At 53.2% G+C, this 57671-nt stretch carries 45 protein-coding genes, 1 tRNA gene and 1 pseudogene (1 of these 47 cut by a window edge); 17 read left to right on the top strand and 30 right to left on the bottom strand.

The annotated features are described in order from the left end of the window. Positions 1–286, top strand: partial view of a class I SAM-dependent methyltransferase gene (locus RGW60_RS18010; RefSeq protein WP_322206963.1) — the 3' portion only. Its footprint begins 341 nt before the window's first position; 286 of the gene's 627 nt are visible here — the last part of the coding sequence; its start codon lies beyond the left edge, outside the window; the stop codon is at positions 284–286. A 145-nt stretch (positions 287–431) separates the two neighbouring features. Here the strand turns inward: RGW60_RS18010 and RGW60_RS18015 are convergent, their stop codons facing one another. From RGW60_RS18015 to RGW60_RS18075, 13 genes are all read right to left on the bottom strand, one after another. Further along, complete coding sequence (locus RGW60_RS18015; RefSeq protein WP_322205846.1) at positions 432–3506, bottom strand: efflux RND transporter permease subunit; 3075 nt, start codon at positions 3504–3506, stop codon at positions 432–434. After that, positions 3503–4573, bottom strand: coding sequence for an efflux RND transporter periplasmic adaptor subunit (locus RGW60_RS18020; protein WP_322205847.1), 1071 nt, complete (start codon positions 4571–4573; stop codon positions 3503–3505). The genes RGW60_RS18015 and RGW60_RS18020 overlap by 4 nt, the downstream gene beginning before the upstream one ends. Further along, positions 4570–5688 carry an efflux RND transporter periplasmic adaptor subunit gene (locus RGW60_RS18025; protein WP_322205848.1) on the bottom strand — a complete coding sequence of 373 codons (1119 nt, stop codon included), beginning with the start codon at positions 5686–5688 and terminating at the stop codon, positions 4570–4572. The genes RGW60_RS18020 and RGW60_RS18025 overlap by 4 nt, the downstream gene beginning before the upstream one ends. A gap of 167 nt (positions 5689–5855) precedes the next feature. Next, a complete protein-coding gene (locus RGW60_RS18030; protein ID WP_322205849.1) occupies positions 5856–6875 on the bottom strand; it encodes an ABC transporter substrate-binding protein in 1020 nt (339 codons plus the stop codon). Between the two features lie 122 nt (positions 6876–6997). Beyond that, on the bottom strand, positions 6998–7852 hold the full coding sequence (locus RGW60_RS18035; RefSeq protein ID WP_322205850.1) for an ABC transporter permease: 855 nt from the start codon (positions 7850–7852) through the stop codon (positions 6998–7000). Positions 7853–7892: 40 nt separating this feature from the next. Then, positions 7893–8774: an ABC transporter ATP-binding protein gene (locus tag RGW60_RS18040; RefSeq protein WP_322205851.1), complete on the bottom strand. Its 882-nt coding sequence runs from the start codon at positions 8772–8774 to the stop codon at positions 7893–7895. 16 nt (positions 8775–8790) lie between these two features. After that, positions 8791–9687, bottom strand: coding sequence for a TauD/TfdA family dioxygenase (locus RGW60_RS18045; RefSeq protein ID WP_322205852.1), 897 nt, complete (start codon positions 9685–9687; stop codon positions 8791–8793). A 311-nt stretch (positions 9688–9998) separates the two neighbouring features. After that, positions 9999–10781, bottom strand: coding sequence for a MetQ/NlpA family ABC transporter substrate-binding protein (locus tag RGW60_RS18050; RefSeq protein ID WP_322205853.1), 783 nt, complete (start codon positions 10779–10781; stop codon positions 9999–10001). 196 nt (positions 10782–10977) lie between these two features. Continuing rightward, a complete protein-coding gene (locus tag RGW60_RS18055; RefSeq protein ID WP_322205854.1) occupies positions 10978–11916 on the bottom strand; it encodes a sigma 54-interacting transcriptional regulator in 939 nt (312 codons plus the stop codon). Positions 11917–12000: 84 nt separating this feature from the next. Continuing rightward, on the bottom strand, positions 12001–12582 hold the full coding sequence (locus RGW60_RS18060; RefSeq protein WP_322205855.1) for an alpha/beta hydrolase: 582 nt from the start codon (positions 12580–12582) through the stop codon (positions 12001–12003). Positions 12583–12790: 208 nt separating this feature from the next. Further along, entirely contained in the window at positions 12791–14824 is a 2034-nt protein-coding gene (locus RGW60_RS18065) for a DUF2235 domain-containing protein (protein WP_322205856.1), read from the bottom strand. A gap of 520 nt (positions 14825–15344) precedes the next feature. Further along, positions 15345–15857: a DUF3304 domain-containing protein gene (locus tag RGW60_RS18070; RefSeq protein WP_322205857.1), complete on the bottom strand. Its 513-nt coding sequence runs from the start codon at positions 15855–15857 to the stop codon at positions 15345–15347. A 353-nt stretch (positions 15858–16210) separates the two neighbouring features. Beyond that, positions 16211–17284 (bottom strand): fatty acid desaturase, encoded by a 1074-nt coding sequence (locus tag RGW60_RS18075; protein ID WP_322205858.1) that lies wholly within the window; start codon positions 17282–17284, stop codon positions 16211–16213. Positions 17285–17410: 126 nt separating this feature from the next. On the opposite strand from RGW60_RS18075, the gene RGW60_RS18080 reads away from it, so the two are divergent. Continuing rightward, positions 17411–18418, top strand: a complete 1008-nt coding sequence (locus tag RGW60_RS18080) for an AraC family transcriptional regulator (protein WP_322205859.1) — start codon at positions 17411–17413, stop codon at positions 18416–18418. A 134-nt stretch (positions 18419–18552) separates the two neighbouring features. Here RGW60_RS18080 and RGW60_RS18085 read toward each other — a convergent pair whose 3' ends face one another. The 4 genes and pseudogenes from RGW60_RS18085 to dibA all read right to left on the bottom strand — a co-directional run bounded on the left by RGW60_RS18085 (position 18553) and on the right by dibA (position 22296). Next, entirely contained in the window at positions 18553–19215 is a 663-nt protein-coding gene (locus tag RGW60_RS18085) for a response regulator (RefSeq protein WP_322205860.1), read from the bottom strand. Between the two features lie 37 nt (positions 19216–19252). Beyond that, positions 19253–19936 (bottom strand): Crp/Fnr family transcriptional regulator, encoded by a 684-nt coding sequence (locus RGW60_RS18090; RefSeq protein ID WP_322205861.1) that lies wholly within the window; start codon positions 19934–19936, stop codon positions 19253–19255. Between the two features lie 68 nt (positions 19937–20004). After that, positions 20005–20292, bottom strand: a pseudogene (locus tag RGW60_RS18095) (TOBE-like domain-containing protein); the annotation flags it as partial. 84 nt (positions 20293–20376) lie between these two features. Next, positions 20377–22296 carry a phosphodiesterase DibA gene (dibA, locus tag RGW60_RS18100; RefSeq protein ID WP_322205862.1) on the bottom strand — a complete coding sequence of 640 codons (1920 nt, stop codon included), beginning with the start codon at positions 22294–22296 and terminating at the stop codon, positions 20377–20379. A gap of 156 nt (positions 22297–22452) precedes the next feature. Between dibA and desA the strand changes: the two genes are divergently transcribed. Both desA and RGW60_RS18110 read left to right on the top strand, forming a co-directional pair. Beyond that, positions 22453–23634 (top strand): delta-9 fatty acid desaturase DesA, encoded by a 1182-nt coding sequence (gene desA, locus RGW60_RS18105; RefSeq protein ID WP_322206964.1) that lies wholly within the window; start codon positions 22453–22455, stop codon positions 23632–23634. 137 nt (positions 23635–23771) lie between these two features. After that, positions 23772–24764 (top strand): sensor domain-containing diguanylate cyclase, encoded by a 993-nt coding sequence (locus tag RGW60_RS18110; protein WP_322205863.1) that lies wholly within the window; start codon positions 23772–23774, stop codon positions 24762–24764. A 28-nt stretch (positions 24765–24792) separates the two neighbouring features. Here RGW60_RS18110 and RGW60_RS18115 read toward each other — a convergent pair whose 3' ends face one another. From RGW60_RS18115 to gabD, 3 genes are all read right to left on the bottom strand, one after another. After that, entirely contained in the window at positions 24793–26004 is a 1212-nt protein-coding gene (locus RGW60_RS18115; RefSeq protein ID WP_322205864.1) for an HDOD domain-containing protein, read from the bottom strand. Between the two features lie 94 nt (positions 26005–26098). Continuing rightward, positions 26099–27379 (bottom strand): 4-aminobutyrate--2-oxoglutarate transaminase, encoded by a 1281-nt coding sequence (gene gabT / locus RGW60_RS18120; protein ID WP_322205865.1) that lies wholly within the window; start codon positions 27377–27379, stop codon positions 26099–26101. A 139-nt stretch (positions 27380–27518) separates the two neighbouring features. Then, on the bottom strand, positions 27519–28961 hold the full coding sequence (gabD, locus tag RGW60_RS18125) for an NADP-dependent succinate-semialdehyde dehydrogenase (RefSeq protein ID WP_322205866.1): 1443 nt from the start codon (positions 28959–28961) through the stop codon (positions 27519–27521). 351 nt (positions 28962–29312) lie between these two features. Between gabD and RGW60_RS18130 the strand changes: the two genes are divergently transcribed. Both RGW60_RS18130 and RGW60_RS18135 read left to right on the top strand, forming a co-directional pair. After that, positions 29313–29389 (top strand) — tRNA-Arg (locus RGW60_RS18130). 114 nt (positions 29390–29503) lie between these two features. Beyond that, a complete protein-coding gene (locus RGW60_RS18135) occupies positions 29504–30577 on the top strand; it encodes a site-specific integrase (protein WP_322205867.1) in 1074 nt (357 codons plus the stop codon). Between the two features lie 3 nt (positions 30578–30580). Here the strand turns inward: RGW60_RS18135 and RGW60_RS18140 are convergent, their stop codons facing one another. Then, complete coding sequence (locus tag RGW60_RS18140; RefSeq protein ID WP_322205868.1) at positions 30581–31159, bottom strand: hypothetical protein; 579 nt, start codon at positions 31157–31159, stop codon at positions 30581–30583. Positions 31160–31453: 294 nt separating this feature from the next. Between RGW60_RS18140 and trfA the strand changes: the two genes are divergently transcribed. The 3 genes from trfA to mobA all read left to right on the top strand — a co-directional run bounded on the left by trfA (position 31454) and on the right by mobA (position 33703). After that, positions 31454–32539, top strand: coding sequence for a plasmid replication initiator TrfA (gene trfA / locus RGW60_RS18145; protein ID WP_322205869.1), 1086 nt, complete (start codon positions 31454–31456; stop codon positions 32537–32539). A gap of 212 nt (positions 32540–32751) precedes the next feature. Next, positions 32752–33156: a hypothetical protein gene (locus RGW60_RS18150; RefSeq protein ID WP_322205870.1), complete on the top strand. Its 405-nt coding sequence runs from the start codon at positions 32752–32754 to the stop codon at positions 33154–33156. A gap of 244 nt (positions 33157–33400) precedes the next feature. Continuing rightward, positions 33401–33703 (top strand): plasmid mobilization protein MobA, encoded by a 303-nt coding sequence (gene mobA, locus RGW60_RS18155; protein WP_322205871.1) that lies wholly within the window; start codon positions 33401–33403, stop codon positions 33701–33703. A 22-nt stretch (positions 33704–33725) separates the two neighbouring features. Here mobA and RGW60_RS18160 read toward each other — a convergent pair whose 3' ends face one another. Beyond that, positions 33726–34034 (bottom strand): hypothetical protein, encoded by a 309-nt coding sequence (locus tag RGW60_RS18160; RefSeq protein ID WP_322205872.1) that lies wholly within the window; start codon positions 34032–34034, stop codon positions 33726–33728. 1269 nt (positions 34035–35303) lie between these two features. Between RGW60_RS18160 and RGW60_RS18165 the strand changes: the two genes are divergently transcribed. Further along, complete coding sequence (locus RGW60_RS18165; RefSeq protein WP_322205874.1) at positions 35304–37799, top strand: N-6 DNA methylase; 2496 nt, start codon at positions 35304–35306, stop codon at positions 37797–37799. 338 nt (positions 37800–38137) lie between these two features. Here RGW60_RS18165 and RGW60_RS18170 read toward each other — a convergent pair whose 3' ends face one another. After that, complete coding sequence (locus RGW60_RS18170; RefSeq protein WP_322205875.1) at positions 38138–39022, bottom strand: competence protein CoiA family protein; 885 nt, start codon at positions 39020–39022, stop codon at positions 38138–38140. Positions 39023–39160: 138 nt separating this feature from the next. Between RGW60_RS18170 and RGW60_RS18175 the strand changes: the two genes are divergently transcribed. Continuing rightward, positions 39161–40138: a hypothetical protein gene (locus RGW60_RS18175; RefSeq protein ID WP_322205876.1), complete on the top strand. Its 978-nt coding sequence runs from the start codon at positions 39161–39163 to the stop codon at positions 40136–40138. 507 nt (positions 40139–40645) lie between these two features. On the opposite strand, the gene RGW60_RS18180 is transcribed toward RGW60_RS18175, so the two are convergent. After that, on the bottom strand, positions 40646–41188 hold the full coding sequence (locus RGW60_RS18180) for a cytochrome b (protein ID WP_322205877.1): 543 nt from the start codon (positions 41186–41188) through the stop codon (positions 40646–40648). Between the two features lie 350 nt (positions 41189–41538). On the opposite strand from RGW60_RS18180, the gene RGW60_RS18185 reads away from it, so the two are divergent. Then, a complete protein-coding gene (locus RGW60_RS18185; protein ID WP_322205878.1) occupies positions 41539–42201 on the top strand; it encodes a response regulator in 663 nt (220 codons plus the stop codon). Beyond that, positions 42198–43565, top strand: coding sequence for an ATP-binding protein (locus tag RGW60_RS18190; protein ID WP_322205879.1), 1368 nt, complete (start codon positions 42198–42200; stop codon positions 43563–43565). The genes RGW60_RS18185 and RGW60_RS18190 overlap by 4 nt, the downstream gene beginning before the upstream one ends. A gap of 140 nt (positions 43566–43705) precedes the next feature. Here RGW60_RS18190 and RGW60_RS18195 read toward each other — a convergent pair whose 3' ends face one another. Together RGW60_RS18195 and RGW60_RS18200 are read right to left on the bottom strand one after the other, a co-directional pair. Next, positions 43706–44104 carry a c-type cytochrome gene (locus RGW60_RS18195; protein WP_322205880.1) on the bottom strand — a complete coding sequence of 133 codons (399 nt, stop codon included), beginning with the start codon at positions 44102–44104 and terminating at the stop codon, positions 43706–43708. A gap of 218 nt (positions 44105–44322) precedes the next feature. Then, positions 44323–44865, bottom strand: coding sequence for a cytochrome b (locus tag RGW60_RS18200; protein WP_322205881.1), 543 nt, complete (start codon positions 44863–44865; stop codon positions 44323–44325). Between the two features lie 449 nt (positions 44866–45314). Here RGW60_RS18200 and RGW60_RS18205 point away from each other — a divergent pair, with 449 nt between their 5' ends. Continuing rightward, the gene (locus tag RGW60_RS18205) at positions 45315–46247 is read left to right on the top strand and encodes a cation diffusion facilitator family transporter (RefSeq protein ID WP_322205882.1); all 933 of its coding nucleotides are present in this window, start codon (positions 45315–45317) and stop codon (positions 46245–46247) included. A 122-nt stretch (positions 46248–46369) separates the two neighbouring features. On the opposite strand, the gene RGW60_RS18210 is transcribed toward RGW60_RS18205, so the two are convergent. Further along, positions 46370–50233 (bottom strand): CHASE domain-containing protein, encoded by a 3864-nt coding sequence (locus tag RGW60_RS18210; protein WP_322205883.1) that lies wholly within the window; start codon positions 50231–50233, stop codon positions 46370–46372. A gap of 27 nt (positions 50234–50260) precedes the next feature. After that, entirely contained in the window at positions 50261–51991 is a 1731-nt protein-coding gene (locus tag RGW60_RS18215) for an EAL domain-containing protein (RefSeq protein WP_322205884.1), read from the bottom strand. 816 nt (positions 51992–52807) lie between these two features. Here RGW60_RS18215 and RGW60_RS18220 point away from each other — a divergent pair. Then, entirely contained in the window at positions 52808–53503 is a 696-nt protein-coding gene (locus RGW60_RS18220) for a sulfotransferase family 2 domain-containing protein (protein ID WP_322206965.1), read from the top strand. Continuing rightward, positions 53496–54095 (top strand): adenylyl-sulfate kinase, encoded by a 600-nt coding sequence (gene cysC, locus RGW60_RS18225; protein WP_322205885.1) that lies wholly within the window; start codon positions 53496–53498, stop codon positions 54093–54095. The genes RGW60_RS18220 and cysC overlap by 8 nt, the downstream gene beginning before the upstream one ends. A 187-nt stretch (positions 54096–54282) precedes the next feature. On the opposite strand, the gene RGW60_RS18230 is transcribed toward cysC, so the two are convergent. Further along, positions 54283–55245 carry a threonine dehydratase gene (locus tag RGW60_RS18230; protein WP_322205886.1) on the bottom strand — a complete coding sequence of 321 codons (963 nt, stop codon included), beginning with the start codon at positions 55243–55245 and terminating at the stop codon, positions 54283–54285. Positions 55246–55339: 94 nt separating this feature from the next. Here RGW60_RS18230 and RGW60_RS18235 point away from each other — a divergent pair, with 94 nt between their 5' ends. Further along, entirely contained in the window at positions 55340–56692 is a 1353-nt protein-coding gene (locus RGW60_RS18235) for a PLP-dependent aminotransferase family protein (RefSeq protein ID WP_322205887.1), read from the top strand. On the opposite strand, the gene RGW60_RS18240 is transcribed toward RGW60_RS18235, so the two are convergent. Further along, entirely contained in the window at positions 56689–57627 is a 939-nt protein-coding gene (locus RGW60_RS18240; protein ID WP_322205888.1) for a LysR family transcriptional regulator, read from the bottom strand. The genes RGW60_RS18235 and RGW60_RS18240 overlap by 4 nt on opposite strands. Positions 57628–57671: the final 44 nt, after the last annotated feature.

Raw genomic sequence — 57671 nt, forward strand, 5'->3', positions numbered from 1 at the left:
CTTCGCCAACGCCGTGCTATTCCATGTGCCACGCCAGGAGCTGCCCCGCGTCTTGCGCGAACTGCACGACGCATTGGCCCCGCGCGGCGTCCTGTTCAGCTCCAACCCGCGGGGCGAAAACATAGAAGGCTGGAACGGCAGCCGCTATGGTTCCTACCACGACCTGGAGAACTGGCGTGCACTGCTCAGTGAAGCGGGATTTACCGAGCTGGAACATTATTTCCGACCTGAAGGTTTACCTTTGGAACAACAGCCTTGGTTGGCGAGTGTGTGGCGTAAGGTTTAAAAACGGCGCGTTTGTCAGTCGGACAATCAGGGAGCACAAAGACAGTTGTTGCTCCAACGGATTATGTAATGCCGAATTCTGTGATCTGGCTCCAATTCTGTGGGATCAAAGTGTTCCACTCGCAATTGCTGGCTCAGCCCCAATTCTAGTTTTCCGCTTGCGCTTCGTCCCGCTGCTCCTTGCTCGGTTCTTCAATCCTGTACCACGCAACATACAACGCGGGCAGGAACAGTAAGGTCAGCAGGGTCGCGATAATAATCCCGCCAATCATGGCGTAGGCCATGGGGCCCCAGAACACTTCCCGGGCGATGGGGATCATCCCTAAGCTGGCCGCCGCTGCGGTCAGTAGGATGGGCCGACGGCGGTGTTGCGTCGCTTCGACTACCGCGTCCCACGGCAAATAATCGTCGCGTTCATAGGCGTCAATTTGCGTCACTAGAATCACCGAGTTGCGGATGATGATGCCGATTAACGCGAGAATTCCGAGGATCGCGACAAAGCCCATAGGTGTGCCAGTCGGGATCAGCGCCAGTACCACGCCGATCAGCCCCAGTGGCGCGACGCTGGCGACCAGGAACATCTTCTGTACGCTCTGCAACTGGATCATCAAGAAAGTCGCCATCAGGAACACCATCAGCGGCACTACCTTGGCAATCGGCCCTTGAGCCTTGCCGCTCTCTTCTACGGTGCCACCGGTAGCGACTTTGAAGCCCACCGGCAATCCGCTGGCGAACTTGTCGATGTCAGGTTTGAGTTGCTTCACCAAGTCAGTGGGTTGAATTGTATCGCTTACGGCGGCTTTAACAGTGACGGTGGGCTTACGGTCTCGACGCCACACCAACGGTTGCTCCAGCTCATAACGCACCGAGGCAAATGCCAACAAGGGGATAGACGTGCCGCTGGACGTAACGATTTGTAGGTTTTGCAAGGTCTCGGGCGTACCGCGCTCAGCATCTTCGGCGCGGCCCACGACATTAATCAGGTAAATGTCGTCCCGCACCTGAGTAACAGACGAGCCGGTAACGATGCTGTTCATCAACTGCGCCACGTCTTGAGACGACAAACCCAGCTGTCGGGCCTTGTCCTGAGCGATGTCGATGCGCAGCACTTTGCCCGGCTCGTTCCAGTCGTAGATCACTTCGCCAATATGCGGGTTGCGATTGAGCAGGGTCGCCAGTTCAATCGCATGTTGCCGGACTAGGTCGATGTCCTTGCCGCTCACCCGATATTGAATCGGACGCCCTACTGGAGGCCCCATTTCCAGCGGCTGTACATAGCTGCCGATACCGACGAAGTCATCACGCAGGCGTTTTTTCAAGCGGTCGGTCAACACGCCACGCTGTTCAAGGCTTTTGCTGACGATCACCAATTGCGCGTAATACGGGTTTTCCAGTTGCTGATCCAGCGGCAGATAAAAACGCACCGCGCCCTGGCCAATGTAAGTGCTCCAGCGTGCGATGTCCGGGTCGTCCTTGAGCGTGGCTTCAAGGCGGTCCACCACTTTACGAGTTTCGTTAATCGACGCGCTTTGCGGCAGGTTCAAGTCCACCAGAATTTCCGGGCGGTCCGACGAGGGGAAAAACTGGTTCTGTACAAAACGCATGGAGAACACCGCCAACAAAAACAACAACACAGTGATGAGGATCGTCCACCAACGGTTGCGCATCGCCAACAGCATGCCGCCATTGAACGCCCTTGCGAGGCGTCCCGGTTTTTCCGACTTCTTTTTAATGTTCTCGCTGAGGATATGCACGCCAATCACCGGCGCGAACAACACCGCGACCACCCACGACACCAGCATCGCCACGGCAATAACCGCGAATAAGGTGAACGTATATTCCCCGGCAGAGCTGGCGTTGAGACCAATTGGCACGAACCCGGCAACAGTCACCAAGGTGCCGGTCAACATCGGAAACGCGGTCGAGGTATAGGCGAAGGTGGCGGCCTGCTCCTTGCTTTCTCCCAGCTCTAAACGGGTGACCATCATCTCGACGGTGATCATGGCGTCGTCCACCAACAGGCCAAGGGCAATAATCAATGCGCCCAAAGATATCCGCTGCATGGTGATGCCGCTGTATTCCATGAAGACGAAGACCATCGCCAACACCAACGGAATCGAACAGGCGACCACCAAACCGGCCCGAACACCGAGGCTGATAAAGCTGACGATCAATACAATGACCACCGCTTCAAACAGCGCGCTGGTGAATCCGCCAACGGCCTTCTCCACCACTTGCGCCTGATCCGATACGTTGTGTACGCCGACGCCCACAGGCAGGTCGGCAGTGGCGTTGTCCATCTGTGAGTGCAGGGCTTTACCGAACTCCTGGATGTTGCCGCCTTTCTGCATGGCGATGGCCAAGCCAATGGCAGGCTTGCCGTTGAAGCGAAACATCGGTGTTGGTGGGTCTGTGTAACCACGGCTGATGTCGGCAATGTCGCTCAGGCGGTAGAAACGGTCGTTAAGCCTCAAGTTGACCGCTTCGAGGTCTTTTTCCGACGCAAATTGGCCCGAGGTACGCACCGTAATCCGCTCCGGTCCGGCTTCGATAACCCCGGCCGGAGTGACCGTGTTTTGCGATTGCAGGCTTTGCACCACCTGACGCTGATCCAGGCCCAACGCCGCCAGCTTGCGGGTGGAGAAATTCAGATATAGCACTTCGTCCTGCTGGCCGATCATCTGGACCTTGCCCAGCCCCGGTACGGCCCGGATGTCGGCCCTGACTTGCTCGACGTAATCGCGCAACTGGCGCATGGACAGACCGTCAGAGGTGAACGCATAGATTGAGCCGTAAACGTCACCAAACTCGTCGTTGAACGCCGGTCCTTGAATGCCTTGGGGAAAGCTACCGCGAATGTCGTTGATCTTCTTTCGTACTTGGTACCAGATTTCCGGAATCGCCTTGGCATTGGTGGTGTCACGCAAAAAAACGAAGACCGTCGATTCCCCTGGCCGGGTGTAACTTTTCACGTAAGCGAGGGAGTCCAGCTCCTCAAGCTTTTTCTCGATACGGTCGGTGACTTGTTCCAGGGTTTCATCGACCGTTGCCCCGGGCCAGCGCGTCTGAATGACCATGGTTTTGATGGTGAACGAAGGGTCTTCTTCACGCCCCAGGTTCAGGTACGAAAATACTCCCATCAACAGCCCGACGAACATCAGGTACCAGACAAACGACTGGTGTTTTATGGCCCAATCGGACAGGTTGAATGTCCCTTTCATCGTAGGGCGTCCTTATCGATTTTAACTTTCTGGCCGGGTTTGAGGCTGTTCACACCCGCACTGACCACCCGCTCACCAGCCTTCACTCCAGCCGCCAACACCACGCTGTCATCCTCCCGGCTGATGACCTGGACCTCACGTGGAGATACGGTCTGGTTCTGCACGTCGACGATCCAGATTTGCGTCTTACCATCGACGTTCTGTACAGCATTAATAGGCAGCTGCACGCGGGGCTCGATGGCCGTGGAGAGGGTAACGCTGATGGCGGTGCCAAGACGAAACGCGGAGGGTGTTTCAGTTAGCGTCAAGCGGGCGCGACGGGTGCGGGTCGAGCGCTCGGCTTGTGGCTCAATTTCGCGCAACGTGGCGGTGGTGCTGATGTCAGGCGCCAACTGAGCCGCCACCTTGAACTCCACGCCCTTGTGCAGCGTATCCACCAAGGACGCCGGTAGATCAATTACCGCTTCCTTGATGTCAGGCTGGGCCAGTGTCACCACGTCTTGACCGGCGCTGACCACCTGCCCGGCCTCGACCTTCCAGTTAGTCACCACCGCCGCATGATCGGCACGCAGGTCGCTGTAATTAAGCTGGTCCTGCGCCTGCGTGACTGCCGCACGAGCTTGCTCCAACGAAGCGCCGATGGTGCGTAAATCAGTCTGGGCAATATCCAGCTGTGCCTGAGCGCCGACGCCTCGGTCGAACAACTCTCTCTGACGACGCGCATTGGCTTGGGTGTTGATCCACTGCGCTTCGATTCGCGCCAGATCACTTTGACGGCCACGCAGGTTATTTTGCTGATCCGTGGGATCAAGGGTCGCTAATAACTGACCATTCTTCACTTCACTACCAACATCCACACTGCGTTGGGCTATACGTCCCGACACGCGAAAGCCCAGCGTGCTCTCATAGCGAGCTTGAATATTTCCCGCAAAACGCCCAAGGCTCTCCACAGATGCCGGCTGGACCTCGATATACAGCACCGGACGCGCCGGTTCGGGCGCAGGTTCGGACTTGCTACAAGCGCTCATCATAAGGCTGCTCAGCACCATCAGGGTCAGGCGCGTCATGGCTGCACCTTCGCGGTCGCGGGCTGCGGTGTTTGGGCAATTTCAACCTGCATATCCGGGTGCAGCAGTTGGCCCCCGGCAACCACTACCTTTTCGCCACCGCTCAACCCCTCGCTGATAATCACGCTGCCGGTCAAATAACGGCTGACTTTGACCGCGTGCAAATTGACGATTCCTTGGTCGTCGACCACCCAAACGGCGGGCTGCCCAAGCTGATCACCGAGGCCTTTGGTCAATGCCGCCCACGGCAGCTGGACGCTGGCTTTGGCCGGCACGCTCAGGGCGGCACTGACCACCGAGCCCAGTTCCATACCCGCCGGTAATTGGGTGAGGGTGATTTTGACTTGCAGCGTACCGGTTTGCGCAGAGACGGCGGGGGTGACTTCGCGAACCTTGCCGATCACCTTAACAGTGGGGTTATCGAGCAAGGTCACTTGTACCGTCTGGTCGGTGGGAGGATCGACGAACAGCGATTCGTAGACATTGAATACCGCGTCGCGCTGGCCATCCCGCGCCAGGCCAAAAATCGGCACAGTGGCCAGTACCACCTGCCCGACTTCCGACTGCCGCGCCGTGATAATGCCCGGCGCGTCTGCCACCAGTGCGGTGTAACTCAACTGCTCACGGGCATTAGCCAACTGCGCTTGAGCGGCCTTCAGCGCACTCTGGCTACTGCGCAACGCCGCCTGAGCCGAGTCGTACTCACTGCGGCTGGTATAGCCCTTGGGCAGTAATTTTTCCTGACGAACAAATGCCGCGCTGGTCTGTTGGACCCGAGCCTGCTCAGCGGCTTGGGCAGCGACGGCTGAATCAACGCTGGTTTGTAAGTCTTTGGGATCTAATTTGGCGAGAATTTGCTTGGCCGACACCCGATCACCAACGTCGACCATCCGCTGGATGATCTTGCCGCCCACTCGGAACGACAATTGAGTCTGCACCCGTGCCTCAATATCGCCCGTCAGCGACACGGCGGCAGCGAAGTCCGCCGTCTTCACCTGTTGGACATAAACCCTTGGCCGTTGCGGCTCCTGCGGCTTTTTTTCCCCGCACCCGACCAATAAGCCAAGCACCACGCTCAAGCTGATCACAGCAAATTTTGATCGATGAACGGGCATGCAGGCTCCTTTGCAAATGCCATGACAGACACGCGGTACAGGTTGTAAGAAATCACATCTAAATCTGAGGTATGCGACTGTGAGCGTAGATCAGGGTTCCGTCACTGACACAACTCAAAGCTCATGGAAATAAGTGGGTGTCACGCGAGTCCAGACAGACACTGATATCAGCTACCCGGCGTGCCGTGCACTTGTTCAAAGAAGTAGTCTTTCCAGCTGTCAGCCTTGTTTTTCAATACGCCTAATTCCTGCAACTTGCTGGCATAGATAAACGTGCGTTGCGGCGTGATGGTGAAGTCGATTTCTGGATCAGCGACGATTTTTTCCACCAGAGCCAGGGGTAATTTCGACTGCTCTACGCGTACGTAAGTCTGGGCGGCAGCGGGCTTGTCAGCCTTGATGATGTGCTCGGCTTCAGCCAGCGCGTCGTAAAAGGCTTTGTAGGTCTTTGGGTTTTCGTCATGAAATTTCTGGGTGGTGTAGAGCACGTTAAACGTGGCCTGACCGCCGAGCACGTCATAGGAGCTTAAAACCTTGTGGACTTTCGGGTTTTCCAATTCCTGGTACTGGAACGGCGGGCTAGAAAAGTGAGCGTTTAGCTCAGAGCCACCCGCAATCAGCGCGGCGGTTGCATCCGGGTGCGGGAGGCTGACCGAAATGTTGTCGAATTTTTTAAACTCAGCCTTGCCGAACACTTTGGCGGTTTCGATCTGCAACGTCCGGGACTGGAAGCCTACGCCCGCAGCCGGGACGGCAATCCGGTCCTTATCGGTGAAGTCTTTCAAGGTCTTCACGTCTGGGTTGATGCTGAGCAGGTAATTAGGCATCGAACCCAACGAGGCGATGGCTTTGACGTTCTGCTTGCCCTTTGTTCGGTCCCAGACCGTGAGCATCGGCGGCACGCCAGCTGACACTACGTCAAGCGCACCTGCCAACAAGGCTTCGTTCATGGCGGTGGCACCGGAGATGCTGTTCCAGTCGACCGCGATGTCCAGCCCCTGCTCCTTGCCATGCTTTTCGATCAAGTGCTGATCGCGGACGACATCAAGAATCAGGTAGCCGATACCAAACTGCTGGGCGATGCTGATTTTGCCCTCAGCGTGCGCACCACCGCTGAGCAGTGCCCCGAATAGGCTGAGCGTTGCCGCGAGGGTGGTAAGCGCCGGACGCTTGAACGATGTGGCCATGAAATTCTCACCAAGAATGAATACGACAGGCCGGTAGTCCGGCGACGCATATAGCTTACAGTTAGCTATCAGCGATAAATAAATAGGATTTTGGAATAACAACAGCTTAAAAAAAGCCAGTATTAGCGCTGCATGCCCCAGCGTTTTATGGTCAGGCGTTCGATATTGTTGAACAGCAAGTTTTCCACTAGCAGTCCAATCAGGATGACTGCAATCAGCCCGGCGAAGACCTTATCGGTGTAAAGCTCATTACGGTTTTGATAGATGTACCAGCCCAAACCACCTTTTCCCGACTGGGCACCAAATACCAATTCGGCGGCAATTAGGGTGCGCCAAGCGAATGCCCAGCCAATTTTCAAACCGGACAAAATCGAAGGCAGCGCTGCCGGAATCAAAATGTACCCAACGAAGCGCAAACCCTTGAGACCGTAGTTGCGCCCCGCCATGCGCTGGGTTTCCGAAACCCCGAGAAATCCCGTGTAAGTGTTCAGCGCCAAGGCCCATAGAACCGAATGCACCAACACGAAAATCAGACTGCCTTGGCCCAAGCCGAACCACAGCAGTGACAAGGGCAACAGCGCGATGGCGGGCAAGGGATTGAACATCGCCGTGAGGGTGCTGAGCAAATCGCGGCCCAACTGTGTCGATACAGCAAGGGTGGTCAGCGCAAACGCCAGGACGATGCCAATCAAGTAGCCCTTGATCAGGACCGACAAAGAAATTCCCACCTTACTGAGCAGCTCCCCGGTGATGATGCCGTCATACAACGCGCTGGCGGTTTGCAGCACGCCGGGTAGTAACAGGTCATTGTTGGTGTAACGCGCCGCCAGCTCCCAGATCAGCGCCAGAGCAATGAGGATCACTGATTTACGCACCCAGCTCATTTGCCCTATCTTTTGCGCCAACGGGATGTCACTCACCAGATCCTCTTGAGTAAAAGGCTCCAGCGTGACCTCGTATTCCTGTCGAATGGTCATGTTTCGAATTCTCTTGGGAGGCCCTTGAAATAAGGGGGCGTCAGTAAGCGATGTGAACATCCTGAAAGCGCACGTCGCGCTCGACCGGCTCAGGTTCACCCTCATCAAACAGCAAGCGATGAATGCGCTGCGCGGTGCGTTGAAAATCCGCGCTGCCGGGGCTTTTCAGGCCGAATTGATGGCTGTTGATTTCCGCGCGGACCCGGCCGGGATGGGGTGACAGCAAGAGAATTCGATTACCAACGACCAACGCTTCTTCGATGGAGTGGGTGACAAACATCAAGGTAAACCGCACCTCTTCCCACAACTCCAGCAACTCTTCTTGCATCTTGCGGCGGGTCAACGCATCAAGCGCGGCGAAGGGTTCGTCCATCAGCAGGATTTTTGGCTGCATGGCCAACGCCCTGGCAATGGCGACCCGGGCTTTCATACCACCGGACAAGGTGTGCGGGTAGGCATCGGCGAAAGCACTGAGGCCGACTTTCTCCAAGTAATAACGCGCCCGCTCTTCGGCTTCGCGGCGCTTCAACGTGCGCGAAGCCAGCAAGGGAAACATCACGTTCTGAATCACGGTTTTCCAGGGCGGTAACTGATCGAATTCCTGAAACACCACAATCCGATCCGGCCCAGGCTCGGTGACGTGCACCCCCGCCAAGCGGATCTGCCCTTCGCTGGGCTGAATGAACCCGGCGACGGCTTTGAGCAGTGTCGACTTGCCGCAACCCGATGGACCGAGCAGAACGAATCGGTCGGCGGGATCGATTTCAAAACTCACTTGATGGGTCGCCCGCACGACCCGTTCAGGCGTGCGGTATTCCAAGCTCACGCCTTGGACATGCAACAGTGCTTCAGCGGTGGGCTGATTGATCTGTGGCAGGGTCAAGCGTTCGCTAGCCGTGTGGCTTTGCAAAACAGCATTCATTACGCGGCTCCTTCGATTAGAACGATGCATCACCTTGGATGGTGGTACGCAACAGCTTGCGGCGCAGTTCAGGCGGGCAACCGGTGGCCAAGTGAATCAATGAGCGGTTATCCCAGAACACCAAATCATCCGGCTGCCATTGGTGCCGGTAGACATTCTCTGAGCGAATGCTGTGGGCGTAGAGCTGATCCAGCAAGGCGCGGCTTTCGTCTTCGGGCAAGCCGACGATGCGTGTGGTAAAGCCTTCGCTGACGAACAAGGCTTTACGGCCAGTTTCTGGGTGCGTGCGGACCACCGGGTGGGTGACTTCGGCGACCTGCGAAAGCTGCTCGCCGGTCAGTGTCGGGCGCCAGCTGGCGGCGTTTTTACCTTCGGCGTAACGCGCGGTATAGGAATGCACCGCCACCTTGCCTTCAACCGCCTCACGCAACGTTTGCGGCAGCGTGTCCCAGGCCAGGTGCATGTCGGCGAACAAGGTGTCGCCGCCTTCGCTGGGCAGCTCTTGGGCGTAAAGCATCGAGCCCAAGCTTGGCAGCTCTTTGTAAGAAAGGTCCGAATGCCAGTACTTGCCCGCATCGCCCAAACCTAACGGCTGACCGTTTTCGACGATGTTCGAGACAATGAGTATTTCCGGGTGATTGGCTAACAAGAACTGTTTGAGCACGTGGATTTGCAGGATGCCAAAACGGCGGCTGAAATCGATCTGTTGCTGCGGCGTGATGTGTTGGTCGCGAAAAACGATGACGTGGTAGTCCAAGTGCGCTTGGTGAATGCGGGCGAAGTCGTCGTCATTGAGTGGACGAGACAAATCCAGCCCCACTATTTGCGCACCAATTTTCCCTTCAAAGGGACGAACGTCAAATGCCTGGCTGACTGCGTTTTTGGCTGAGGAAACTGGGGAGGCTGCTGACATGAAAACTCCGACTCCGAATGACTGGGCGAATAAGAGTTGGAACTTTATAGCTATAAAAAACTTAATTTAAATACTTTAAGTGCATATCAATAGCACTGGAAGCGCTAGCAACTGAAAGACGGTGCCCATTCGTCAGTGCGCAACTCAACCGTAAACACGGTATTTTTTGTAGGGACCAACTTGTTAGCTAAAGACGCCACTTGGTAATTCAGGTAAGCCGCTTGGCGAACAAGTTCGCTCCTACTGATTCGAACAAAAACGCCGACGCTGTGTAAGCCGTCGGCGTAAAAACAGTATTGCTTGAATCTGTATCAGAACGCCGGTAGTACCGCGCCGTCGTACTTCTTGGCAATGAACGCTTTGACTTCAGGGCTGGTCAGCGCTTTGGCCAATTTCTGAATCGCGACGCTGTTCTGGTTATCAGGGCGAGCCACCAGGAAGTTCACGTAAGGCGAATCGGCGCCTTCAAGAATCAGTGCATCCTTTTTAGGGTTCAGTTTTGCTTCCAACGCGTAGTTGGTGTTGATCATGTCCAGATCAACTTGATCCAGCGCGCGTGGCAGCAAGGCCGATTCCAGCTCGCGGAATTTCAGGTGCTTGGGGTTGGTCGCGATGTCTTTCGGCGTTGCCAAGGCGTTGGTTGGATCTTTCAGGGTGATCAAGCCAGCTTTCTGCAGCAGCAGCAGGGCGCGACCAGCGTTGCTGCCTTCGTTCGGGATAGCAACGGTGGCGCCGTCTGGCAGGTCAGCCAAGCTTTTGAATTTTTTCGAGTAACCGCCGAAGGGTTCAACGTGAACGCCGATTACCGTCACCAAGTTAGCTTTCTTGCCGGTGTTGAAGCCGTCCAGGTAAGGCTTGGTTTCGAAGTAGTTAGCGTCTAGACGTTTTTCGAATACTTGTACGTTCGGCTGAACATAGTCGCTGAAAACCTTAATTTCCAGGTCCACACCTTCTTTGGCCAGCTGAGGCTTGATCAACTCAAGAATCTCGGCATGGGGAACGGCTGTTGCGCCGACAACCAGTTTTTCACCGGCGTGGGCCAAGCCAATCGAAAATGCAGCCGCCAAAGCGGTCAATAACAACGTCTTTTTCATGCAGAGTCCTTAGCGAAAATCGCAGCCGTCAACGTTGACAGCGTTTAGATAGATTTGCCACCGGTCTGGCTTCACGACTAAAGACCGGCGGCGTGGAGCGGACATTACCGATATTTGTTATTCCATGACAATAATTTTTACTATGATCGTTATGCTATTTAGTGCGAATGACAGCTAAACGCCATTATCTTCGCCGCTAAGTGACACGCTTGGTTAGCTCAGCGAGTAATTGTTTTAATTCAGCCAGTTGGCCCACCTCTGCGCTGGCAAATAATCGCTCAGCTCGCCTTCTGATCTGGCTAACCGGGCCTATAGCGTCCGGTAAGTTGAGGTGCTCAGGAAGTACCTCGTCGCCGCTGCTTACTAACAGTGCAAAGTGAATGACATTTTCAAGCTCACGAGTGTTGCCGGGCCAACTATGCAGTTCAAGCACCTGCTGGGCAGCTTCACTGATCAACGGCACGGGTAGGTTCAGGCGCTGGCTGTAGATACCCAGAAAGTATTCGGCCAACGACAAAATATCCCCCACCCGCTCGCGCAAAGCAGGCAGCTCAAGACTGCCTTCACTCAAATAGTGGAAAAGTCGTTCATTGAATTTCCCGACTGCCACCGCCTGCGCCAGATCGATACTGGTGGCCGCTACCAAACGCACGTCCACCGGGCTCGGTTGCTGGGCGCCGACGCGGGTCACTTCATGGTTTTCCAGCGCGGCCAAGAGCTTGGTCTGAATTGGCAACGGGAGGTCGCCAATTTCATCCAGGTATAAAGTTCCGCCATTGGCCGAGCCAAACCAACCCGCGCGGCTGCTGACTGTGCCGCTGTGTGCGCTGGCGGTATAACCGAATAGTTCGGCATCGGCGTAACTGGGGCTAATGGCGCCACAATTCACCGAAACAAAGAGCCCCGCCCGATCACTGCCACGGTGAATATGCCGGGCCAGCAGTTCCTTGCCGCTGCCGGTCTCGCCCCGGATCAATACGGGCAAACTTCGGGGAGCCAGACTTTCCAGCTCTTCGGGCAATTGACGTGAGCGTGGGTCGACAAAGACCAAGGCTTTGGCACGAATGCTCAGCGGGCTTTTTTCTGCATCGGGAAAGGTCGGCAATGGCTGGCCGAAAGTTTCGTGAAGGCTCATGGCGAACTCCCGCCTGAGTCCTTACGGCGGCTCAAGCGTTAAAAGTAAACAGCAGGCCCAAACGGCCCGACGAGAAATTTAGATTCAAGCGCGGCGAAGCGTGTGCAATTCGATTCGATTTTGCAGGCGGTATAAATAGGCGAATCCCTGCTCCCAGCGTCGGTGCCCAGACTTCACATTGATGTGCCCTGCCCCACTAAGAAGGCCCACTTCAGCCCCCCAATTAAGCGCCAGCGTCCGGGCGCGCTCGGTGCTAACCGCCGAGTCGTTGTTCGAAGTGACCACCTGAGTGGGAAACGGCAGTAGCTGAGTAGGAATCGGCGCGAAGTTACGTAGCGCGGGCGCGCACGTCGGCCGCTCGACATCGGCCGGTGCGACCAGTAAGGCACCGCGCACCTGTTGCAGCGATTGCCGGGACGCCAACGCAGCCCAATGCGCAACGGTGATGCAACCCAAGCTGTGAGCAATCAGAATCACCGGCGTACTGTCAGCGGTAATTGCACACTGCAACTCATCCACCCAGTCTTCAAGGCGCGGTTTAAGCCAGTCGGCCTGCTCCACCCGCGCACTGTTGGGTAAGCTGTGCTGCCAATGCGTCTGCCAGTGATCGTCTGGCGAACCTTGCCAGCCCGGCACTATCAGATAGCGGATCGATTCGTTGCGCATGGGGCATCTCCTGCACGTTGCGTTCAAGGGCAAAGTATAGAGACGGGGGATATATTCGTTTAGGAATAAAAAACTATTTATTAAGATCGTAAAAGAATAACCCACTGTAGGTACTACCAAAGACTGCGATTCGACCAGAGACCGGGCGTTTTCTGCGCGACAGCACGGCGTCGAAGACGTGGCGGCCCCTCCTACAGTGGCTCGGGATTTACTCGGCTGCGACGCCTTTGATTTGGTCCAACCAACTGGTTTTCTCTTCGGCGGGAAGACTGTCAAACAAGTCTTTGGCCATTTTTGCGACCTTCGCCGTTTTGTGGGCGTTGAGCAGGGCTTTAAGCTCTGGCGTGGTGGCGGTTTCGTCGCTGAGGGTGGGCGGAATCGGCAAGGCGTTAACCAGTTTCAGTACGTCGCCGGTGTCTTGGGTGAAGGCGCGGAGGTTGTCGAGGTTGCCTAGCATGGGCAGGGCCATGCCGGTCAGGGTGTCGAAGGCGCTGATGCCCGGCAGGCCGACTTTGCCTCGAAACACCGGAATCCCAAACGACGGTGCCAACAACCCCACCAGATAACGGGGGTCATGACGCTTGATGCTCAGGCCAATGCTGGCGACCGCGACAGCGACGCCGATCACTTGCTCAGTGGACACCAGAGCTGACAGGGCTTTGCTCGACTCGTTGTCGAAGAAAATGCAGCGGTAGCGGAAGTAATCGGTGAATAACTCGCGCTCGCCCAGGGCGGCGTTCATGAACCAGGCACGGGAGTCGTGAACCTGCTCGTCGAAAAAATCGGTCAGGGTCTGCGCTCTATCGCTGAGGATTTCAAAACTGCGGGGGGCGTAGAGCTTGTTGAAGACGATATTGGCCTTTCGGCGCATTCGAATGTATTCCTCAGCTTCGTCCTCTTCATTGGTCAAGTACACCCAGCCGCCCAGGGTGACGTGGGCGAGGGTAGCAAGGCTAAGGGTATCGGCGTCCCACGACAGCCCCCAAAAAGAGGGCACGTAGTCACGGCGAAACTCGTCCATGGCGTTGTCCATTTGCGCTTGGTCAAGGCTGGGTTCGAAGGCTTTGCGCATGTTGAACGTCGTCGGCTTTTCAGCACCGATACGTTGTTCATAGGCCAGTTTGATCGCCAGGTGTTCCTCATGGGTTGCCAACGTCGTACCTGACAACTCGCGCAATGGCCGGCCCTCATGGATGGCTTTTTCTTCGGCGAATTGTCGTTGGTGCAGGGCTTTGAATGCACCGCGCTCCGGAGGGGTCATGTCCTTGCCCTGAAAATGCTGGTAAGCGGCGGTGTGCTTGAACCTGTAACTGGCATAGCGATTGATCCGCCAGGCAGTGAGCATTTCCAGTTCGCTTTCCATGGCTTCTTTGAGGGGGCCGGTTTTGTGGAAAGAGAGCCAGGTGTTGAAGCGGTGGGTGAGGGTTTCGGAGACGGCGAAGGCTTCAAGGGTTTCTCTGTCCATTTCCAGCCAAGGCCATTTTTCCTTTTGCTCCGCACTGAGTGCGTCTTTAGGCGCCTGAAGAGGGGCGCCGACGGCATAAGCTTCGGCATACATATGGTGTAGAGGAATTTGCGACAGCACATCCTTGCTTCCCGCTATCGCCTTCCCTTGTTCGCCCGGCGCATAACCACCGCCCACATCCGAGTGCACGCCGGGATAGAGGTATTCAAACGTTCCCTTACGGTAGGTTGACGCGCCGTTCGGATCGTCAGGATTGTCCTTGCGCCGAATTGAATCCAGTGGAAAGCAGCCGCGCTGCTCATGAGCCGCGACCAAATGCACGCAGCGCTCCAGAAACTTCTCCGACTCCGGCAAACGCATGGAGTCATCGGCCCAGCCCATGTGCCCGGCGGCAAACGGGGCCACGTAGGCCACGCCCACCGAGGCCACGGTATCGAACAGACCCATGAAGCCAATGCTGATGGGGATTCCGGCGAACAGGTAACAGGTTTCACCCTCCACTTCGACCTTGGTCAGTGCCTCCAGCCAGTTGGCGAACGCCCGGGCCTCGGCAGCGCCCCGAGAGAAACCATAGATCCACAGGCGCATGCCGATGATGCGCGGGACGGTCTTGCGCGCATGCACGTAGTCGACCTTTTTTTGCAGGGCCAGCAACGGTGCTTGCAGGGCTTGTTGGCGGCGGGCAAATCCATCTTTAAGCAGTGAGGCGCCAAGCATGTCTTCGGTGACCGAGGTGCCCATTTGTTTAACCAAGGCGTAAGCGTCTGGAGATTGCAAACGTTCATCCCCACAGCTCTGCCAACGGCATCCAAGAGCCGAGTGATGCCCCAGTTGATCCGGTTTTCACCGCCTATCGCCGTCTTTAGCCCGTTTTCATCCGGTTCAAATTCGCCGATTTCCTTGAACTCGGTGCCCACGCCTTGCATGTAATACCGATAAAAGCCCAGCCTGTTCGCTCGGCTTTCAGCGCCGTTCGCACTGTCGCCGAGACTGGCATGGTAAAGCCGCGCCACATTGGTGGTGGTGGGTGGCTGGGCAAGTTTGTCCGAAGGTTCGTGGTTGTTGGTGCCGTCGAAACACAGGCTGATATTCAATGCTTTCATGCACGGCGGCCCAGGGTAGGTGCGGCCCTCTGCTTTGGCGGCTTTTTCAGCGGCATAGCCTGCCAGAATCTCGGGCCGGATTTGCGTGCGGTAATTGAGCCCGACGTCTAAGTGGTTGCGAGGTAACAGGCCTTCTTTTTTGAAGGGCGGCGTCGGTGTTAAAGACGCCGACGCGGGGCGTTGCGAAGCTGAATTCAAGGTGCTGGACATACGGCAGGTTCTTCCATTTTGGATGGGTAGCTGAAGGGATACTTGGCATGGCCAGGCGTGGCCGCGACCGCCGAGACGGCGACTTGATCGCAAGGCAAAAAATGGACGTCAACGACGCCCAGCACTTCATACGGCGCCACCTCCACGACGGCGCGGTGGCGGGTGTTGTTGGTCTTTTCTTTTTTCATCCGAACATGCCACGCATCGGAGAATCGAGGCTCAGGCCAGTCTGCATAGGCGTGGGGCGTCGGATCTTTCTCCCACTCCACCACCACGGTCAGGCCGGGGTGCCATTGCCGCGGCAGGGTCACGCAGCAGTTCTGGCTGCCGCCCCCGCCGTAAGGCCCGATGTTCGGACCGCCATTGCCGTTGACCATGAAGTAATTGAGGCCGCCGAGGTGTGGCTGTAGCCCTCGATGGGCGCGCCGAGGCGGTCGGGTAATGATTGGCTGCACGCTTGCAGCATCATTGCGCTCAACGCGCAGGTCGTCAGCCATTGCGCTTTAGTCGGTGGGATAGGGTTTGTTTGGAGATGCTGCAAGCTCGCCATCGGCTGTCCTTTCTGTTTCGGAAGGTGTCGACGAGCATGGTTGGTCAAGCAGTGGTCGGAGGTATGTAGGCTGAGGCGCGTTTATTTGCGGGAAATTTCCGAAATTGCGGAATAAGCATTTCAAATGCGCTTAATTTCGGCGTATGGCCGGCGGAAACAGGCAATTGCCAGGAAGAGAGGAGTCAAAACCGCAGAATAAAAAAGGGCCGCTCCCTGTCTAAGAAGCAGCCCACAAAACCTTTATCAGATCCTATCCACACTCTGTGACAAAAAGACTACCGCCCGCCCTCTTACTCCCGATCAGGCTTGCGCTGCTGTCACCGAGTCAGTTGAAGTTTCTTTCACCCGAACAAACCGATTCGCCCGGCTGAACGTACCAAAATCATTAAACCGCACGCCCATTTCAGCCATGACTTTATGCGCAACCGGGCTGGTCATCTGGCGGATGTAAAACGGTTCTTTTACGACAAAATGGTGAATGCCGTGGGTGCTGCCGAAGTTGAAGCAGAACGCCTGCAACGGCCACATCCATTTCGAATTGAGCACTTGGCATTGCTGCATGACGTTGCCCAGCTCCACGTCGCCGTAGTAATGCATGTTGGAACTGACGAAGTGCAGGCAAAACGTGCGCAACACGTTGGGGCCGACCAGTACCACCACAGCAATATCGACCACATGCATCGCCGCCAGCGTATTAGCCGACCAATCAACGGGCGCGCCGAATACGTGAGCGATGCCATTGGCCGCATGGAACCCGAGGAACACGTACCAGGTGCCCCAATTCAGCAGGGCCAACGGCGCGTAAACGCGTAGCGTGCGCTTGAGGATCGAGAACTTATGCGACCAGGTTTTCGCCCGGAGCATGCGAATCAGCGACGACATGACGTTATCGCCCACCATCAGCAGCCGCGCAAAACCCCAAGGCTCACCGTTGGTGATGGCGCGCTCTTCCATGTCGGTTTCGGTGCCGGATACCTTGTGGTGGTTGAGGTGCAGGTGGCGTCTGATCCACGGGTTAATGGTGCTCGGGCGTGCCATCCAGACCAGCGCCAACATCAGGTTGTGCGGGATGCGCTGTTTGCGAAAATACATGCTGTGAATCAGATCGTGTTCCAACTCATGGGTCAGCGAGGCGAGAAAGGCGTTTAGCAGCAAACACACCCACCACGCCATGTATCCCGCGATATAGAGGGCTGCGCTTGCGAGCATGCCGCTCAGGGCAAAGGTCAAAATGCCGACACCGATGGCGTCCTGGTGTTTGAGGATCGGGTAGCGTTGGCGCAATTGGTCGCCACGGGCCATCACTGCCGCGCGAATATGCGCTGATCGCTGTTGTGCATTCAGTCTGTCGGGACTTGCAGAAGTACCCTGCATGCTTCCATCCTCTGGTTATTGAGCTAGCGTTATCGAAGGGATTACCGATGGATCACACAGTGCACCCATGGGCGAGACCTCGCCCGACCGCAAACGCCAACCTATTGACCGCACGCGCCAATTGTTATGACTGAAACCACGACGCTCGCCAGCTGGACTCGCGCCCTGCGCAAGCAACTCGACGCTCTTGGCCTCGACAGCGTGGCGCTGTGCCAAACCGCCGGGCTGGATCCGCAGCTGATGGATGACCCAAATGCGCGTTACCCGGTGACCGGAACTACCCGTCTATGGCAGTTAGCCGTTCAAGCCAGCGGCGACCCAGCGATTGGCTTGCGGGTATCGCGGTTCGTCAGCCCAACTACGTTTCATGCGCTGGGCTATGCGTTGGTAGCCAGCGGCACGCTGCAGGAAGTGTTCGCGCGTATCGTGCGTTATCACGAGGTGGTTAGCGATGTGCTGGCGCTGGACCTGCGTCGGAACGCTGAGCGATATGAGTTTCGCTTCAGCGCTGCCAAAGGTAACCCTGAGCCCGCCAATGAGGCGATTGATGCCTTTGCGGCGATATATGTGCGCACTTGTCGCAACCGGTTGGGCCGTGACTACGTGCCGCTGGCAGTGCACCTTCAGCGGCCCGAACCGTTGGACCCACAGCCCTGGCACGATGTTTTTCGCGCTCCAATCATGTTTTCCGCTAAAGAAAACCTTCTGGAGTTTTCGTCTATCGACTTCGACAGTCGGTTGGAAGATGGCAACCCGGAATTGGCCGAGCACAATGAAGCGGTGCTCAAGCGCACCCTTGAACAACTCAAACCGATGACTTGGGAACGTCGGGTTCGCGCTGCGATAGAAGCACAATTACCCGACGGTGAACCGTCTGCCGAGTACATCGCGCAAACCTTGCACCTAAGCTTGCGCAGCTTGCAACGACATTTGGCCGACGAAGGCTTTCGCTATGATTTGCTGTTGAATCAGTGTCGACAGAATCTTGCGATCCAGCACATGCGTGAGCCGCGCATATCAATGAGCGAAATCGCCTACCTGCTGGGTTTTGCTGACACCAGCAGTTTCAGTCGCGCCTTCAAACGCTGGACCGGACAGACACCGAGCCAGTTTCGCGACGGCCTGGGCAGGTAAATCAAATACCCTGTGTAATAGAGGCGGCGTGGCAGAAAGCTTCCCGAAAGACGCGGTACTTCAGATAAACCGCGTCGCGCGCCCATCGCCAAGTTGGCGCCTGCGGGGTCGCGTTTCTGCGCCACAGAGGGTTTTCAACCGTTCAGCACCGCCAACTGATACCCCACACCACCCATGGTATGGATCAGTTTTGGTACGTAGCGTTCGTCGATTTTCGAACGTAGCCGGTGTATTGCGATTTCGACCTTTTGACTGTCGTTATTGAACACTTGCGAAGCAATCAGTGAGCGAGAGATCACGTCGCCTTGACGGCTTGCCAGCAACTGCAGCAGTTCAAATTCTTGATCACTCAGGGAGATCCGCTGCCCGCCGCGACTAACCCTCTGCCGCTGTACGTCGATCTCTAAGTCGGCGATGGCGTAATTGTCGGCAGTGCCGGTAGGACCCCGTCGCAACAATGTACGCACTCGCACTAACAGCTCTTCGAAGGTGAACGGCTTTAGCAAATAATCATCTGCGCCCAGTTCCAAACCGCGCAGCCGGTCTTCGATGGCGTCGCGAGCAGTAAGGAACAACACCGGCGTGGTGCCTCGCTGACGGATCAGTTGCAGCAATTGCCAGCCATTAAGACCTGGCAACATGACATCCAAGATGACCAGATCGTAGGTGTGCTCTTCGACAAAGTGGCGACCTGACAACCCGTTATGCGCGACATCCACCACAAACCCGGACTCGCCCAATCCTTTGGCCAGAAGATTGGCCGTATTGGCATCGTTTTCAACTAACAGCAAACGCATGGCGCACCTCATTAATCGTGCTAATAGGCTAAGCCGATTAACTAGCTGCCGCACGCAGTTTATTAAAATCCAGGACTTCGATGTCATCAGAACTTAGTTTCACCACGCCCCGCGCCTGCAAATCGTGAAGAACACTAACCAGCGTCGGTTTTGAAAGGGCTAACCAGCGCGCCAACTGCGTCGATGGCAGCCGGATAAACCAGGGCGACCCATTGAGCGAGCCATAACCCTGGCTGATCAGTAGCAGAAAAAAAGCCACGCGGGCTACAGTTGGCAGACGGTGGTGCTGTTCCAGTTGCGCTTCAGGCATCCTTACCTTCTGCTCCAACAATGATGCGAACTGACGCCGATACGAGGGATTTTTTCCCAGCAGTCGCTCTAGATCCGTTTGAGGTATATGCAAAACAATACTCTGCGCATGGGAATACACGTCGTGAGTACGCGGCAAGCCATCAAACAACGACACCTCGCCGAACCAGAAAGGCAGGTCTGTTGACGAAGCCACGGTCGGCTTTATGTGCTCTTGGTCATCGCCGACCCGAACTGCGCCTTCTAGTACTGCATACAGACCACACGGCGGATCACCACGCCGGAACAACAGCCTGCCGGGTGTCAAGCGACGCTGCTTTGCCGCGTCGAGCACGCCATCTTGTAAAGCTGCGGGCAAATTACTGAACCAATAATTGCTCAGTAGCCGGCCTCGCCATAACGCTCCATTCATGCCATCTCCCTTATTTACCGTGTATTGCTAACAACCGCTCAGATCAATTAACTGTCGGTCAGCTTCTGTCAGACCTTAGGTTTGAAAAACAACGTTTCGCCGCGCGCCAGGCCCGTGAGGCTGTCATGGTCTTTAACCACTTCGGCTTCGATCAATTCGCTCTGACCTTCGACCTCTAACGTCACGCGCGTGGTCGAGCCCAATGGCCGAATGTCGCGTACCTTTGCCGCATGGTGGTCTTCCAGCTCATGACGGAAAAGCGCCACTGCATGAGGGCGGAACAATACGTGATTGTCTTCGCCAAGGTGTAACCGGTTGGAATCACCAAGGAAGTGACAAACAAAATCTCTTGAAGGTATTGAAGTTTTTACATTTGATGCTCAGGTAAGCAGTAGGCAACGTAGAGCGCTTTGCGCAGCTCTAAATCTTGAATCGGCGCACTAGCGGGGCAGTTGTAGCAACGTGCTGTACAAAACTTCCGGCGGCTGTGGGCGACCGAATAGATAGCCTTGACCAAGCTCACAGTGATTTTCCAACAGGAAACTAGCTTGCTCAGGTCTTTCTATGCCCTCAGCCAGCACCTTCATGCCTAGCGCCCGCGCCAACGCGATAACGATTCGAACAATGGCGGCATCATCTTCGTCATGAGGAAGCCCGGCTACAAACCCCTGATCAATTTTGAGTTTATGTACCGGCATGCTCTTGAGGCGTAAAAGCGACGAGTAGCCCGTACCAAAATCGTCTATTGCGAGTCGCAAGCCTAATTCACGAAGGCGGTGCAGCTGTTCGAGCGCCATTTCAGGGTCTTCCATGACCGCACTTTCAGTAACTTCCAGTTCCAGACACGCTGGATCAAGTCCAGTCTCGCTCAATACCCGTGCCACTTGCTGGTATAGATCACTGTGACTAAACACGCGACTGGAAACGTTTACCGCGACAAATTCGAGATCGAATCCAGATTCTCGCCATTCACGCATCTGTCGACACGCGGCTTTTAGAACCCAGGCGTCGATATCTGCAATCAGGCCGCTTTGTTCGGCAATTGGAATGAACTCACCAGGCGACACCAGACCGCGTTCGGGATGCTGCCAACGCACCAGCGCTTCGACTCCAAGCATGCGACCACTATAAAGATCGTGTACCGGTTGATAAAAAACTCGAAGCTCTTCTTGCTCGATGGCGCGGCGCAGCTCACCAGCGAGTTCGACCCTTTGCTGGGCGTGAGCTGTCAGTTCTTCGGTATACAGCGCATACCCTTCGCGACCGTTGTTTTTGGCCTTGAACAGCGCCGAGTCGGCATTGCGCAACAACTGCTCAGCATTCAGCGCATCGTTGGGGAACAGGCTGATGCCGATACTCGCGCTGACAAATAGCTGATGATGGTCAACCATGAAGGGTTCTTTTAAACCATCAACGATTTTCTGAGCCAGGTCTGCGGCCTGCATGACTTGCTGGCAATTCTCAGCCAGTACGGCAAACTCATCGCCACCGAGCCTGGCCAAGGTCATACCCCTGTCGAATAAGGCATGAAGCCGCTGCGCCACGATTTTTAGTACTTGATCGCCAACGTTATGACCCAAGCTGTCATTGATATTTTTGAAGTGATCCAAGTCTATCAACAATAGGGCGCAGCCACGCTTTTGGGCCTGGGCATGCGCCAAGGCCTGACGGGTGCGATCAGTAAACAACAGACGATTTGGCAGATCGGTCAGCGGATCATGGTGCGCAAGGTGCATAAATTCACTTTGCGAGCGTTTGATCGCAGAGATGTCGGAAAACACCGCGACGTAATGTGTAATGACGCCGCTGTCATTTTTGATGCTGCGAATGTTCTGCCATTGCGGGTAAACCTCACCGCTTTTACGCCGATTCCAGATCTCTCCACTCCATTGGCCCGTGTCATGCAGCGCCTTGAACATGGTTTGGTAAAACGCCAGATCATGGCGCCCAGACTTGAATTTATTCGGGTTTAAGCCGAGCACTTCCGACTCCTGATACCCGGTAATTTCCATGAAGGCGCGGTTCACATGGACGATCAAACCGTCACTGTCACTGACCAGCACCCCTTCACTGGTGCTGTCGAACACCACGGCGGCTTGGCGTAGGCGTTCCTGATCTTTTTGCTGCTGACCCAAGCGAGCGCCCACACCCATGATGCTCAGCAAACGGGCGCGAGCAAAAAAGACGAAAGCAGCGCTGAAAACCATCCACCCGCACCCATTGATTAGCTGCCAACGAAGCAATCCAACGGGATCTTCGATAAGCACTGGGAGTACAAGCGTGCTGAGCTCAAGCCACAAAATCGACAGCAATGTGTAGAAAAGGGCCGTGCGTAAAGCGTCCCGGGACGAAAGTGACATAAATATACGAAAATCCTCACGAAAGGCGCGGATTATAGAGTAGAAACATTCTGCGACTCTTATCTAAAAGGGCGACTGGTTTTATCTGGTGGCTTGGTGATAATGCGCGTTGCTGTTTCTACCTTTATCAGGCGCTATTTGAGGGCTACCAAGGCTATGTGGAACAACGGTCTACTTGACCTATCGGTTTGGCAACTGGTCGCAGTCACTTTAATCATGACCCATGTGACCATTATTGGCGTCACGGTCTATCTCCATCGCTACTCCGCCCACCGTGCGCTGGAACTCAACGCAGGCCTCAAACATTTTTTTCGCTTCTGGCTATGGTTAAGCACAGCACAGAATACGCGCGAGTGGACTGCTATTCACCGCAAACATCACGCCAAATGTGAAACCGTCGATGATCCCCACAGTCCGGTGATCCTAGGCTTATCCACCGTGCTGCGTAAAGGTGCAGAGCTGTACCGCGCGGAGGCTCAAAATCCGGAAACATTACGCATCTACGGCAAAAATTGTCCCGATGATTGGGTTGAACGCAATCTTTACACACGCTTTCCCGTTTTGGGCATCACTCTTATGGCGGTGATCGATGTGGCGCTGTTCGGCGTGATCGGCATCACCGTGTGGGCAATCCAGATGATGTGGATTCCCTTCTGGGCGGCTGGCGTGGTCAATGGGCTGGGGCATGCGGTGGGCTATCGGAACTTCGAATGCCGTGATGCAGCGACCAATTTGGTGCCGTGGGGCATTTTGATCGGCGGCGAAGAACTGCACAACAACCATCACACCTACCCCAACTCCGCCAAGCTGTCGGTCAAGAAATGGGAATTCGACATCGGCTATGCCTGGATCAAACTGTTTAGCCTTCTGCATTTGGCCAAGGTCCAGCGCATCGCGCCTATCGCCCACCGGGTAGAAGGTAAAGGCTCGCTGGACATGGACACTGCGATGGCAATTCTGAACAATCGCTTTCAGATCATGGCCCAATACCGCAAATTGGTCATTGGCCCGCTGGTTGCGCAAGAACTAGCCAAAGCGGATGCGTCGGTACGTCATCAGTTCCATCGCGCCAAGCGGCTGCTATCACGCGAGACCAGCTTGCTCGACGAGAAACATCACTTGCACATTCAGTCAATGCTGGAGCATAGCCACGCGCTGAAAGTGATTTACGAAAAACGTCTGGCGCTGCAACAGATATGGCTTAAAACCAGCACTAACGGGCATGACATGCTGGCTGCAATCAAAGATTGGGTGCATGAAGCCGAAGCCAGTGGCATCCAGTCCCTGCGTGATTTTGCCAATCAATTAAAGACTTACTCGCTACGCCCCTCTGTCTGACACCGTTGATCGGCGCGCTCTAATCGAGCGCGCGCCTTCTGGAACTTCGTCTCCTACAATCAATCTCAACCTCAACTCGCTATTCAGTGGGTTTAGTTGTGGCTAAGCGCCGCACGTCTTTGCGAGATGCCGTGCCCATGGATAACCCAATACTCCTTACGGCTAGCCCCTTACCTATCGGTCTACCGGCGGCAGCCGAAACATTGCTTGCGTTAATGCATGCTCAGGCTGAAGTTGCGCGCTTAAGTGAGCGCGAACAACTATTTAGCTCCCTGCTGGACAGCGTTAACGCCGTGCTGTGGGCGTTCGACTGGGAAACGCAGCAAATGATTTATGTCAGCCCTGCGTACGAGCAAATTTTCGGTCGCTCGGCAGGCCTCTTGCTGGCCGACTACAACGAATGGCGCGACAGCATTTATCCGGACGATTTGGACTATGCCGAACGAAGTTTAATGGAGGTTTTGGACAAAGGGTCTGTCGAAGACCGGGAGTACCGGATCATTCGCTCGGATGGTCAGGTTCGATGGTTGAGCGACAAATGCTTCATCAACCGTCAGGAGCGTGATCATCGCCTGACAGTGGTGGGCATCGCTGAAGACATTACTGAGAAGAAACAGCTAGAAGGCGAACTTCAACGCCTTGCAACTACCGATGTTTTGACTCAAAGCAGCAACCGTCGTCATTTCTTCGATTGCGCCCAGCATGAGTTCGAACAAGCACGTTTATTGGGACGCCCACTCGCATTCTTGTTGCTGGACATTGATGACTTCAAGTTGGTCAATGACAGTTATGGCCACCAGGAAGGCGATCAAGTGCTGCAACGCATTGCTGAATGCGGGCAATCTGCGCTACGCCGGGGCGATCTGTTCGGGCGTATTGGCGGCGAAGAATTTGCCGCGGTGTTTCCAGGCTGCGCACCGGACATGGCCAAGCAAATCGCTGAACGGTTGCAACGGGAGGTTCAGCGTTTGAGTTTTCAATGCGATGACCACGCGTTTGGCATCACCGTCAGCCAAGGCCTGACCAACCTGGACGACAACGATACCGGGCTGGAGGTTCTTTACGCCCGAGCTGATGCAGCGATGTATCAGGCCAAGCGTCAGGGAAAAAATCAAATTGTGCTGGTGTAACCCACTCATGCACGCTTGCTAAACACGCTTACTTTTTGCGCAACCGACTTAATTCCGATGCCCCCACTTTTAGCAGGCGGGCAGCCTTGCTGTTAGCCAAGGTGTCGACTTCTTCCTCCGGGCCTAACTGTGCCAATTGTGCTGCGACCGCCATCACCAAGGCTTCGCGCGATTGAACGCCAGCCGAGAATTGATAAACCGCCGCAACCAACTCTCGCAACTCCAGAGGCAAGCGCCAGCGAGTGCGTAGGGCGGAACCAAAACCAGCGCTGAAATGCGTAAGCGCTAACTCCACGGCGTCTTCGTCGAGTTGACCACCCGCCGATATCCACTCCTGCATGCACCGCAGCACCGTCAGATCACCCAAGTTGTGCAGTAACCCCGCGCAATAACAGCGTTCCTGATCCAGCTCCAGCAGTCGTGCCAAGGACTGTGCGTAATGGGCAGTGAGCCGCGATGATGACCATAGTCTGCGGGCATAACCAATCAGTAGATCGTTCTTTAGCACAGCGTTTTGCTTGGTGGCCAAATCAAGAATCAGGTTAACGCTCGTTGCTGGGCCCAGCGACCTCAAAGCCTGTAACAAAGTCTGGGACACTTTGCCCATGTGTTGCGCGGCACCGTTGGCGGCAGCAATCAAAACGGCGGTAACGTGCGGATCTACGTGTAACGCTTTTTCCAGCAGTATCAGATCAACACCCGTCTTATTTTGGCTGCTTGAAACCGCTTCGCGCACATTCAACGACAACGGCGCGCCGTCAGCAATTTCACGGCGCTTTTCCAGAAATTGAGACAGGGTCATACCGCGGATGAGCGCGCGAGCTTCGGGGGTAATGTACTCACCTGCGGGCAGCAATAAACTTTCGAGGCGCTGACGCAAGCCATTCAGGTTCAGGGGTTTGGTCAGATAAGCCGTGGGCGAATGAAGAACTGCTTCGCGCACACTGGCACTGTCGCTGCGGTTGCTAAGCAATATGAAAGGGACAGCCGGCCATTGCTGCTGCTGTCGTACTCCGCGCAACAAACTCAAACCATCGGTGCCCGGTAAATCCCAATCGGCAATGATCAGGTTGACGGGGTGACGGTCAAGCCACTCCAACGCACGCGGTCCATCTGCGCATACTTCCAAGCTCGCATCACCGCGCACGTTCAGGACCAGTTCAATCAACGCATTACGCACCGCGGGGTCTGCATCCGCGATCAATACGCGCGGTGCAGCGGGCAAATCTACAGCGGTCATTCAATACTCTCCGATGACGGAATCTGTGCCTTAGCAAACGTCTGAAACGAAAAAACCCGCCGCGGCGGGTTTTTTCTGTCTACTCGAACACGTTTTACACGAGTTCGGCGAAGCACTCTTCAAGAATCGCCAAACCTTTGTCCAACAACACATCATCGGCAGTGAGCGGCACTAGAACACGCAACACATTGCCGTATGTTCCGCACGACAGCAGGATCAAACCCTTGTCGCGGGCTTTGGCGACGACTTGAGCAACAGCCGCAGCGTTTGGCTTATGTGAGTCGCCGTCTTCGAACAACTCCAGCGCAATCATTGCACCGAGGGCCCGCACTTCACCGATTACCGGATGTTTGGCCTGAATGGCCTTCAAACCCGTCACCAGGCGTTCGCCGACGGCTTTACAACGATCCAGCAAGTGTTCTTCCTCAAACACCTGCAGAACCGCCAGTGCAGCGGCGCAAGCAACCGGGCTACCGGCGTAAGTACCGCCCAGACCGCCAGGCAGGATAGAGTCCATGTACTCAGCTTTGCCGCAAACGCCCGCCAGTGGGAAACCGCCAGCGATGGATTTAGCAAAAGTGGTCAAGTCAGCAACAACGCCCATTTGTTCCATGGCGAAGAACGTGCCGGTTCGGCCAGCGCCGGTTTGCACTTCGTCAGCGATCAACAAAATACCGTGTTTGTCGCACAGCGCACGCAGGCGCAGCATAAAGTCTTTCGGCGCGACGTAGAAACCGCCTTCGCCTTGGACTGGCTCAATGATGATCGCGGCGATGTCACGTGGCTCGGCATCGTTCTTGAAAATCCGCTCGATGCTGGCGATGGAGTCGTCAGTCGTCACGCCATGCAGTGCGCACGGGAACAATGCGCGGAAGATGCCGCCTGGCATCAAGCCCATGCCCGCCGAGTACGGCACGACTTTACCGGTCAGACCCAAGGTCATCATGGTGCGGCCGTGGTAAGCACCGGTGAACGCAATCACACCGGCGCGGCCGGTGGCGGCGCGGGCAATTTTGACGGCGTTTTCTACCGCTTCGGAACCGGTAGTAACCAGCAGGGTTTTCTTCGCGAAATCGCCTGGCACGAGAGCGTTGATTTTCTCACACAGCTCTACGTATGGCTCATAAGCCAAAACCTGAAAGCAGGTGTGCGTCAGCTTGGTCAGTTGTGCCTGTACAGCCGCAATGATTTTCGGGTGCAGGTGACCGGTGTTCAGTACCGCGATACCGCCAGCAAAGTCGATGAACTCACGTCCTTCAACGTCGGTGACTGTGGCGTTTTTCGCCGAGGCAGCAAAAATCGGATGGATCTGGCCAACACCGCGCGGCACAGCGGCGTTGCGACGTTGCATCAAGGATTCGTTAGTTTGGGACATGATTTCCTCATTCACCGCTCATCGGGCGGCGTGGTTCAAGGATTAAGTAGCCAGTTTGAGGGCGCAGCAGCATTCGATGATCGACTGCTGCATCCTCCCGGCTACCCGTTCAGTACGTGACGCTACTGTGCTGACAGAATTAGATGCCCAGGCACAGGTATTTGATTTCCAGATAATCTTCGATGCCGTACTTGGAGCCTTCACGGCCCAGGCCCGACGCCTTGATCCCGCCAAATGGCGCGACTTCGTTAGAGATCAGCCCGGTGTTGACGCCGACCATGCCGTATTCCAACGCTTCGGATACACGGAACACGCGGCTAAGGTCGCGGGCATAGAAGTACGACGCCAAACCAAACTCAGTGTCGTTGGCCATGGCGATGACTTCAGCTTCGTCTTTGAATCGGAACAGCGGTGCCAAGGGGCCAAAAGTTTCTTCTTTGGACACCGCCGCATCTTTGGACACATTGACCAAAATGGTCGGCTCGAAGAAGTTGCCTTCCATGCTGTTGCCGCCTAGCAAAACGGTGGCGCCTTTGCTGATGGCGTCAGCGATGTGTTCCTTGACCTTGGCCACGGCTTTTTCGTCGATCAACGGACCAGTCGTTGTGCCGTCTTCCAGACCGTTACCGATCTTGAGTTTGGCCACTGCGACTTTTAGTTTTTCAGCAAACGCGTCGTAAACCGAGTCTTGAATGTACAAACGGTTAGCGCAGACGCAGGTCTGGCCGTTGTTACGGTATTTGGAGATGATGGCGCCTTCGACGGCCTTATCCAGATCGGCGTCGTCGAACACGATGAACGGCGCGTTGCCGCCCAATTCCAGGGACACTTTCTTGATGTCCTTGGCGCATTCAGCCATCAACTGGCGACCGACTTCGGTGGAGCCGGTGAAGGACAATTTACGCACGATCGGATTGCTGGTCAGCTCACCGCCGATGTCACCGGCACTGCCGGTCACAACACTGAACACGCCTTTAGGAATGCCAGCACGGTGCGCCAGCTCAGCCAACGCCAACGCCGAAAACGGAGTTTGTGAAGCCGGCTTGAGAACCATAGTGCAACCGGCGGCCAACGCCGGGCCAGCTTTACGGGTGATCATCGCCGCCGGGAAGTTCCACGGGGTAATCGCAGCGGTCACACCAATCGGCTGCTTGATCACGATCAAGCGCTTGTCGGGCTGGTGACCAGGGATCACGTCGCCATAGACACGCTTGGCTTCTTCGGCAAACCATTCGATAAAGGAGGCGGCGTAAACGATTTCGCCTTTGGCTTCGGCCAGCGGCTTGCCCTGTTCAAGGGTCATCAGGCGAGCGAGGTCGTCCTGGTTTTCAATAATCAATTCGAACCAACGACGCAGCTTGTTCGCACGGTCCTTGGCGGTCAGTCCACGCCAGGCCGGCAACGCATTGTTGGCCGCTTCAATCGCACGACGGGTTTCGACAGCACCCATCTTCGGCACAGTCCCGAGAATCTCGTTAGTGGCCGGGTTGTTCACTTTGATCGTCTGACCATTGTCCGCATCCAGCCAAACGCCATCGATAAACGCTTGCTGGCGAAACAATTGGGTATCTTTAAGCTGCATATCGGCCTCCTAAACAGCGCCGCGCAGACGCGGAGCGAATTTTTTGATTGTTCAAAGGCGCCTATATAAAGGCTGCCGCCAGGAAATCATTCACCGTACTCAGTACTCAGCGCGCACCTTGTGTAGACCGTGCGCTTCAGCATCCAGCCAAAAGCGTTTGAAATCTCAAACGAATCCTAGGGTCTACTGGGGTAAAGGACAATAGTCTGTTCGAAAAAAAGAACGAAAACGCGAAAAACGTCGAAATTTTCGGATAAGCGTCACCCTTACATCCGGTAACGTGCGATATCAACAACAACACTCGCCAGCATGGACGCCCGGCAGCCAGATGAGTATCATGGCGCCCGCGTCGCACCAGTAGCTCAGCTGGATAGAGTACTGCCCTCCGAAGGCAGTGGTCGTGGGTTCGAATCCCGCCTGGTGCACCATCTTTTTTCCCTTATATTACAAGGGGATAGCGCTCCTGACAGAAACCTGTCCTAGTCCTGAAAGTCGTTTTTGCCACAAATTTGCCACACTCAAAAGTGGCGGGAATGGTCGAAATGGCAACAATCAGGAATCGCGGCGAGTATCAGTGGGAAGCACAGATCCGCCGTAGGGGCTACCCAGCCCAGCGCAAAACCTTCGAAACCAAAACCGATGCCCAAGCCTGGGCACGCATGATCGAAAGCGAAATCGACCGAGGCATTTTTGTCTCTCGCGTCGAGGCTGAACGCACCGCCTTTCATCAACTCATTGATCGTTACATCTCCGAGATCGCTCCAAAGCACAAAGGCGCGTATTCGGAAATCAAACGCTTGGAAGCCCTCAAGCGCCATCCGCTGGCGACACGCATCGTTGCCACCCTCACCTCTTCCGACTTCGCTCGCTATCGCGACGAACGCCTGAAGATTCGCAAGGGCAACACGGTGAAGCGTGAGCTGGCTTTGTTTCAATGCGTGATTGAGGTTGCTCGTCGCGAGTGGGGGATTCATCTCGCCGAGAATCCGGTGCGGATGGTCAGTCGTCCTAGCTACAACGATGAGCGTTCACGACGCTTGGATGCGGTGGAAGAGCAATACATGCTCTGCGCGTTGGAGTGGCAAGAGCGTCGCGCTGACGGCACCTACGCTGACGCCTCGCACAACCCATGGATACGGACCATTGTGCAAATTGCAATCGAAACGGCCATGCGCCGTGGCGAGCTTTTCAATCTGCTTTGGAAGAACGTGAACCTCGAGCGGAGAACTGCCCACCTACCCTCCACAAAAAACGGTTTACCGAGAACCCTACCGCTCACACCAAAAGCCGCTCAACTATTGAAGGATTTGCCACGCTCGTTATGTGGGAGGGTTTTCCCTACCACCGCAGACGCCCTCGCAAAGGCCTTCACACGAGGCCTAGCACGCGCAAGGACGAAATACCTAGGAGATTGCGAAGTGGCACAGGTGACGGCCCAAGAGGACTTCCTGCTCGATTTACGCTTTCATGATTTACGTCACGAAGCGACCTGCCGGTTAGCAACCAAACTGCCTAACCTGATCGAACTCGCCAGCGTGACCGGGCACCGTGAGGTAAACATGCTGAAGCGCTACTACAACATCACCGCCGAAGAGCTCGCGGCCAAGTTGGTTTGAACATCAGTCCATAAGCTTGAGGCCCAGGGAGCGCGCTAGCTCTCTGGTATTTGTGTCTGTTCGGGTGCGACTCAATGCCGTTTCTTCTCGCTCTCGCCGCTTGAGTAGGTACATCTCACTGAAGCACTCGACCAGTTGCTCACGGGTCAAATCCGGCGATGAAGTTCGGCGTTTAAGGGTATTCAAAATTTTTCGGGCGCTGAGTTGCGCCGCTTCGCGGAGATATGACTTCAGCAGCAGGTCGTGAAAAGCCCAGCCGGTGACCCATTCCTTGCCTAGCGCCCAGAACAGCAAACGTTGATAAGTTTCCCAAGCTATTCGCGTTTGACCGCTCAGATGACGTCGCAAAACCCGCCCATCAGCTTCTTTAAGAATGCCCCGCTCGGTTAATAGCTGTTCGAGAACAACCTTGGACAATCCAGATTTTCTCAGAATGCCAGAAATCAGATATTCGAAAAAATCAACCGGTACCCGGACTACGAAATTTCTTCGGCCAGTGTCCTCGTGGTTTTTAAGCTCACGGAAAACTAGCTGAAAAGCTTCGTCAGGCTCGATATCAGAAGCGGAATTGACTGGCTGCATTCGGCGATTCTTTGGCTATATGTCGCATCTGTCAAAAAGGTGTCCTACCCGCTCAACACTGCATTGGCGAATGCTGAGGGTACACCAAGCTAACCGAGCGACAGAAACGATGAACGTCGATTATGAAACAATCCAAAAAATTCAGAAACTGGGTGATGACGTACTCGTTGGCGTCGCCGAAGTGGCCGCGCTAACAGGCTTCAGCATTCTCACCGTAAGACAGCGAAAACTACCGGGCCTAGATCCCGTGCCTGGTCTGTCACGGCTGCGCTGGCGCCTGGGCAATCTGCGCCAATGGATGCGTTCTGGGCCACCATCCAGCTCATCGCAAGCAAATATAACTGTGGTACCGAACATTTCTCCGGGCGGCATTGGCCGCCCAACCAAGAAGCAGCAGGTCGAGCGTCGGAAGTGATGCTCGCTACAACATCAGAGTCCCACTTACCAACTCAAAATCATGCGGAATCGTCCAAGCCGACGGGCAGCGCTGCCGCGAAGCTTGAACGAATGAGCTCCGTTTCGAGAGCGAGGCCTAAGTATCAGGAGAAACTTACTACCTCTCCAGATGAAGGTCATAAGTTGAAGTCATGGCCAGACGATATACGCAGTGCACCAAACGAAATCCTGCGATCTGCACTGTTCGGTGCGCTCGGAAAGGGCAGTAGAGCGCTACTAGAAAAGGAAAATATTATGTCACCCAAAGGTCAGCAGATCCGCTACACCGGGACGCGTCTCGATCAGATTGACCTCACTATTTGGCTGTGCCTGCTGCACCTCGCTCGGCAACAAACGCTAGGGCAAGAGCTCAGTTTTAAAGCATATAACTTACTCAAACTCATGAGAAAAACGGACACAGGGAAGAATCGAAAGATACTGCACGAGCGGCTTCTGCGATTGAAATCAGGCGGCTTCGAAATTACTAAAGGAAATCTTGAATACAAAGGCCGCTTGATCGGAGACGTGTATCAGGACGCGCGATCCCCCGCATACGTTTTGATACTCGACGCCAAATTACACTTACTTTTTCCCAAGGATGGGTTCACATATGTGAATTGGGCCATTCGGTCTGCCCTCTACCGTCAGCCACTTGCCCAGTGGCTGCATGGTTTCTATTCAAGCCACGCCAAGCCTTATCCAATGAAAGTCGAAACCCTGCAAAAACTGTGTGGTAGCGAAGCAGCCGAGACATGGAAGTTCACCCAAACCTTACAGCGTGCATTGACTGCTTTGAGTACTACCTGCAGTGTTCATCATGAGCAATTCAGTTACGACATACGCGGTGATCTCGTATACGTCGAAAGGCAGCCTAGTCCATCCCAGCTGCGTCATATTGCAAAATCTTTCGATCGATCTCGGAAAGACTACCGTTCTAGCGGGTAGACATACCGTTCCAACGAGTAGGATTTGCCGTTCCAGCGGGTAGTAAAGACGTTCTAGCGAGTTGGTTATCCACAGGCACCGCTAAGCTGGAGCTCAGATTAAACGGACACCTGCCGTTTAAGGTAAATAGACGCTAATCAATTTTTAATCAATTTCAAATCAGCTGACGGTTCAACGACCTGGTAAATCCAGTCATTGGGAACGAGACCGCGATGTCATCAGGGAAGATTTTTGCCTTTTTGAAATCCCTTTCGCTCCTTTCCGTCGGCAATGCAAAGCCTTGCCAACAGAAAGGAGCCCTACTTAGAACCTGTGGCTTTCGTTTAGATAAATTCAGCCAGGGGAATACTGACCTGCACCGGCTTCCGAAAATTCACCAAAGTGTCAACCCTGTACCCAAGGTCCATACACCTGAAATTCACTGTTTTTTTATCGCGAAGCTTTTCACTGATGCTTCAACGATGCTCGCCGGTGTACGCGAAACAATGTCACAGCAACTGCTTGGGCTGCACCAGATCTATACGCAGAAAATTATCAAGCCTGCCAAAAACCATCTTCACAAGCGTCAATTTAAAATATCCATTTTTGCAACTCGGCCATTCGAAAATAATTTCTAAAGGCGTCAATTTCTTATCAACGAGGCTTATTTGGATCATACCCAGGCGCGGCAAAACTATTACCCAAGCACTCCGTGAGGACGTCAACGCTGAGAGCGGATTACTTAGGGACAAGGTAGGGTTTGTACTCCCGCCAGTACCTGGCGATTCCCAACCGGCGCGTACCAGTCGTTTCACTCCCTATGCTTTGCCTACCACCCTGCTCAGGGCAAGCCCCGAGACCCCAACTCTAGAAAACCAAAATATGAGTACGAGCGAAAGACGCAAGCGCACCGGTTGCTTACCAGCAGCTCGTTGTTTTGAGGAGGATGAAGCGTTGGTCCGCGTGAAGGCTCACGACAGAGGAATGAGCGTCGGCGAGTTCATGCTCACCGCCGCTCTGAAGCGACAGACCATAAGCAAAATAGACGCCCACATCATCAATGAACTGCGTCGCTTGGGAAGCCTTCAAAAACATCTGTTCACGATGAGCGGCGGGAAAGGTTCTGACGAATATTCAAGTGTACTGGTAGAGCTTACCGAAACCATAAAACTCATCGGCAGTTGAAATAACTTGCCCTTTTTTTACATCAAAGCTCTACGACCACCCCGTGCAACGTCAGAATTTCATGCTCTGTTAGGCCATGTCTGCGTTGCTCGAACCCTTCATCCGAGCTCATCACATCATGCTCAATGCATTGTTGCTCCAGTAAACGGCCAAGCAAAATCACCTCGCCATCCGCTTCCAGCCTACGGAGCCGATCTGGGTAGTTGAATGCCCAGCGATCGAGTATTTGCCAGCCACGAGCGTGATAGGACGGAGAGCGAAGAACGCATTCAATCGTCGTTCTCGCTAATACGCTGGCAGCGATAGACAGCGGATTGGGGCTACTCAGCATGGATATCTCCGAGCCTTCGGAGGCGCGTAATCATTCGGGTGTTTTGTCCAATCAAGGAAGACCGGAAACCACCGGTTTGTCTCAACTGATAGATGTGCTGATCAGTGAATCCGAGAGCCAATAGCCTAATGATATCACCTGCGGCGAGCGCCTGATTGGCAGAGCGCATTAAGGTATTGGCCTGTTCAAGTCGGAGGATGTCATTTGGCATAATGCTAATTTAAGGTCCTGGCTCATAACCTCTCCGAAGCGGAGAGAACCAACACTCGCAGTCCTATTCTTCTCAATCTAGATCTTGCGTACTGAACGCAGGCGGCGCGATTCGCTTCCTACGTTGATCTAGACCGTCAGGACGCCGTAAAATCTCCTTGATGCGCTCAGACGAGGCCGCAAGGGCTTCGGGCGATGCTTCCTTTACAAAACGTAGAATCCGCTCACGATTCAACCGTTTAATCTCCATAATCTCGGCGAAACTTCTGTCAGGCTGAACAGGAGGTGGATGCATGAGGGACGCTCCGGTGAGGTCGTTTCCGTTGCTCTTAAGAATGCCTGTTGCAAATGCTCAGTCAAGAGGTGTTTTTAACAAAGCAACGGACCTTTCAAAATATCCAAAGGAATATGGTTGGTCATGTTTGAAAGCTCACCATTGAGATGCCGCAACCCTCGCATCATCGTTGAGCTCATACACCGAAAAAAGAAAATGGGAAGTCAAGAAATCTGAAGCTTTCTGGGTATAGGCATACGGATAATCGCGGACTATATGTCAGCATTTTTCGTGGGGGGGGGCAGTAGAGACGTCTATTACGAAGCCGAGCGCGCCGATGTGCCGTTGACGTCTTAGATACTGGATAAACTTGTACGAGCGATGATTTAACGTTACGCCCAGACAGATTGAGAGACCAAGAGGCCGATTCCATTGAACCTAACTTATCTGTCGATTGATCGCTATAGCGTGGCAATTAAAGTCCATTGAAGTAAGATTTGTGACGATGATTACTAGGCATTATGGTTTTATCCTAAAACTGTTGACATGTTAGGTTCAATGATCAAGGATTGAAACCGGTCAAGCTAAAATAACTTGCACCGCTCCTAAGATAAGTCAAAGAGCAGCCTACTCCAACGTTTAATATAATACATACTGCTTCAAACTATATATTATGCACTGAGCTACCCCAAAAATAACACTATGTGTTATGCTGGGCAATATTTTATAACAGGACGCAAAAAAAATGCGCCTGCCGTAGTTATACATTCAGGGTCCGTTAGAACATGTCATCTATTAACACCGAAACTGAGACCGTTGTTAAAAAGATTCTCCCTTACTTAGAGCGCCGAGGCTATGACATAGTTAATGACCTTGATTTTGAAACTGGAGTATCCATTACGGAGCGGTACTCCAAAGGGTATATTGACATCTTAGTCCATGCAGGGAAGGCAAAGCCGCTTTTTCTTATAGAGGCAAAAAAAATCTCTAAGACGCTTACAACGAAGGATAGAGATCAAGCTATTGCTTACGCCAAGTCGTCGGAAATAAACGTGCCATTTGTGGTCGTCACAAATGGTGTACAAATCCAATGCTTTAATGTGCGTACTAAAAATAGAATCCTTTGGGACGGAAAGCCTGATGATAAAATACCATCAAAGGACCAAATAAAAAAAGTATCTTTAGCACTAAAGACCAATCCTAATGAGTCAGTAATTAAAATCTCAAATGACGACAGTTTGCCGTTTCGTCCAGGCTTAGCATTGAGACAACTTAATGCACTTTTCTACAAGTGCCATAGCGCCATCCGAAAAATAGAAAAAAATGAGGAAAGCGCTTTTTCGGACTTTTCGAAACTTTTGTTCTTAAAGCTTTTAGAAGAAAAAGCTGATGTAGAAGATGACTTTAAACTCCCATATTCCTATAGATTTCATGAGCTCGCTGAAAAACCATCAGGTGAGGCCGACCAAGTTAAAACTGCGATTTTGAGCATGATTACGGGGATTGTAAAGGAGCGTTCATACGGAGAAGTTTTGGAAAATCCTTTACTATTAAAGAATCCGAAAACGTTTCAATACGTAGTAAAAGAATTGGCAGCGGTTTCTTTCTATGACTGCAGTTTAGATTCTAAAGGAGCCGCGTTCGAATATTTTGTTCGGGCGACATTAAAAGGCAAGAAGCTAGGCCAATATTTTACGCCTAGGGAACTCGTACAGACAATGCTAGCCATTGTTGGCCAAAAGAAAATTGTTACCTCAGTTATCACCGGCACACCAATTAAAGTCCTTGACCCCGCGTGTGGTACGGGAGGGTTTCTTGTTTTCCTCATGCAAGACTCTTTAAATCAGCTCAAAAAACTTCTTGATGCCAAGGATATTACAAAAGCGGCTTACGATAATGCCAAGAGTTTGATTAAGGAACGCATATTCTTTGGCTCCGATGCAAATGAGGGAGTGGCCGCTTCTGCGAAGATGAACATGATTATAGCTGGGGACGGCCACACCAATATCCAGAATGAAGACAGCCTATCTAGCGCAGCTAAAAATTGGAGTGTTGACGTACCTAACTGTGACCTAATTTTAACAAATCCACCTTTCGGGACGTCTGAATCGGATTCCCTCGCTAAAGCTGACCGTGCCCAGTTCCCTATATGGAGTGGAAAAGGGCAGTACCTTTTCATTCAAAAAATGGTTTTATCTCTCATTCCAGATACAGGTGAGCTTTGTACCGTTATTGACGAAGGCGTATTGAACACGGAAAGCGCTGGAGATCTTCGCCGATGGCTAATGCAACAATGCAGGCTGAAAGCCGTCTTTAACCTACCAGGCGAAACATTCAAACCGAATAAAATTAACGTTCGATCTAGCCTATTGTATTTCGAACGTAGAGAAAAACCTGACCTTGATTTTGAAGACAATTATAAAGTTACTATTTGTCAAATCCAATCCCTTGGGTATATAGGCTCTGGTGACAAGATCAGAGGGTATGATATCGATAAATTCCTTCGCGAGATATCAAAAGATGTCTTTGATACTGCAAAAAGCAATCATCGGAAAGGATATAACTGGGAAGCGTTCGATATTGAATCCTCAACTATAGTAAAGGATACTGGATGTAGATTTGATTATAAATATTGGAATTCTGATACTAGATCACGTATCGCTGAAATCAGAGCAAAGGGAGGGCGACTCATTGCCGAGATGAATATGAAGGAGACATCCAGAGGCAAAAGCCCAGCAGCTGAAAACTACGTTGACGAAAAAGATGGATTTGCAATTGTTATAAAGTCAGGCAGCAATGTAAGCAAGCAAGGCACAATAGTTACCACAGATGCTGACTGGATAGAAAAATCGGTATATGACGAATTCTTGATACAACCTTCAAACAAAAATATTATCCAGAAATACGATGTTCTATTATCTTCCACAGGCGATGGCACGTTAGGTAAATGTGCTGTTTACGAGCTGGATACCCCTGCCATAGCCGATGGACATGTGACTATTATACGCGTGAATCCGGATTTGATTGATCCATATTATCTTTGTGACTATTTGAGAGCCGGCTTTGGTGCTGTACAAATTAACAGGCTTTATACGGGTTCGACGGGGATGATCGAGTTAACTCCCGACCAGGTGAATTCTATAGTCGTGGATATGCGGTCTGGAGTAGACGAGCAGAAAAAACTTTCATTTGAAGTAAGAGCGTTAGAAACTAAATACCTCGAAATGTTGCATGAAGCTGATGGCATAAATCAGCAATCCGCATCTGTTCTCAACCTGTAGACTTCGTAATCCTCTTAATTAATAAACTCCGTCATTAAAGTGACGGAGTTTTCTTCTCACGATATTTCTAGGTTGATTACCTCTTTCGGTTTTAAAAAATGCCTTGCAATCTTTTTGGTGGCCATTAAAAATATGCGGCCATTTGGAAATAAAACCTCAACCAAATAGCTTATCAGAGCGACGGTAACTACCAATTTTTTAGTACTTAAAAAGAGGAACCACAACTAAGTTACCGGCTTTTCTCATTTGCTTCGCAAATCGAAGCAAGCTAGGGCTGGCCGGTACATAAGGCTGGGAAACGATACCTGTCAGATGCAGAATGAGCATTGCGACGTAGTTCAACTACGCCCGTTCATTGACTCAAGCCGAGCTAATATATCCTCCCTTGCGACAGATGAGTATATCCAGTTCTGGTATTTTGGGTTGTATTCCCCACCCAGCTGATTACGCCAGATTTTGAGCAACTCAGCAATTTGTGGATTGAAAGACCAAGAGCGTACGGCAATGGAGCCGCTAGGCAGTATTCTAGCGGACACCCACATGCCCATGATAACGAAACGGTGCTCGTGCAGCTTCGGGGCGAGCTGAGAGACAGACGGTGCCGCAGACGGTGAATGCACCAACCATGTTGGAATGCATTGTAATACGTTTTCCGAGAACTGTGGGTACAGCCAGGTTTTATGCTCAACGCGTTGAATTATGTAGCGCCTTGCAAAATCTGACGGGATCGCGTGAATACCGTGCAGCAACTCGCGTAGATCGAGTTCAATTGTCTTTATGCCGCTCTCTTTTATCAATAGCGATTTGTCTTCCCCTACGAATGAGGTAACTGCGACTTCGATGAATAGCTGTGTGCCGTCTTTGAGATGGGCCACCAGATCGGGTTGAAAACCTGGCTGTGGCACCTCCGCTTCAACCCTTTCAAAATCCCACCAACTGCTGGTGTCTTCGCTTGTGGGGTAAACGCCAGGCATCGATGGCAGTTGCAGTCCGAGGGCATCTCGAATCACATCCTTGGCATAGAGGTGCAGCAGGGTTTCACGCTGAATGAAGCAACTCGCCTTGGAGGAATAGTGGGCGAAATGATGTTCGCGAATCAGCCCCTTACGAGCAATAACAGGCTCGCCGCAGCTAACGCACGTGCAATCACAAGCAAGACCACGCGAGGCTTTTCCGATATCAATCAGGCGGGCATTCTGGTCAAGAGCAACAAACATGGTCATGGTGGACTCCGCTGGTATGAAGACGGCTCCAAGAGTCATGATTTGTGCAGGGTAAAACGCCCCCCTAACCCTATATAAAGGGTTGTATGGGGTATGGATAGGATTGAGGCCCTTGTATCTAGGGCGTGAGGAGCTGGTGTGCAGGAAGTGATGCGTTGCCTTCAAACAGAACTGAATGATTCGCCTGCCGATATCAAGGCACATAGAATTCTCCAGTTCATGGTGCAAGCTAAACTCGCTGCCCTTGAGCAGGGTAGGAATGAGCAGCAGGTGTTCTCTCGCCAAGGGTTGCTACTACACGTAGAAGGCGAGTTGAAGGGGCAGACGTTAACCCCGGCCACCTGGCTTCAGGCGGGTTTGTTGGAGCGGTTTCTTGCGTCGCGTGAGGCTGCCCTTGTGGCCCGTCTGCGGCAATTAGGCTTAGAACAGATGCCGATTATCCGTACCAATGAGGGTAAAGGTGGAAAAGGTATTGAGCGATCTTATTGGCTGGACGTTGAGCCATTGCCGGATGACGGGGGAGATGGGGAAACTACACGGCCCTCTACTCGCATCGAGTATCAGCGAACTGAGCCTGGAGCGGTAAAACCCTCCTGGCTCATTCGGCAAATCTTTCGTGACGGTGAGTTGAAGAACCGGAGTTGGCGAGGCGGGGTATTGTTGTTGATGATTTCGCTCGGCGTCGCAGCATTGGGTATCTGGTTTTTTGCTGGTATGTGGGGGGTGTCGAGTATCGACCACGCCCTGACGTTACGGCAGATAGGAGGTACAGCATTCTTGGGGCTCTGCCTTTGGTTGATCTGGACAAGTCTCTACCGCCCCTGGATACGATTGGTCGATGACCGAGTTGTAAAGGCGCCTGCTGCCCTGCTGTCTTTCTGGGAGGACTCCGCCGAGCTGGAAATGCACCGAGACAGCGAAAAGCACCAATGGACGCGCTTTGTACGCTTCACTGGAGACTGTCCGCTGTGTAGCGGTCAAGTTCTACTAATGTCAGGCAAACCCGATCAAACGCTGCCTTTGGTAGGGCGTTGCAGTGAAAGCCCGTACGTACATGTGTACAGCTTTGATCGTGCGCGGTTAATGGGCGTCTATCTCGGACCGCGCGAGGACTGATCGCTTTGGAGGCTTGAGACTCTCGCATAGCACCTATGCCGTAACCTCTGCCCCTCCCTACTGGCTTCTCTGGGCTGACCCCGTCGATCATATGTGTGGAGAAGTTTATCTACTGATCGAAATGCCACAAATTTGCCACACTCGCCCCGCTTACTGGGGCGAAAACCCGCTAACCCTGGCTACCACAACCCTTTGATTTTCCGGCTAATCCGCGCTAACATATTGATTCTAAACGTCGACTTTTAGGACTCCGAAGGCAGTGGTCGTGGGTTCGAATCCCGCCTGGTGCACCATCTTTTTTCCCTTGTATTACAAGGGGATAGCGCTCCTGACAGAAACCTGTCCTAGTCCTGAAAGTCGTTTTTGCCACACTTATGAGTGGCGAGAATGGTCGAAATGGCAACCATCAAAAAGTGCAGCCTGCCTTACAAAGGCCATTGAGCAGCACAGATCTGCCATAACAAGCTATGCCGCCCAGCTTAAAGCCTTGGAAAATCCACGTCAGGATTAACGCCTCGGGAGCATGCGTTCGAGCGTGTCATCTTTTATCAGATAGTGATGAGCCAGCCCTGCCGCAGCATGCAAGCCAATCAGCCAGTAACCGGCATTGCCGAGCAGTTCATGCCAGCCTTTGAGCTGCTTGGCGAACGCCGGGTCGACGGCCACTGGCGCCGGGAGGAAAAATTCGAAATACGGAACAGGCTTACCTGCTGCTGCGAGCATCAGCCAGGCAAGGATTGGGGTTGCAATCATCAATGCATAAAGGGCCAGGTGCATAAGGTGAGCAACGCTTGTCTGCCACCGAGGCGGCGTAGGCGATATGCTTGGCGCAGGGCTCAACCGCCCCAGTAGCCGAATCCAGACCAACGCAAAAATCGACAGCCCAAAAAGCCCGTGCAGACCCAGAAAAAGCCCTCGCAACGCGTCTCCTCTTGGCAGTAAGCCTTTGATTTCAATACAACCATAAACGCCTACGAATAGCGCCAACATTAACCAATGCAGCGTTATTGAGAGCTTTCCATAACGTGATGAAATTGCGGCTTGCTTCATAGGTGAGACTCGGTAGGTTAAAAGTAAAACGTATTATCCGCGCACAGTCTTAAGGCTGTCTGAAGACACAGCCAGACCGCACTCAGGGATTACGAACCTAACGGGCATTTGGCTATGATGGTTCCGGCAAAGCGCAACAAGCATCTGCGCAAAGGTTCAGACTTAACTCCTGGAAGATCGACACGCTTCATTTCTGGGGTAACTCAAGGGCACTATGCTGACGCTCGAAACGCATTGATCGTTTCCAGACGCAGTGCCGCTCAGGTCATGAGCAGGTAGATGCTGGGTGCAAAATAGAAGACCGCTATTGCTAGCCGATGTAAACAAGAAGCTCAAATAACGGAGATACCATGCGTTTGCTGCTCATCGAAGACGACGTTGCACTTGGCGAAGGTATCCATCAGGCCCTTAGCCGAGAGGGCTATACCGTCGACTGGCTCAAAGATGGAAGTAGCGCTCTGCATGCACTGCTCAGCGAAACATTTGATCTGGCAGTTCTCGACCTTGGCCTGCCAAAACTTGATGGCCTTGAGGTGCTGCGTCGTCTGCGCCATAGCGGCTCGAATCTGCCAGTACTCATTCTCACTGCACGCGAAGCTACCGAAGATCGGATTGCAGGATTGGACGTTGGCGCCGATGATTATCTGGTAAAACCATTCGACGTCTCTGAACTGAAGGCGAGGTTACGCGCGTTATTGCGTCGCAGTGCTGGCCGGGCGAAGTTGCTGATTGAGCACGCAGGCATAAGCCTTAACCCCAGCACACAACTGGTTAGCTACAATAACGAGCCGGTCGCACTAACGCCCAAAGAATACCAGTTGCTATACGAGCTGCTCTCGCCACCGGGTCGCGTGATGACTCGCGAACGGTTGATGCAATTGTTGTACGGCTGGAGCGAGGAGGCCGAAAGTAACACTCTCGAAGTACATATCCATCATCTGCGCAAAAAATTCTCAAGCGATCTGATTCGTACCATTAGAGGTGTCGGCTATCTCGTGGAGGAGCGCTCTTGAACTCGATTCGTCAGCGCACCCTAACCCTGATCATCGGGCTTCTGCTGGCCGGATTATTGGTCCTGACCCTCTTCAACGCGCATGATAGCAACCACGAAATTGCCGAAATTTACAATGCTCAACTGGCGCAAAATGCGCGGCTGCTCGAGGGCGTCATGCGCATGCCCTTGGAGCATACGCAGCTTGAGCAACTCTATGAGGCATTCAACCAGGCGCTGGCCCAAGCCGAGCCAAGAGGCAACGGGCACCCTTACGAAAGCAAGATTGCCTTTCGAGTATGGGACAAAGACGGCAACTTGCTGGTACAAACCGCCAGTTCGCCCGACTTTATCGGCCCTCCGGAAGGAACCGGCTTCAGCGCCATAGTTGATATCAACAAACATGAGTGGCGCGCTTTTGTGCTGAAGGATCCAGAACAAGGGCTGCAAATATGGGTAGGAGAACGGGATGATGTTCGTTCGGATTTGGTCAACCGCATCGTCCGTCACACGGTATGGCTCAATCTAATCGGTAGCCTACTGCTCATCGTGTCAATCTGGCTCGCAATCGGGTGGGGGCTCAAGCCGTTGGCCAACTTTGCCAGCACCCTCAGGGAGCGACACTCGGGCTCGTTACAGCCGCTGCGCCTATCGCCACTGCCAAGCGAACTCGAACCGATGCAGGCCGCCTTGAACAGGTTACTAGGGCAAATTCAGGACTTGCTCAACCGTGAACGGCGACTGATTGCCGACGCTGCCCATGAGATGCGCACTCCATTGGCAATTCTCAGGGTTCATGCGCAAAACGTACTGGAGGCTCGCAACGAAGAACAGCGGCGCGAATCGCTAAGCTACCTGATCATTGGCGTCGATCGTACCACCCGGCTCATCAATCAATTACTTACCATCGCCCGCCTGGAGCCAAATCCATCGCCGGTCAGCAAAACGCCCGTGGACCTAGTGAATGCAGTGCGCGAAAGTCTCGTCCAGCTGACACCCTGGGTTCTGAACAAAGGGCTGGAGCTATCCTATGAATGCGTCGGTGAAACACGCGAAGTACGCGTTGATTTTGCGGCCATCGATATCGCCCTGCACAACCTCATCACCAATGCAGTTAACTTTTCGCCTAAAAACGGTCAGGTTACGGTGGGCCTGTCTTTTTCAGATAATCATTATCGGTTGACTGTTGACGATCAGGGCCCCGGGATCGATGAAATGGAAAAAGAGCGACTGTTTGAACCCTTCTACAGTCGAGGCAATGATCAGGGCGTGGGGCTCGGGCTGGCCATTGTGACGAAAGTTGCACTGCTTATCGGCGGTGAAATAAGCCTCGACAACCTGGCGGCCGGTGGACTTCGCGCGAGCTTGAAAATACCAATTGGTTGATATTGACGATTACGACTTAAAGCGAAATCTGTGAGGCCACGAGTGCGCTGAGTAAGGATCGTTACCGTCTCAGCACAACTTACCGAAACGGCAACTGCTCCCGACTCAGAGCCGGTTTTTCAATGACGCTGCCTAGCCAATCATTTTTGCGTCGAGAGAAACTCCAACAAATCGGCGCGTTCTTTCGCGTCTCTTATGCCCCTGAACTTCATGGTTGTACCAGGCACCGTTGCTTTTGAATTGGTGATGTAAGCGTCGAGCTTGTCGGGCGTCCATCTAAGATTGGCAGTCTTCAAGGCGTCGGAATACTTTGCGTAACCAGGGACGGTGCCCGCCGTTCGCCCGATGACGCCGAAAAGCCCAGGGCCTTTCTTGTTTCTCATCGGATTAGCGAGACTATGACAATCTGCACAGTGGGCATCGTAGGAATCAGCGCCGGCGCTTATATCGGCTGCGCGTGCGACGGGGGTCAACCCCGCACTGGCTAGCCAAGCTACCGCTAACATAGGCCATAGGTTTTTAGCTTTCGAATGGCGCATGTTCGTCCCTCCCGTAGTCGTCAAAGGGCCGCCCTTATCATCAATAGCACCATGTTATTCTCTGATGGGTTTCGACCAGTGCTGTGATAGTTAATATCACTGCTTTTGTATTGGGTGTGCAGCAGCAATGTACCGTCGCCTAGGCGCGAACCAGCACGTAGACGGTTGCCATCGTTATTTTCCATGAAGTTTCTCAGTCACTGTTGCTGATGGCAGCGTCATTGGGACGAATCGGGAAGCATGGAGCGCAGCACCTGATCTTTACGCCAGAAGTGGTGCCAAAGCGCAGCGGATATGTGCATCCCAATTAAAGCGATAAAAATCCAAGCGCCAGTTTCGTGGATTCCACCTAATTGGTCCGCAAGATCGCGGTTTTTAGAAACGAGCATCGGCAGGTCGTACACCCCGAAAAAACTTAAAGTTTTACCTTGGGCGCTGGTTAGCAACCATCCGGTAAGAGGCAGGGCCAACAAAAAAAGATACAGGACGCCATGACCTGCTTTAGCGGCAAGGCGAACGGATTTTGGCAACCCGGCGTTAACGCTGCTGGAGCTTGCGATCAGGCGGGTTAACAGGCGAACAATCGCCAACAACAGTATTGCTACACCCATGGAGCGATGCAGGTTAAGCAAGAAGCTTTGCCAGTCATCGTCTTCGACAGTGTCTCTGAGCAATACCGAACCTATGGCCAGCACGATGAACAAGGCCGTTGCCCAGTGCATCGCGATGGTCAGGTCATGATACCGGGCGTTATTGTTCATGATCTTGCCTCAAGTGCGGTCGGACATGACACCAAACTCGCAGCCCAACCTTAAGCGCACCTTAAGACTGGAAATTCCGATCTATAGACGAGGGTGCCCACGATTCTTTAGTTAATCGCAACTAAGACAACCCCTTACTCTTTAACCCCACGACTATGTAGCACCACTCATATTGGTTAAATTTACATCGTCCAATACGCGTTATAACGCCGCCGGTGGCGCCCATAGAACAAGGCATGAGAAATATTAAGATTTACATCCTGAATACTCGCGCTTTCTTTAATGTACGAGGCGAATTATTTTTACCCGCAGACGTGGATATTTGCTTGCGCAAACTTACTCTCACGCTTTAGGCTTAATGGAACATTAAAACAAAAGCCCTCCATTACCTAATTCATTACTCCCCGTCGTCACGGGATGAGTATCATTTTCAAACGGAAAACGAAGCAATGAACTATAGAGATTTCTCTAACGATCATGAGGATGATTCGTATAGCTCTGCTGAGCGAGCGGCGGCGGCCTCTAGATGTACATGGGTAAGCGTCGTCGTGAACATAGCGCTTTCGTTCACTCAGATCGCGGTAGGCATTTTGTCGAAATCCCAAGGCCTTGTTGCCGATGGGGTACATTCTTTATCAGACCTGATCGCTGATTTTGTTGTGTTGTTCGCAAGCCGCAAGAGCAAGGACGCCGCCGACGAAGGTCACCCCTATGGGCATTTGCGATTTGAAACCGCAGCGTCGATGGTTCTAGGCATACTGCTGCTTGGGGTGGGAATCGGGATGATTGGGGCTGCCGTGCTAAAGCTTGAAACGCCTGAGTCTATCGCAACGACGCATGTTGCAGCCTTATGGGTCGCCGGGGCTGCACTGATCACAAAAGAGCTATTGTTTCGCTTCATGCTGACTGTCGCCAAAAAAGTAAAATCGAGCTTATTAATTGCAAATGCGTGGCACGCGCGTTCTGACGCTGCTTCATCGCTAGTGGTCGGTATCGGTATTGCCGGAAACTTGGCGGGCTATCCCATCCTCGACCCTATTGCAGCCCTTATCGTGGGGGGCATGATTGCACGTATGGGGTGGAAGTTCACGTGGGACTCCCTGCATGACTTGATGGATCGTGCCGCGGATGAAGAGGAGGTCACCACTATCCGCCAGACGCTAGTACAAACGCCAGGTATCAAAGGCGTACATGATCTACGCACCCGCAAAATGGGCGATATGATCGTGGTAGATGCGCATATTGAAGTTGATGCCTCATTAACGGTTGAGCAAGGTCACGCCATTGCAGTAGCGGCGAGGCAGAATGTAATGCAGCGCCATCGGGTATTGAATTTGATGACCCATGTTGACCCGTGGAGCCGCCCAGATCTGGACCATTGATTCAGTTGAACTTAATTATAGCGTGTACCAACGACTGCAGTTTCATCTCGGGTTCTTCAACTGCCGCGACGTTGACTAACAGGCGGAGGAAAGTCCGTGGTGACAGGCGCTAAAATGAAAATTCATCCTGCATATTGGACATTCATTTGTGTAAGGCTAAGGATCATCAACTCGTGCAGTTGTTCAAGCCCCGAGACTGTCAGGACATCGCTCAGCGCTTGAACATCTGGCTGGAGCTGAGATTCCAACTGTCCCGCTCGTAATGATAGTGCCATTGCGCCCATAGTCCCCGCACTGCCCTTGATAGCGTGCAGGACCGACCTTGCACCTGTCGTGTCTTGGCTCTCAACTAGGCATTGCAGTTTCGCTAATTGCTGGTGCATGTCATAACCAAAATCTTTTAGTCCATTTCTAATCAGCTCAAGGTTACCACCCATGCGCCGAGCCACGGACGCGCGTGATTCCAGGATGCAGTCATGTTCTAACTTCGCTTCCATGATCGCCCCAACAGGCAACTTCCCGGTCTGAGATAACAAGGTCGCAATTAATTGCTCAAGGTCTATGGGTTTGCCCACATGTTCATTCATGCCCGCCGCAAGACACAGCTCTCGATCAGCTCTCGACGCGTTCGCCGTCATCGCTACGATGGGTAGATTTGCGAACCGCGGGTCCGCACGGATACGCCTGGTGGCTTCAAGGCCGTCGATGTCTGGCATCTGCATATCCATCAACACTGCATCGAAAACCTCAGAATTTGCAATTACCCGGTTGACGCCTGCAATGCCGCTCTCGGCCAATTTAACAGTAGCGCCTTCGTTACTAAGCAGCGACTCAGCAATCTGTCGATTGATCATGTTGTCTTCTATGACCAACAACTGAAGTCCCGCCAGACGCGTCGAACTTTTAAATACCGGAAAATAAGCTCCCGGGTGTGGCATCCGAGCTCCATTGACCGCATCCGTAATTGCGATAATCAACTGCCGAGGCGTTACGGGTTTTGTAAGCATCCCAACGAAAGGTGCATTGCCCTCTTGATAGATATCGTTAAGCGCCTCCCGACCATAGGCGGTGATCATAATCACGATAGGCAGAGGCTGATTGCTACCTTGGCGACGAATGACTTCAGCCACGCTTAGACCGTCCATTCCCGGCATACGCCAATCCATCAAGACGACGCCATAACCTTGCCCTTGCTCTCGGGCCTCCCGGACACGCTCAACTGCAAGCGCCCCATCCATTACGCAATCCGCCTGCCATCCCAAAGCGGTGACGGTATGCATCAGTATTTCGCAGGCAATAGCGTTGTCGTCGACAATTAAAATACGCATTGTGGGGATGCCGACAACCTCTTCGGCCAGCAGCTCAGTCCCTTTTGCGATATCCAGCGCAACATCAAACCAGAAGCGGCTGCCTATACCTGGCTGGCTGTCCACTCTAAGTACGCCACCCATGAGTTTGATCATGTTTTGGCAGATCACGAGCCCCAATCCGGTTCCACCAAAACGGCGAGAAGTAGACGCCTCGGCCTGCGTAAACCCATCAAATATTCGTTCGAGCTGTTCTGGACTAATGCCAATTCCGGTATCAGTAATCGCAATCCGTAGACAGATTCCCTCCAACGAGTCACTAAGTTTTTTGACGCTAATGACTACCTGACCGCTGGAAGTAAACTTAAGGGCGTTACCCGCCAGGTTGATCAAGATTTGCTGTAGACGAAAACTGTCTCCAATTAACGCTTTGGGTAGTCCGACATCAAGATCGAACATCACTTCGACCGCTTCCACCTTTTGGTTGCCCGCCAATACCACGGCGAGATCGCACAATAGCGTCTCAAGCTCGAAGGGGTGCAGGTCCAGTTGTAACTTGTTGGCCTCAATTTTCGAGTAATCAAGGATGTCATTGAGCAATCTCAGCAAGGACTTGGCGGCAGTCTGTGCCTTGGTCACATATTCGTATTGGCGAACATTCATTTCGGTGTGCAGCACCAATTGCAACATGCCCAATACCGCATTCATCGGCGTGCGTATTTCGTGGCTCATATTTGCCAAAAAAGAAGATTTGGCGGCACTGGCGGTATCCGCTTGTTCCTTCGCGAGCCGTAAGCTGGATTCCAACTCTCGCCGGACGGTGATGTCTATCGCAATACCCAAGTAGCCACTGAGCTGACCGTTAACATCGCGCATCGCGGTTATGACCAATATCACCGGAAAACGCGAACCGTCCTTGCGTACATAACTCCACTCATCGGTTTGCGCTATCCCTTCGATTTTCGCCTTGTACACAAGTGCACGGAAACCATCTATAGACTGCCCGTACTCCGCGCTTAACTCCAAACTGCGGGCCGCAACTTCCTCGGGCACGTGAATGATCGATGGTGTGTGCTTGTTGACCATCTCCTCGGCCTTGTAACCTAATAGCCTCTCGGAACCTTTATTGAATACCTTGATAACGCCATCAAGGTCCGTTGCGATGATCGACACTTGAGACGCGGAGTCTAAAACACTGGCGAGCAGCATATTTAACTCGCTCAATTGTGATGTGCGTTGGATGACCTGCTCTTCGAGACTTGAGTTCAACTCTAAGATTTTTGCTTCGGTATTTTTTTCAGCGGTGATATCACGTACCGTTTTAGAGGCCCCAATAATTAATCCGGTTTCATCACGGATAGGGGAGACGGTCAACGAGACATCGATCAAACTTTTATTTTGGCGCAGACGTTTAGTCTGGAAGCCCGATATATGTTCTCCCCGCCTGATTTTTTCTAGAATATCGATTTTCTCTCGCTCATAACCGTCTGGCATAATCAGCTTGGCCAGCGGCTGACCGACCGCTTCTAAAGAGGTATAGCCAAATAACTGCTCGGCGCCTTTATTCCAGCTTGTCACAATGCCGTCAAGAGTCTTCCCGATGATGCCATCTGAGGAGCTTTCAACTATCGCCGCTAACCAAGTCTGCTGGGCAGCCACTAACGATCGCCGCTGACGGCTTACGCTACCAAGGCCAACGAGTACGGTGAACAACAAGGTAATGAACACCCCAAGGAACAATATCAAGTTAGGCGATACTAAATGCAACCCTTGAATAAATGCAGGGTGAGGAGTAATTTCAAGCCGCCAATGACGTCCGTACAGATTAAGTTGGGATTTATACGCGACAAAATTTTGTGTACCTGGCGAATCGGTGCCGCTGTCGTAGAACATTATCTCCTGCCCCGGCACCGTAATATCGATCAACCTTAAATGGACCGAATCATTCTGTCCGGGGAAACTTGCCAGTACGTCGGCAATCACCAATGGGGCATAGCTCCAGCCAAATGCACTCTGCTCACGCTCAGCGATGCTAGAAGGAATCAACGTATCTCGGTAGATGGGCATAAGCATCAGAAAACCTTGATGCTGCTTGTCATTAGCCTGAACTAACGTAATAGGTGCAGTGAGCTGCGCGTTGCCGGTACGGATAGCTTCTAACGCAGCCTCACGACGACTAGGGTCTGAAGCGATATCAAGGCCAAGAGCACGCCGGTTTTGATCTAAAGGTTCAATGTACTGAACTACAAAACGGTCATCTGGCTGGGGGATAAGCTGCCTGATTAAAAAGTTGGGCTGTCCATCGGCTCTTACCGCCGCCTGAAATGCTTTTTCTTGCGCCATCGGAACCCTACGAATAAAGCCAAAGCCTCTTGCTCCTGGAAATTCGGCGCTCAGGTTACGCGTCCGGCTGTAACGGTGGAACGCGTCGTATGTAATCAGATGCTCGCCCGCAGTTAACACGACCCCGCGCGCGCCGCGTAAGCCGTACTCATAGAGCCTCAATCGATCCGACACCGCATCGGCTGCTTTGAGTGCTTCAAACTGGACCGCTGCTCGCGTTTGAGTGTCATTGGCCTCGCGTAAGCCCCACGTACATAAAGCCGTCGTCAATAACCCAATCAACAGCGTCAAGAACCCCCCAAGGCTGATGAGGGCCACGCCGTTACTCTTGTTCATCTTATTGGATTCCAACAGAAACCGTCGTCATTGCGCAGGCCCTTTTTCATGAGCAAGCGCGGGGCCTTGACCGTCTCCACTATTTGCCTTTTCGAGGAGAACAGACAGTCCGAGAAACGGTATAGGACGGCAATAGAGATAGCCTTGCATGACATGACAGCCCAACAATAAGAGCGCCTGCGCCTGCTCTTCGGTTTCTACACCCTCCGCGACCAGCTCCAGCCCAAGGACCTGGGCGAGCTTGATAATCGTGGCAACGATGGCTGCATCGCTTTTGTCCTCCATCATGGTCCGCACGAAGCTTTGATCAATTTTTAAAGTGTCTACAGGAAAGCGCTTCAAGTACGCGAGGCTTGAATATCCCGTACCGAAATCATCCACCGAAATGCGTACCCCCATATCCCTCAGCGCCGACAGTGTTTCGCAGGTGGTATGGATATCCTGGACTAAAACACCTTCTGTTATTTCCAGTTCCAGCATGTTGGGCTCCAGCCCCGACTCTTCGAGAACGGCCTTAACCGTCTCAAGGAATGAGCGGACCTGAAATTGTTTGGCTGAAATATTGACGCTAACCGGAATTGCGTGACCGCGCTCGAACAGCGACTTGGTGTCGTAACAGGCCTGCCTGAGAACAAACTCCCCAATGGGAATGATCAATCCCGTTTCCTCTGCCAGCGGAATGAATTGATTTGGAAGCACAACGACGCCACTACGGCACAATCGAACCAACGCCTCAATGCCAACTACTTGGCGGGTCCTGACGTCCACCTTAGTTTGGTAGAACACCTGAAAGTCACCATCTTCTAGAGCGCTTCGCATACTGAGCTCAAGCCGGTGCCTGGTACGCATACTGATTTCGATTTCTGCCGAAAAGAAACAGTAGCGATTTCTACCTTGTTGCTTTGCTTGATACATGGCTGTATCGGCATGCCAATACAGCGACTCCAGCGTGTCACTATCATCTGGGAACAAACCAATGCCAATACTCGCCGAGACTTCGTAGTACAGATCCTCAACACAAATCCGCTTGCTGATGATCGAGAGCAGCTGCGCAGAAAAATCACCCACCGCATCGAAATTCTCGACTTCCGGCATAAGGACCATAAACGAGTCCCCGCCTTCGCGACTAACCGTGTCGATCGACCGCACATAGTCATTCAAGCGAGTGGCGATCACCTGCAATACCCCATCACCGATCGCATGGCCGACAGCATCGTTGATCGCTTTGAAATTATCCAAATCGATCATTAGCAAGGCGACCTGTCCTCCGCTATGCCGAGCTTGCTGCATCGCCTGATCAGTGCGGTCGTACAACAAGGTACGGTTGGGAAGTCCAGTCAACGCATCATGGTTGGCGAGTTTTTTTGCTTCACTACGAAGTGCGATATGCGCCTTGATGTGCGCACGAGCTACCGGAATGTTTAGCGGCTTCTGCAAAAAATGGACACCGCCGTAATCGAGGGCCCTTAGCTCGTTTTCAGTTTGCGTGTGGGAGGTCACGAAAATAACAGCACTGTCACAGGTCTTCGGGTCGGACTTGAGCGCTTTGCACACCGCAAAACCATTCATACCTGGCATCTGGATGTCGAGTAAAACGACATCGGGTCGCCAGCGCCGGGCTGCTTCCAATGCGGAACAACCATCGATAGCAAAATATACTTGACCTAGATCGCGCACCGCCTCTGTCAGAATTCTGATGTCGGTAGCTTGATCGTCAACCACCAGAATGACTGGTTCGCCAAATATTTTATTGCGCATGCAGTTGCTCCTGACTCGGACCCGAAGAGCCGTCGCGGATATAAATTAATCGTGAGTGTTTGTCGGTACAGCTGAATAGCAGGCAAAAAGGCTCACCTCTAGAATGATGCCATTTTGATATCACTTAATTTTCTTGATCATAAATAGCATGCTGCACAGCGCATTCATAGGTTTAGGTATCCAAACGAGCATGTGCGTGATTGACGATTCAGACCTTTCGTCGACAACCGGCAGCGCCATCTGTACACGTCAGCTCGGCGGTTCTTTCAAAGGAAACATATCAGTGAATTCAGTAACTTGAGCAGTATCCACAGAGCGAATGGTCTGTTGAGTGGCACACCACCATAGCAGTCTTCTGCAGCGTCTACGGTGACGAACACGCTCAAAGCAATCACACCGCTCGCGCAACGCCAGCTCTACACATCCAACCCCATTACTGCTTCAATCACAACCCGCCCCGAATCCGGCTAATCTTGCAACTCCTCAAATAACGCCCATTCTTTGCCCGTAAGATTCGGTAAATCGTGCCCCTTCCGGGGACTCACAACCCGATGCGGTACACATGAGCCATCAGCGTCCTCGGCCCATTGGTAGCAACCTGATGTGATCAAAGCAGCGACAAAAACCGTCTACGATGGCGATGCAGCGACGGCCGATGTCGCTCACTAATGCCTACAATTACTAATATTTTTTTGACGAAAAATTCACATTTTCCGCCGGCTACAATTTGAGTGTAAATTGTGTGCAAATATTACCGAACGGAATTTCCTGCCTGTATCATGGCGACTAATTAATCCTAAGTTACAGGCCACCGCTATGACCCGCTTGTTTTGGAAGTTGATTCCAAAGGTGCAGCGAGAATTATTGCTTGAGCGGCTTTCGATAATTGACAGGCAGGTCGTGGATAAAGCGCTTTCTGGCAGAATCCGATTTCCTCAGGTCTTCGACGAGCTTAAATGCGTGTTCATCCACGTCCCCAAATGCGCGGGCAGCAGCGTCGCAATGTCGCTTTTTGGCGACACCCCTACCGGCCACATGCCGCTGTATTGGTATGAGAAGCAATTCCCAGAACGTTACGCGCACTATCTAAAATTTGGCTTCGTGCGTGATCCGTTGCAACGCGCTTGGTCGGCTTATAATTACCTGCTAAACAATACTCAACGGCGTGATAAAGCCGCCTTTGAGCTGGTCAATAAATACCCCAGTTTCGACGCGTTTATCGACAATTGGCTGCACCCGGAAAACATTTCAAAACAAATACATTTCGTCCCACAGCATCGTTTTTTAGAAAACTCGATAGGTTCAATAGACGTTGATTTCATTGGCCGGCAAGAAAGCCTCATCCCCGATTTTCTGTCGCTGTGCGAACACTTGAATGTTAAAGCCGAGCTCCAGCATATCAACCGTAGCCCAGGAAAACACGACGAAAACCGCGACTTTTGCTCTGCTGCATCCCGGCGCAAAGTGCGCGAGGTATACGCCCGTGATTACGAACTTTTCTCCTATGAATAATAATGTATTACCCCTGATCATCGCGCCCAAACTGGCTGTCGGCCAAGCACTTCGGGCGAGCATGAAGCAGCAACGCGCTTGCTGCGTCTGGTTTACCGGTTTGTCCGGTGCGGGCAAATCCACATTGGGCAACCAACTGGATCAAGCCTTACAAGCCCGTGGCATGCACAGCTATCTATTGGATGGTGATCGGCTGCGCCAAGGACTCTGCCAAGACTTGGGCATGACTGACGCAGATCGCCATGAAAACGTGCGGCGCATCGGTGAAGTGGCCAAACTCATGGTGGACGCAGGTCTGATTGTTATTGTCTCTGCCATCTCGCCATTTCGCGCAGATCGGGACGCTAGCAGGCAAGGCTTTGCCGACAATGAGTTCTATGAAGTTCACGTCAGCACCCCTCTTTCCGAATGTGCCCGCCGTGATGCAAAAGGTCTCTATCGAGCAGTGAAAGAAGGACGAATCACAAACTTTACCGGGATCGACAGCCCATACGAAGCGCCTCTGACGCCAGAGTTTGTAGTTGATACCAGCTCAAATGACTGTATTGAGTTTATTGAAAAGCTGGCAAAGCAGTTGGATGTCGGGCTTTAGATAACAGGCTTACAAGCTGGTTTAGGGGCGAACTTAACCGCGACAGAACAACGTCGCCCCGAACACACAAGCCAGCTCCAACTGAAAATCAAGCGACTTGATTTACGATTGTTACGCAGTTTATCGCAAGCAAGCCCGCCTCACTGGGACCGTATCTGCTGCGCAGCAGCTTCAATAGGCGGCGAAGTTAGTTCACTGCGCCACCCAGTACCCGCCCAAAAACTTCACGATCAATATTCGCCCCGCTCAATATCACGGCAACCTTCTGCCCATTCTGCCGACTCTGCTCTTTCACCAGCGCCGCCAACCCCGCTGCCCCGGCCCCTTCTGCGGTGTTATGCGTGTCTTCGTGAAAAATGCAGATAGCGCTGGCAATGTCATGTTCGCTGACGCGAACGATCCGTGCCGCACCGTTGCGGATTATTTCGAATGCTTCCGGTAAAGGGATGCGGCAGGCTATACCGTCGGCGAAGGTATTGGCCGTGTCGGTTGCGATAATTTTCCCTTGCTCAATGCTTAGGGCATAGGCGTCAGCATGTTCGGAGACGACGCCGACAATTTCGGTTTTCAAACCCAGCAAATCCCGCGTCTGGATCAACCCGCAAATGCCCGAACCCATGCCGATGGGGACGTAGACAGTTTTCAAATTCGGTACTGCTTCCAGCAATTCCAGTGCGTAGGTCGCAACGCCTCGGATTAAATCCGGGTGAAACGCAGGGACGCTTTCGTAACCGTGTTGTTCTGCCTGCCGTGCCGCTTCGGTGCGGGCTTCATCGAAGTCCTGGCCGTATTCAATCAACTGTGCGCCCATAGCGCGGATGGCGGCGTTTTTCTCCTGGGAGTTGCCTAGGGGTACGACGACTATGATTGGCAGACCTGCGTTTCGGGCCGCCATCGCCAAACTTTGTCCATGGTTGCCACGGGTGGCCGTCACCAACCCAGTCACGTTTGGTTTGCGCGCGAGCAAGCCCTTAACGTAGAGCAAACCACCACGCACTTTGAATGCGCCAGTCGGTGCGTGGTTTTCGTGTTTGACCCACACCTCGCAACCCAAACGTTCAGCCAAGCGTGGCCAGGCGTACTGCGGGGTCGCAGGAATAAAGGGGCGGATAGTATGTGCAGCTTGGCGCAACGCGATAAGGTCAAACATAGAGCACCGTGCTTAGGTAAGTGAGGCGGGTTGACCTGATCTTAGGCGCAGAGCATTGTATGGGTTAAATTTTATATTGCATGAGCAACAATAAATGTGGACGCCGACTCTAAAGGATTCAGGCCAACCAAAATACTTGGCGTTGGTGGAGGCAATTACCAAAGCGATAGAAAGCGGTGAGCTTACCGTGGGTGAACGGTTGCCACCGCAAAGACGTTTGGCTTGGAATCTGGGGTTAAACCCGAGCACGACGATGCAAGCCTATCGCGAGGCGGCGCGTCGGCATTTGGTCTCGGGTGAAGTAGGACGAGGCACCTATGTGCTGGCCGGGAGCAAGGAAGCGACGCTGTTTCGGCTTAAGCAACCCAGCGAGCGCTCGGACGTGATTGATTTATCGACCAACGTGCCAGTCACCAATGAGGACAGCCAGGACGAAGTGGCTGCCCTCTCCAACCTTATCAACGGCAGACGAGCTCAACAGCTACAAAATTACCTGAGTGCAGACCATTTAGCGTTCGGTCGAGCTCAAGGCGCGGCGTGGCTGAACGCTCGGGGCCTGAACGTGCCGCCGGAGAACGTCATGCTCTGCAACGGAGCTCAGCACGGGTTGTTCATGGCATTGCTGTCGCTTTGTCAGCCAGGTGAGCCGGTGTTAGTGGAGGCGTTCACTGCACCAGGTATCAAGGCGGCGGGTCGCCAATTACGTTTACCGCTGCATGGAATTGCCCTTGATCGCCACGGCATCATCCCAGACGAGCTTGATCGCATGGCGCGCGCGACCGGCGCAAAAGTCGTAGTACTCACACCCACGCTGCAGAACCCGACATCGACCATCATGTCATTACAACGCCAATTGGAAATCGCCGAGGTCGCACACCAGCACGACTTGTTGATTATTGAGGACGATGTATACGGCGCACTGACCACTACGCCGCCACTGATCCGACTGCTGGGCAAGCGCGGCCTGCTGGTCACCAGCTTGTCAAAAACAGTGGCGCCCGGTTTGCGCGTCGGCTGGATGGCGGCCGACCTATCGGTTCTCGAACTAATCGATCCCCACGCACAGGCCACTCATTGGGGCATTTCACCGCTGTGTCTGGGCATCGCCAGTCAGTGGATAAGCGACGGTACCGCACAGCGCCGATTGAAGTGGCAGACAGAAGAAACTATCCAGCGTTGGCGTTTAGCGAAGAAAATTCTTGGGGACGCGTTGTACCAGCAACTAAACCCTTCTCCCCATGTATGGATCACTAGCGACCTGCCGTCGATGACGCTAACCCAAGCCTGCCGCGCAGACCTCGTCGACGTAGTGCCAGCGGAGGTGTTCGCGGTAAAGCAAAACGACATTCACGCGATACGCATCAGCTTGTGTGCCGCGAGTGACAGGTCGCAGCTAAAAATTGCGCTGGAACGGGTCGCGAGAATTGTCGCAAGACAGCCTGCCTAATAGACCGTGTGAGTCTTCAAGTCGCCTTCATGTGCAGCTAAAAAAAGCGGGACCGACTCACGCAGATACTCGACCCAGGTTTTGATTTTCGCATCCAGAAACTGCCGTGACGGGTAGACCGCATAGAGGTTCGTCTCTTGCAACCGGTGCCTGGGCAGGATCCGAACCAGCGTTCCGTTGCGCAGGCCATCAATCGCCGAAGAGACCGGCTGAACGCCGATGCCCATGCCGCTTTGAATGGCCACTGTCATGGCATCAGCAGTGTTTACATGGAACGGAAACCTAGAAATGATCACCGTTTCCTCGCCATCCGGGCCGTTGAAAATCAGCTTTTCCTGAGGAATCGCAGCGTTAACAATGCGCAAGCAATCGTGTTCAAGCAACTCTGCAGGCGAGCTCGGCTGACCATTTTTTTCAATATAACTGGGTGAAGCGCAAAGAATAGTATAGGTAATGCCGAGTCGCTGCGAAATGAAGCCAGAGTCCGGTAGGTCGCTAGCGATCAGAATCGAGACATCAAAGCCTTCCTCCAGCAAGTCCGGGAGCTTATTGGAAAGGGTCAGATCAAAAGTTACTTCTGGATGAGTCTCACGGTAGCGCGCAATGGCAGCAATCACGTAATGGGTGCCGACGCCCGACATGGCATGCACTTTCAGATTTCCGGCCGGCTTGGCTTGAGCGACACTGGCTTCGGTTTCAGCATCTAGAATGTCTTCGAGGATGCGCTCGCAACGAGCCAAATATCGTTTTCCGGCTTCCGTCAGGGCTATTCGCCGAGTGGTTCGATTGAGGAGACGGGTATGGAGGTGAGCCTCTAATTGGGAAACGGCCTTGGAGATATTGGCCGTTGTTTTGTCCATAAGCTCTGCTGCAGCGGTGAAACTTCCTGTCTGGGCAACCAAACTGAAAGCACGCATATTTTGAAAGGTGTCCATCGGAATCCCGTAAGTCGAACGCGGGAAAATGTTACCTGACGAGA

Origin of the sequence: Pseudomonas sp. AB6 (assembly GCF_034314105.1) — a bacterium.
GTDB lineage: Bacteria > Pseudomonadota > Gammaproteobacteria > Pseudomonadales > Pseudomonadaceae > Aquipseudomonas.

What these genes read in the sequence shown, in the direction of transcription:
- RGW60_RS18015 (WP_322205846.1), bottom strand. Translation starts at nt 3,506, where the DNA reads ATGAAAGGGACATTCAACCTGTCCGATTGGGCCATAAAACACCAGTCG.
- RGW60_RS18020 (WP_322205847.1), bottom strand. Translation starts at nt 4,573, where the DNA reads ATGACGCGCCTGACCCTGATGGTGCTGAGCAGCCTTATGATGAGCGCT.
- RGW60_RS18025 (WP_322205848.1), bottom strand. Translation starts at nt 5,688, where the DNA reads ATGCCCGTTCATCGATCAAAATTTGCTGTGATCAGCTTGAGCGTGGTG.
- RGW60_RS18030 (WP_322205849.1), bottom strand. Translation starts at nt 6,875, where the DNA reads ATGGCCACATCGTTCAAGCGTCCGGCGCTTACCACCCTCGCGGCAACG.
- RGW60_RS18035 (WP_322205850.1), bottom strand. Translation starts at nt 7,852, where the DNA reads ATGACCATTCGACAGGAATACGAGGTCACGCTGGAGCCTTTTACTCAA.
- RGW60_RS18040 (WP_322205851.1), bottom strand. Translation starts at nt 8,774, where the DNA reads ATGAATGCTGTTTTGCAAAGCCACACGGCTAGCGAACGCTTGACCCTG.
- RGW60_RS18045 (WP_322205852.1), bottom strand. Translation starts at nt 9,687, where the DNA reads ATGTCAGCAGCCTCCCCAGTTTCCTCAGCCAAAAACGCAGTCAGCCAG.
- RGW60_RS18050 (WP_322205853.1), bottom strand. Translation starts at nt 10,781, where the DNA reads ATGAAAAAGACGTTGTTATTGACCGCTTTGGCGGCTGCATTTTCGATT.
- RGW60_RS18055 (WP_322205854.1), bottom strand. Translation starts at nt 11,916, where the DNA reads ATGAGCCTTCACGAAACTTTCGGCCAGCCATTGCCGACCTTTCCCGAT.
- RGW60_RS18060 (WP_322205855.1), bottom strand. Translation starts at nt 12,582, where the DNA reads ATGCGCAACGAATCGATCCGCTATCTGATAGTGCCGGGCTGGCAAGGT.
- RGW60_RS18070 (WP_322205857.1), bottom strand. Translation starts at nt 15,857, where the DNA reads ATGGCTGACGACCTGCGCGTTGAGCGCAATGATGCTGCAAGCGTGCAG.
- RGW60_RS18075 (WP_322205858.1), bottom strand. Translation starts at nt 17,284, where the DNA reads ATGCAGGGTACTTCTGCAAGTCCCGACAGACTGAATGCACAACAGCGA.
- RGW60_RS18080 (WP_322205859.1), top strand. Translation starts at nt 17,411, where the DNA reads ATGACTGAAACCACGACGCTCGCCAGCTGGACTCGCGCCCTGCGCAAG.
- RGW60_RS18085 (WP_322205860.1), bottom strand. Translation starts at nt 19,215, where the DNA reads ATGCGTTTGCTGTTAGTTGAAAACGATGCCAATACGGCCAATCTTCTG.
- RGW60_RS18090 (WP_322205861.1), bottom strand. Translation starts at nt 19,936, where the DNA reads ATGAATGGAGCGTTATGGCGAGGCCGGCTACTGAGCAATTATTGGTTC.
- dibA (WP_322205862.1), bottom strand. Translation starts at nt 22,296, where the DNA reads ATGTCACTTTCGTCCCGGGACGCTTTACGCACGGCCCTTTTCTACACA.
- desA (WP_322206964.1), top strand. Translation starts at nt 22,453, where the DNA reads ATGTGGAACAACGGTCTACTTGACCTATCGGTTTGGCAACTGGTCGCA.
- RGW60_RS18110 (WP_322205863.1), top strand. Translation starts at nt 23,772, where the DNA reads ATGGATAACCCAATACTCCTTACGGCTAGCCCCTTACCTATCGGTCTA.
- RGW60_RS18115 (WP_322205864.1), bottom strand. Translation starts at nt 26,004, where the DNA reads ATGACCGCTGTAGATTTGCCCGCTGCACCGCGCGTATTGATCGCGGAT.
- gabT (WP_322205865.1), bottom strand. Translation starts at nt 27,379, where the DNA reads ATGTCCCAAACTAACGAATCCTTGATGCAACGTCGCAACGCCGCTGTG.
- gabD (WP_322205866.1), bottom strand. Translation starts at nt 28,961, where the DNA reads ATGCAGCTTAAAGATACCCAATTGTTTCGCCAGCAAGCGTTTATCGAT.
- RGW60_RS18135 (WP_322205867.1), top strand. Translation starts at nt 29,504, where the DNA reads ATGGCAACAATCAGGAATCGCGGCGAGTATCAGTGGGAAGCACAGATC.
- RGW60_RS18140 (WP_322205868.1), bottom strand. Translation starts at nt 31,159, where the DNA reads ATGCAGCCAGTCAATTCCGCTTCTGATATCGAGCCTGACGAAGCTTTT.
- trfA (WP_322205869.1), top strand. Translation starts at nt 31,454, where the DNA reads ATGGATGCGTTCTGGGCCACCATCCAGCTCATCGCAAGCAAATATAAC.
- RGW60_RS18150 (WP_322205870.1), top strand. Translation starts at nt 32,752, where the DNA reads ATGTCATCAGGGAAGATTTTTGCCTTTTTGAAATCCCTTTCGCTCCTT.
- mobA (WP_322205871.1), top strand. Translation starts at nt 33,401, where the DNA reads ATGAGTACGAGCGAAAGACGCAAGCGCACCGGTTGCTTACCAGCAGCT.
- RGW60_RS18160 (WP_322205872.1), bottom strand. Translation starts at nt 34,034, where the DNA reads ATGCTGAGTAGCCCCAATCCGCTGTCTATCGCTGCCAGCGTATTAGCG.
- RGW60_RS18165 (WP_322205874.1), top strand. Translation starts at nt 35,304, where the DNA reads ATGTCATCTATTAACACCGAAACTGAGACCGTTGTTAAAAAGATTCTC.
- RGW60_RS18170 (WP_322205875.1), bottom strand. Translation starts at nt 39,022, where the DNA reads ATGACCATGTTTGTTGCTCTTGACCAGAATGCCCGCCTGATTGATATC.
- RGW60_RS18180 (WP_322205877.1), bottom strand. Translation starts at nt 41,188, where the DNA reads ATGAAGCAAGCCGCAATTTCATCACGTTATGGAAAGCTCTCAATAACG.
- RGW60_RS18185 (WP_322205878.1), top strand. Translation starts at nt 41,539, where the DNA reads ATGCGTTTGCTGCTCATCGAAGACGACGTTGCACTTGGCGAAGGTATC.
- RGW60_RS18195 (WP_322205880.1), bottom strand. Translation starts at nt 44,104, where the DNA reads ATGCGCCATTCGAAAGCTAAAAACCTATGGCCTATGTTAGCGGTAGCT.
- RGW60_RS18200 (WP_322205881.1), bottom strand. Translation starts at nt 44,865, where the DNA reads ATGAACAATAACGCCCGGTATCATGACCTGACCATCGCGATGCACTGG.
- RGW60_RS18205 (WP_322205882.1), top strand. Translation starts at nt 45,315, where the DNA reads ATGAACTATAGAGATTTCTCTAACGATCATGAGGATGATTCGTATAGC.
- RGW60_RS18210 (WP_322205883.1), bottom strand. Translation starts at nt 50,233, where the DNA reads ATGAACAAGAGTAACGGCGTGGCCCTCATCAGCCTTGGGGGGTTCTTG.
- RGW60_RS18215 (WP_322205884.1), bottom strand. Translation starts at nt 51,991, where the DNA reads ATGCGCAATAAAATATTTGGCGAACCAGTCATTCTGGTGGTTGACGAT.
- RGW60_RS18220 (WP_322206965.1), top strand. Translation starts at nt 52,808, where the DNA reads ATGACCCGCTTGTTTTGGAAGTTGATTCCAAAGGTGCAGCGAGAATTA.
- cysC (WP_322205885.1), top strand. Translation starts at nt 53,496, where the DNA reads ATGAATAATAATGTATTACCCCTGATCATCGCGCCCAAACTGGCTGTC.
- RGW60_RS18230 (WP_322205886.1), bottom strand. Translation starts at nt 55,245, where the DNA reads ATGTTTGACCTTATCGCGTTGCGCCAAGCTGCACATACTATCCGCCCC.
- RGW60_RS18235 (WP_322205887.1), top strand. Translation starts at nt 55,340, where the DNA reads ATGTGGACGCCGACTCTAAAGGATTCAGGCCAACCAAAATACTTGGCG.
- RGW60_RS18240 (WP_322205888.1), bottom strand. Translation starts at nt 57,627, where the DNA reads ATGGACACCTTTCAAAATATGCGTGCTTTCAGTTTGGTTGCCCAGACA.